Origin of the sequence: Micromonospora sp. C81, from assembly GCF_018070425.1 — a bacterium.
Lineage (GTDB): Bacteria > Actinomycetota > Actinomycetes > Mycobacteriales > Micromonosporaceae > Micromonospora > Micromonospora zamorensis.
On record NZ_JAGPXS010000002.1, the window covers coordinates 394,410 to 452,080 of the forward strand.

At 72.0% G+C, this 57,671-nt stretch carries 50 protein-coding genes (2 of these 50 cut by a window edge); 19 read left to right on the forward strand and 31 right to left on the reverse strand.

Annotated features, from left to right (window positions below):
• Positions 1–102 carry the 5' end (the start) of a glycine cleavage system protein R gene (locus tag KBX46_RS05395; protein ID WP_088950510.1) on the reverse strand. 411 nt of this gene lie to the left of the window's left edge, so only the first 102 of its 513 coding nucleotides appear in the window; the start codon lies at positions 100–102; the stop codon falls past the left edge of the window.
• A 96-nt stretch (positions 103–198) separates the two neighbouring features.
• Between KBX46_RS05395 and KBX46_RS05400 the strand changes: the two genes are divergently transcribed.
• Positions 199–1,110, forward strand: a complete 912-nt coding sequence (locus KBX46_RS05400) for an A/G-specific adenine glycosylase (RefSeq protein ID WP_210791296.1) — start codon at positions 199–201, stop codon at positions 1,108–1,110.
• Between the two features lie 309 nt (positions 1,111–1,419).
• Here the strand turns inward: KBX46_RS05400 and KBX46_RS05405 are convergent, their stop codons facing one another.
• From KBX46_RS05405 to lysS, 3 genes are all read right to left on the reverse strand, one after another.
• Positions 1,420–3,969 carry an ATP-dependent Clp protease ATP-binding subunit gene (locus tag KBX46_RS05405; RefSeq protein ID WP_088950512.1) on the reverse strand — a complete coding sequence of 850 codons (2,550 nt, stop codon included), beginning with the start codon at positions 3,967–3,969 and terminating at the stop codon, positions 1,420–1,422.
• 518 nt (positions 3,970–4,487) lie between these two features.
• Positions 4,488–4,832 (reverse strand): Lsr2 family protein, encoded by a 345-nt coding sequence (locus tag KBX46_RS05410; RefSeq protein WP_088952068.1) that lies wholly within the window; start codon positions 4,830–4,832, stop codon positions 4,488–4,490.
• Between the two features lie 112 nt (positions 4,833–4,944).
• Complete coding sequence (gene lysS / locus KBX46_RS05415; RefSeq protein ID WP_141911558.1) at positions 4,945–6,453, reverse strand: lysine--tRNA ligase; 1,509 nt, start codon at positions 6,451–6,453, stop codon at positions 4,945–4,947.
• 88 nt (positions 6,454–6,541) lie between these two features.
• On the opposite strand from lysS, the gene KBX46_RS05420 reads away from it, so the two are divergent.
• Positions 6,542–7,282 (forward strand): class I SAM-dependent methyltransferase, encoded by a 741-nt coding sequence (locus tag KBX46_RS05420; RefSeq protein ID WP_099849101.1) that lies wholly within the window; start codon positions 6,542–6,544, stop codon positions 7,280–7,282.
• Between the two features lie 33 nt (positions 7,283–7,315).
• Here the strand turns inward: KBX46_RS05420 and KBX46_RS05425 are convergent, their stop codons facing one another.
• Positions 7,316–8,074 carry a type III pantothenate kinase gene (locus KBX46_RS05425; RefSeq protein WP_088950515.1) on the reverse strand — a complete coding sequence of 253 codons (759 nt, stop codon included), beginning with the start codon at positions 8,072–8,074 and terminating at the stop codon, positions 7,316–7,318.
• A 118-nt stretch (positions 8,075–8,192) separates the two neighbouring features.
• Between KBX46_RS05425 and KBX46_RS05430 the strand changes: the two genes are divergently transcribed.
• Positions 8,193–9,284, forward strand: a complete 1,092-nt coding sequence (locus tag KBX46_RS05430) for a hypothetical protein (RefSeq protein ID WP_141911562.1) — start codon at positions 8,193–8,195, stop codon at positions 9,282–9,284.
• A 17-nt stretch (positions 9,285–9,301) separates the two neighbouring features.
• On the opposite strand, the gene nadC is transcribed toward KBX46_RS05430, so the two are convergent.
• The 6 genes from nadC to KBX46_RS05460 all read right to left on the reverse strand — a co-directional run bounded on the left by nadC (position 9,302) and on the right by KBX46_RS05460 (position 15,339).
• A complete protein-coding gene (gene nadC, locus KBX46_RS05435) occupies positions 9,302–10,198 on the reverse strand; it encodes a carboxylating nicotinate-nucleotide diphosphorylase (protein ID WP_088950517.1) in 897 nt (298 codons plus the stop codon).
• Positions 10,195–11,889, reverse strand: coding sequence for an L-aspartate oxidase (locus tag KBX46_RS05440; RefSeq protein WP_210791298.1), 1,695 nt, complete (start codon positions 11,887–11,889; stop codon positions 10,195–10,197). The genes nadC and KBX46_RS05440 overlap by 4 nt, the downstream gene beginning before the upstream one ends.
• Positions 11,890–11,998: 109 nt before the next feature.
• Positions 11,999–12,892 (reverse strand): septum formation family protein, encoded by an 894-nt coding sequence (locus KBX46_RS05445; protein ID WP_210791301.1) that lies wholly within the window; start codon positions 12,890–12,892, stop codon positions 11,999–12,001.
• Between the two features lie 98 nt (positions 12,893–12,990).
• Entirely contained in the window at positions 12,991–13,419 is a 429-nt protein-coding gene (gene panD, locus KBX46_RS05450; RefSeq protein ID WP_088950520.1) for an aspartate 1-decarboxylase, read from the reverse strand.
• A gap of 41 nt (positions 13,420–13,460) precedes the next feature.
• Positions 13,461–14,309, reverse strand: a complete 849-nt coding sequence (panC, locus tag KBX46_RS05455; RefSeq protein ID WP_210791303.1) for a pantoate--beta-alanine ligase — start codon at positions 14,307–14,309, stop codon at positions 13,461–13,463.
• Positions 14,310–14,364: 55 nt separating this feature from the next.
• Positions 14,365–15,339, reverse strand: a complete 975-nt coding sequence (locus KBX46_RS05460) for a Rossmann-like and DUF2520 domain-containing protein (RefSeq protein ID WP_210791305.1) — start codon at positions 15,337–15,339, stop codon at positions 14,365–14,367.
• 256 nt (positions 15,340–15,595) lie between these two features.
• On the opposite strand from KBX46_RS05460, the gene KBX46_RS05470 reads away from it, so the two are divergent.
• Positions 15,596–16,897: an SAM-dependent methyltransferase gene (locus KBX46_RS05470; protein WP_247666977.1), complete on the forward strand. Its 1,302-nt coding sequence runs from the start codon at positions 15,596–15,598 to the stop codon at positions 16,895–16,897.
• On the forward strand, positions 16,894–18,081 hold the full coding sequence (locus KBX46_RS05475; RefSeq protein ID WP_172862124.1) for an NADH-quinone oxidoreductase subunit D: 1,188 nt from the start codon (positions 16,894–16,896) through the stop codon (positions 18,079–18,081). Before KBX46_RS05470 ends, KBX46_RS05475 begins: the two co-directional genes overlap by 4 nt.
• Positions 18,082–18,099: 18 nt before the next feature.
• On the opposite strand, the gene KBX46_RS05480 is transcribed toward KBX46_RS05475, so the two are convergent.
• The 4 genes from KBX46_RS05480 to KBX46_RS05495 all read right to left on the reverse strand — a co-directional run bounded on the left by KBX46_RS05480 (position 18,100) and on the right by KBX46_RS05495 (position 22,415).
• Positions 18,100–19,677 carry a hypothetical protein gene (locus KBX46_RS05480; RefSeq protein ID WP_210791307.1) on the reverse strand — a complete coding sequence of 526 codons (1,578 nt, stop codon included), beginning with the start codon at positions 19,675–19,677 and terminating at the stop codon, positions 18,100–18,102.
• Positions 19,678–19,785: 108 nt separating this feature from the next.
• Positions 19,786–20,790 (reverse strand): glycine betaine ABC transporter substrate-binding protein, encoded by a 1,005-nt coding sequence (locus KBX46_RS05485; RefSeq protein WP_141911575.1) that lies wholly within the window; start codon positions 20,788–20,790, stop codon positions 19,786–19,788.
• A gap of 201 nt (positions 20,791–20,991) precedes the next feature.
• The gene (locus tag KBX46_RS05490; protein ID WP_088950526.1) at positions 20,992–21,732 is read right to left on the reverse strand and encodes an ABC transporter permease; all 741 of its coding nucleotides are present in this window, start codon (positions 21,730–21,732) and stop codon (positions 20,992–20,994) included.
• Positions 21,729–22,415 carry an ABC transporter permease gene (locus KBX46_RS05495; RefSeq protein ID WP_099849114.1) on the reverse strand — a complete coding sequence of 229 codons (687 nt, stop codon included), beginning with the start codon at positions 22,413–22,415 and terminating at the stop codon, positions 21,729–21,731. Before KBX46_RS05495 ends, KBX46_RS05490 begins: the two co-directional genes overlap by 4 nt.
• Positions 22,416–22,417: 2 nt before the next feature.
• On the opposite strand from KBX46_RS05495, the gene KBX46_RS05500 reads away from it, so the two are divergent.
• A complete protein-coding gene (locus tag KBX46_RS05500) occupies positions 22,418–23,422 on the forward strand; it encodes an ABC transporter ATP-binding protein (RefSeq protein ID WP_210791309.1) in 1,005 nt (334 codons plus the stop codon).
• A gap of 102 nt (positions 23,423–23,524) precedes the next feature.
• Here KBX46_RS05500 and KBX46_RS05505 read toward each other — a convergent pair whose 3' ends face one another.
• From KBX46_RS05505 to folP, 7 genes are all read right to left on the reverse strand, one after another.
• Positions 23,525–24,016, reverse strand: coding sequence for a hypothetical protein (locus KBX46_RS05505; protein ID WP_141911579.1), 492 nt, complete (start codon positions 24,014–24,016; stop codon positions 23,525–23,527).
• A 65-nt stretch (positions 24,017–24,081) separates the two neighbouring features.
• Complete coding sequence (locus KBX46_RS05510; RefSeq protein WP_088952069.1) at positions 24,082–24,390, reverse strand: hypothetical protein; 309 nt, start codon at positions 24,388–24,390, stop codon at positions 24,082–24,084.
• Between the two features lie 53 nt (positions 24,391–24,443).
• Positions 24,444–25,658: an ABC transporter permease gene (locus KBX46_RS05515; RefSeq protein WP_210791310.1), complete on the reverse strand. Its 1,215-nt coding sequence runs from the start codon at positions 25,656–25,658 to the stop codon at positions 24,444–24,446.
• A 117-nt stretch (positions 25,659–25,775) separates the two neighbouring features.
• The gene (locus tag KBX46_RS05520; protein ID WP_088950531.1) at positions 25,776–26,315 is read right to left on the reverse strand and encodes a DUF3180 domain-containing protein; all 540 of its coding nucleotides are present in this window, start codon (positions 26,313–26,315) and stop codon (positions 25,776–25,778) included.
• A gap of 19 nt (positions 26,316–26,334) precedes the next feature.
• Complete coding sequence (gene folK / locus KBX46_RS05525; protein WP_088950532.1) at positions 26,335–26,862, reverse strand: 2-amino-4-hydroxy-6-hydroxymethyldihydropteridine diphosphokinase; 528 nt, start codon at positions 26,860–26,862, stop codon at positions 26,335–26,337.
• The gene (gene folB / locus KBX46_RS05530; RefSeq protein WP_099849121.1) at positions 26,859–27,227 is read right to left on the reverse strand and encodes a dihydroneopterin aldolase; all 369 of its coding nucleotides are present in this window, start codon (positions 27,225–27,227) and stop codon (positions 26,859–26,861) included. The genes folK and folB overlap by 4 nt, the downstream gene beginning before the upstream one ends.
• The gene (folP, locus tag KBX46_RS05535) at positions 27,224–28,126 is read right to left on the reverse strand and encodes a dihydropteroate synthase (RefSeq protein ID WP_088950534.1); all 903 of its coding nucleotides are present in this window, start codon (positions 28,124–28,126) and stop codon (positions 27,224–27,226) included. The genes folB and folP overlap by 4 nt, the downstream gene beginning before the upstream one ends.
• A gap of 356 nt (positions 28,127–28,482) precedes the next feature.
• Here folP and KBX46_RS05540 point away from each other — a divergent pair, with 356 nt between their 5' ends.
• From KBX46_RS05540 to KBX46_RS05570, 7 genes are all read left to right on the forward strand, one after another.
• Positions 28,483–28,797, forward strand: a complete 315-nt coding sequence (locus tag KBX46_RS05540; protein WP_074315118.1) for a hypothetical protein — start codon at positions 28,483–28,485, stop codon at positions 28,795–28,797.
• Positions 28,798–28,810: 13 nt separating this feature from the next.
• On the forward strand, positions 28,811–29,173 hold the full coding sequence (locus KBX46_RS05545; RefSeq protein WP_007466101.1) for a hypothetical protein: 363 nt from the start codon (positions 28,811–28,813) through the stop codon (positions 29,171–29,173).
• A gap of 70 nt (positions 29,174–29,243) precedes the next feature.
• Positions 29,244–32,657, forward strand: a complete 3,414-nt coding sequence (locus tag KBX46_RS05550; RefSeq protein ID WP_210791312.1) for an ATP-binding protein — start codon at positions 29,244–29,246, stop codon at positions 32,655–32,657.
• Between the two features lies 1 nt (position 32,658).
• A complete protein-coding gene (locus KBX46_RS05555; RefSeq protein ID WP_210791314.1) occupies positions 32,659–34,614 on the forward strand; it encodes an MFS transporter in 1,956 nt (651 codons plus the stop codon).
• Positions 34,611–35,168, forward strand: coding sequence for a hypothetical protein (locus KBX46_RS05560; RefSeq protein ID WP_210791316.1), 558 nt, complete (start codon positions 34,611–34,613; stop codon positions 35,166–35,168). Before KBX46_RS05555 ends, KBX46_RS05560 begins: the two co-directional genes overlap by 4 nt.
• Entirely contained in the window at positions 35,165–36,325 is a 1,161-nt protein-coding gene (locus KBX46_RS05565) for a M23 family metallopeptidase (RefSeq protein WP_210791318.1), read from the forward strand. Before KBX46_RS05560 ends, KBX46_RS05565 begins: the two co-directional genes overlap by 4 nt.
• Positions 36,326–36,338: 13 nt before the next feature.
• Entirely contained in the window at positions 36,339–36,938 is a 600-nt protein-coding gene (locus tag KBX46_RS05570; RefSeq protein ID WP_088952070.1) for a hypothetical protein, read from the forward strand.
• A gap of 3 nt (positions 36,939–36,941) precedes the next feature.
• Here the strand turns inward: KBX46_RS05570 and KBX46_RS05575 are convergent, their stop codons facing one another.
• Positions 36,942–37,499, reverse strand: a complete 558-nt coding sequence (locus KBX46_RS05575) for a hypothetical protein (protein ID WP_210791481.1) — start codon at positions 37,497–37,499, stop codon at positions 36,942–36,944.
• A 195-nt stretch (positions 37,500–37,694) separates the two neighbouring features.
• Here KBX46_RS05575 and KBX46_RS05580 point away from each other — a divergent pair, with 195 nt between their 5' ends.
• Both KBX46_RS05580 and KBX46_RS05585 read left to right on the forward strand, forming a co-directional pair.
• Complete coding sequence (locus tag KBX46_RS05580) at positions 37,695–40,256, forward strand: FtsK/SpoIIIE domain-containing protein (RefSeq protein WP_210791321.1); 2,562 nt, start codon at positions 37,695–37,697, stop codon at positions 40,254–40,256.
• A gap of 27 nt (positions 40,257–40,283) precedes the next feature.
• Positions 40,284–41,003 (forward strand): hypothetical protein, encoded by a 720-nt coding sequence (locus tag KBX46_RS05585; protein WP_088950541.1) that lies wholly within the window; start codon positions 40,284–40,286, stop codon positions 41,001–41,003.
• 90 nt (positions 41,004–41,093) lie between these two features.
• Here KBX46_RS05585 and folE read toward each other — a convergent pair whose 3' ends face one another.
• From folE to KBX46_RS05605, 4 genes are all read right to left on the reverse strand, one after another.
• Positions 41,094–41,753 carry a GTP cyclohydrolase I FolE gene (gene folE, locus KBX46_RS05590; RefSeq protein WP_088950542.1) on the reverse strand — a complete coding sequence of 220 codons (660 nt, stop codon included), beginning with the start codon at positions 41,751–41,753 and terminating at the stop codon, positions 41,094–41,096.
• A gap of 35 nt (positions 41,754–41,788) precedes the next feature.
• Positions 41,789–43,807, reverse strand: coding sequence for an ATP-dependent zinc metalloprotease FtsH (gene ftsH / locus KBX46_RS05595; RefSeq protein ID WP_088950543.1), 2,019 nt, complete (start codon positions 43,805–43,807; stop codon positions 41,789–41,791).
• Between the two features lie 529 nt (positions 43,808–44,336).
• The gene (hpt, locus tag KBX46_RS05600) at positions 44,337–44,912 is read right to left on the reverse strand and encodes a hypoxanthine phosphoribosyltransferase (protein WP_179781302.1); all 576 of its coding nucleotides are present in this window, start codon (positions 44,910–44,912) and stop codon (positions 44,337–44,339) included.
• 100 nt (positions 44,913–45,012) lie between these two features.
• Positions 45,013–45,150 carry a hypothetical protein gene (locus tag KBX46_RS05605; RefSeq protein WP_185755438.1) on the reverse strand — a complete coding sequence of 46 codons (138 nt, stop codon included), beginning with the start codon at positions 45,148–45,150 and terminating at the stop codon, positions 45,013–45,015.
• Positions 45,151–45,300: 150 nt separating this feature from the next.
• Between KBX46_RS05605 and KBX46_RS05610 the strand changes: the two genes are divergently transcribed.
• Positions 45,301–46,263, forward strand: a complete 963-nt coding sequence (locus KBX46_RS05610) for a GlxA family transcriptional regulator (RefSeq protein ID WP_099849138.1) — start codon at positions 45,301–45,303, stop codon at positions 46,261–46,263.
• 7 nt (positions 46,264–46,270) lie between these two features.
• Here the strand turns inward: KBX46_RS05610 and tilS are convergent, their stop codons facing one another.
• The 3 genes from tilS to dacB form a co-directional block, all read right to left on the reverse strand.
• Positions 46,271–47,263 carry a tRNA lysidine(34) synthetase TilS gene (tilS, locus tag KBX46_RS05615; protein ID WP_210791323.1) on the reverse strand — a complete coding sequence of 331 codons (993 nt, stop codon included), beginning with the start codon at positions 47,261–47,263 and terminating at the stop codon, positions 46,271–46,273.
• A 10-nt stretch (positions 47,264–47,273) separates the two neighbouring features.
• Positions 47,274–48,344, reverse strand: coding sequence for a zinc-dependent metalloprotease (locus KBX46_RS05620; RefSeq protein WP_088950548.1), 1,071 nt, complete (start codon positions 48,342–48,344; stop codon positions 47,274–47,276).
• A gap of 103 nt (positions 48,345–48,447) precedes the next feature.
• A complete protein-coding gene (gene dacB / locus KBX46_RS05625; RefSeq protein WP_210791490.1) occupies positions 48,448–49,923 on the reverse strand; it encodes a D-alanyl-D-alanine carboxypeptidase/D-alanyl-D-alanine-endopeptidase in 1,476 nt (491 codons plus the stop codon).
• 611 nt (positions 49,924–50,534) lie between these two features.
• Here dacB and KBX46_RS05630 point away from each other — a divergent pair.
• Complete coding sequence (locus KBX46_RS05630) at positions 50,535–51,041, forward strand: inorganic diphosphatase (RefSeq protein ID WP_088950549.1); 507 nt, start codon at positions 50,535–50,537, stop codon at positions 51,039–51,041.
• Between the two features lie 32 nt (positions 51,042–51,073).
• Here the strand turns inward: KBX46_RS05630 and eccD are convergent, their stop codons facing one another.
• Positions 51,074–52,477, reverse strand: coding sequence for a type VII secretion integral membrane protein EccD (gene eccD, locus KBX46_RS05635; protein ID WP_210791325.1), 1,404 nt, complete (start codon positions 52,475–52,477; stop codon positions 51,074–51,076).
• 101 nt (positions 52,478–52,578) lie between these two features.
• Between eccD and eccCa the strand changes: the two genes are divergently transcribed.
• Positions 52,579–56,562, forward strand: coding sequence for a type VII secretion protein EccCa (eccCa, locus tag KBX46_RS05640; protein ID WP_210791327.1), 3,984 nt, complete (start codon positions 52,579–52,581; stop codon positions 56,560–56,562).
• Positions 56,563–56,636: 74 nt separating this feature from the next.
• Positions 56,637–57,671, forward strand: the 5' portion of a protein-coding gene (mycP, locus tag KBX46_RS05645) for a type VII secretion-associated serine protease mycosin (RefSeq protein ID WP_210791329.1). The gene runs 306 nt beyond the window's last position; the window shows 1,035 of its 1,341 coding nt (coding positions 1–1,035); the start codon lies at positions 56,637–56,639; the stop codon falls past the right edge of the window.

Here is a 57,671-nt window from a genome sequence, read left to right on the forward strand (position 1 = left end):
GCTGTCGGTGAGGTTCGCACCCAGTCGGGCGAGGACCTCGGCGACGTCGGCCACGATGCCCGGCCGGTCCCGACCGATGACGGTGATCGCGAGCTCGTTCATCCGGGCATTCTCTCCGATCCGTCGGACGCAGCCATGGCACCCCGCCCGAGCCGCCCATCCAGCGGGATCGCCAGGCGTGACATCATCGACGGCGCCATGACTCAACCCGATTTCGCCACCCTGGTCAGCCGCTGGTTCCAGCAACACGCCCGTGACCTGCCGTGGCGTGCACCCGGGGTCACCCCGTGGGCCATCCTGGTCAGCGAGGTCATGCTCCAGCAGACCCCCGTGGTCCGGGTGGTGCCGGCCTGGCAGGCATGGCTTTCCCGCTGGCCGGACCCGGCGGCGCTGGCCGCGGACACCCCGGCCGAGGCGATCCGGATGTGGGGACGTCTCGGCTACCCCCGTCGGGCAGTTCGGCTGCGAGAATGCGCGGTCGCGATCGTGGACCGGCACGGCGGCCAGGTGCCGGACCGGTTGGAGCAACTGCTGGCACTGCCCGGGGTCGGCACCTACACGGCGCGGGCAGTGGCCACCTTCGCGTACGGGCAGCGGCACCCGGTGGTCGACACCAACGTTCGCCGGGTGGTCTGCCGGGCGGTGGCCGGCGAGCCGGACGCCGGACCGGTCACCCGGCCAGCCGACCTGGTCGCCACCGAAGAGCTGCTCCCGGTGGAACCGGCCGCCGCGGCACTCGCCAGCGCCGCGTTCATGGAACTGGGCGCGGTGATCTGCACAGCCCGGTCACCGCGCTGTACCGCCTGCCCGGTCGAGTCGGTCTGCGCCTGGCGGGCCTCCGGCCAGGAGGCGCCAGCAGGGCCAACCCGGCGACCCCAGCGGTACGCGGGCACCGACCGACAGGTACGCGGTCTCCTGCTCGGGGTGCTCCGGGAGACCACCGGGCCGGTCCCACACCAGCGCCTGGACCAGGTCTGGACCGATGACGTCCAACGTGCCCGAGCCCTGGCCGGCCTGGTGCAGGACGGGCTGGTCGAAGCGGCCGGAGCCGACAGCTTCCGCCTCGTCGGCGACGGCCCGTCCCACCCGACAGCCGACCTGACCACCTGACCCACCCCGCCCTGACCCTGTCTTGTCCTGCCCCCGCCCGCCGCGCGGGCCGCGCCCCGCCGCGCGGACGGCCCCGCGCCACGCCACGCCGCCAGCCGCACTCCGCCCACAACATCAGGGAAGTTGCTGCCTCCGGACGTCATGAGGCAGCACTTTCCCTGATGTTGCGCGGATCTTGCGTAGCGCGGCGCAGAGAGACACGGCGGGCACGGGCAGGCGCGGGCGGGCGCGGGTGACCTGTGGGGGTAGCGCAAAAAAGGCGGGGCCCCGGTGGCTCACGCCACCGGGGCCCCGCCCTCTTACTGCTTGTTACGCCACCTCGTCCGTCGCCGCTGCCGCAGTGCCGGCGGCCGTGCCACCGAGGTCGGCCGGAACGGCGTCCGGAACCTCGACCGGCTTCTCGGCACCCCGGAAGACGAGCTTGGACTTGTCGATGTCGTTCGGGTCGCCCTCGCAGTCCACCACGACGATCTGACCCGGGGTCAGCTCGTTGAACAGGATCCGCTCGGAGAGGTTGTCCTCGATGTCGCGCTGGATCGTGCGACGAAGCGGACGTGCACCGAGCACCGGGTCGAAGCCCTTCGCCGCCAGGTACTTCTTGGCGTTGTCGGTCAGCTCCAGACCCATGTCCTTGTTGCGCAGCTGGCCCTCGATCCGCTGGATCATGATGTCCACGATCGAGAGGATCTCGGTCTGACGCAGCTGGTGGAAGACGATGGTGTCGTCGATCCGGTTGAGGAACTCAGGCCGGAAGTGCTGCTTGAGCTCGTCGTTGACCTTCTGCTTCATCCGGTCGTAGTTGGACTCGGAGTCCTCCGACTGCTGGAAGCCCAGCGACACCGCCTTGGCGACGTCACGGGTGCCCAGGTTGGTGGTCAGGATGATGACCGTGTTCTTGAAGTCCACGATTCGACCCTGACCGTCGGTGAGCCGACCGTCCTCCAGGATCTGGAGCAGCGTGTTGAACACGTCCGGGTGGGCCTTCTCGATCTCGTCGAAGAGGACCACCGAGAACGGCCGACGCCGCACCTTCTCGGTCAGCTGCCCGCCCTCGTCGTAACCGACGTAGCCGGGAGGGGCACCCACGAGCCGGGAGACCGTGTAGCGGTCGTGGAACTCGGACATGTCCAGCTGGATGAGGGAATCCTCGCTGCCGAAGAGGAACTCGGCGAGCGCCTTGGACAGCTCGGTCTTACCGACACCGGACGGACCGGCGAAGATGAACGAGCCCGACGGGCGCTTCGGGTCCTTCAGGCCGGCCCGGGTACGCCGGATCGCCTTCGAGACCGCCTTGACCGCGTCCTCCTGGCCGATGACGCGCTTGTGCAGCTCGTCCTCCATGCGCAGCAGGCGTGAGGTCTCCTCCTCGGTCAGCTTGTAGACCGGGATGCCGGTCCAGTTGCCGAGAACCTCGGCGATCTGCTCGTCGTCAACCTCGCTGACGACGTCCAGGTCACCGGCCTTCCACTCCTTCTCCCGCTGAGCCTTCTGACCAAGGAGCTGCTTCTCCTTGTCACGCAGCTGAGCGGCGCGCTCGAAGTCCTGAGCGTCGATCGCGGACTCCTTGTCGCGGCGCACCTGGGCGATGCGCTCGTCGAAGTCACGCAGGTCTGGCGGCGCGGTCATCCGACGGATCCGCATCCGGGCACCGGCCTCGTCGATCAGGTCGATCGCCTTGTCCGGCAGGAAGCGGTCGGAGATGTACCGGTCGGCCAGCGTCGCCGCAGCCACGAGAGCGGCGTCGGTGATGCTCACCCGGTGGTGCGCCTCGTAGCGGTCACGCAGGCCCTTGAGGATCTCGATGGTGTGCGCCAGCGACGGCTCACCCACCTGGATCGGCTGGAAGCGGCGCTCGAGAGCGGCGTCCTTCTCCAGGTGCTTGCGGTATTCGTCGAGGGTGGTGGCACCGATGGTCTGCAGCTCGCCACGGGCCAGCATCGGCTTGAGGATGCTCGCGGCGTCGATCGCGCCCTCGGCGGCACCCGCACCCACCAGGGTGTGGATCTCGTCGATGAACAGGATGATGTCGCCGCGGGTGCGGATCTCCTTGAGCACCTTCTTGAGGCGCTCCTCGAAGTCACCGCGGTAGCGGGAACCGGCGACGAGCGCACCCAGGTCGAGCGTGTAGAGCTGCTTGTCCTTCAGAGTCTCGGGCACCTCGCCCTTGATGATCTTCTGGGAAAGCCCCTCCACCACGGCGGTCTTACCGACGCCGGGCTCACCGATCAGGACCGGGTTGTTCTTGGTACGGCGGGAGAGCACCTGCATGACCCGCTCGATTTCCTTCTCGCGCCCGATGACCGGGTCGAGCTTGCCCTCGCGGGCGGCCTGAGTCAGGTTGCGGCCGAACTGGTCCAGCACGAGGCTGGTCGACGGCGCGGCCTCACCCGGCGTGGCGCCCGCCGCGGCAGGCTCCTTGCCCTGGTAGCCGGAAAGCAGCTGGATCACCTGCTGGCGGACCCGGTTGAGGTCGGCGCCGAGCTTGACCAGCACCTGGGCGGCAACGCCCTCGCCCTCACGGATCAGCCCGAGCAGGATGTGCTCCGTGCCGATGTAGTTGTGGCCGAGCTGCAGCGCCTCGCGCAGCGACAGCTCCAGCACCTTCTTGGCCCGCGGCGTGAACGGGATGTGCCCGCTCGGCGCCTGCTGGCCCTGGCCGATGATCTCCTCGACCTGCTGGCGGACGCCCTCCAGGGAGATGCCGAGGCTCTCCAGGGCCTTTGCCGCGACGCCTTCACCTTCGTGGATCAGGCCCAGCAGGATGTGTTCCGTACCGATGTAGTTGTGGTTGAGCATCCGGGCCTCTTCTTGGGCCAGGACGACAACCCGTCGCGCTCGGTCGGTGAACCGCTCGAACATGCCCTCGTGCTCCTCACGTGCCGTGCGCCTTGATGGTCAAGATCTTGGCGGGGCCGGTGCACGAACGTCCGGGACGGGCGTCCGTGCCTCCTTACTCTATCGTCGTTCACCGACTCAGCTGAGGTCGTGTGTCTCTGCTCTGGGTCGGTTCCACGTCGTTTTGGACAACCGTCCGCGCTCAGGAGGTGTTCCGGTAGCCCTGTCGCTACGCGCAGAGCGAAATCCGACTGGCGTGACAGAAGCCCGATCCGGGCTCCGGAAGCGCCGTGGAGGCGCTCCGAGGGGCTCGGAGGGGGTGGGCCGGAGGTCGCGACGAACGCCGCGCCGGGCCCTGGGGAAGGTTGTCCACAGGTTGTGGACAGCTGTTCCACTGGTTGTGGACAACGCCGCCGGGTGCCGAATGCTTCCCGGGCCCCGGACGGGCGTCGGCGGATACGGCGACGCCGGCCCGGAGAGGTGCTCCGGCCCGGCGTCGGTGTCGCCTGCGGTGGCGGAAGAGCCACCAGGTCGCTGACGGATCAGCGCTTCGCGTGGTACTCGTCAACGATCTCCTGTGGGATACGACCCCGGTCCGAGATGTCCTTGCCGGACTTCTTGGCCCACTCCCGGATCGCCTTGTTCTGCTCCCGATCGGCGGTCGCGCCACCCCGACCGCGGGCGGCACGCCCACCGATCACGACGCCGCCGCGACCGACCTTGGTGCCAGCGCCCACGTACGCGGCAAAAGCGTCGCGCAATTTAGCGGCGTTGGCCTTCGACAGGTCGATCTCGTACTGAACGCCGTCGAGGGCGAACTTGACGGTCTCGTCAGCGTCCCCGCCGTCCAGGTCATCGACCAGCTTGTGAATGATCTGCTTGGCCACGTCCCACATTCCTTTCGAGCAGGGCGCTCCTGCTTAACGAGAGCACAATAACCCGCGCGCCGCTCGCCGCGTCAATAGGATGCCGTTACGGCCCGGCGTGAGCCGGGCCCGACTACTCGGGGCGGACCAACGGGAAGAGGATCGTTTCCCGAATTCCGAGCCCCGTCAGGGCCATCAACATCCGGTCGATTCCCATTCCCATGCCGCCGGCCGGCGGCATTCCATACTCCATCGCCCGGAGAAAGTCCTCGTCGAGACGCATCGCCTCGTCGTCGCCCCGCGCGGCCAGCTGCGCCTGGGCCACCAGCCGCTCGCGCTGCACCACCGGGTCGACCAGCTCGGAGTACGCGGTGCCCAGCTCGAAGCCGAGCACGTAGAGGTCCCACTTCTCGGCCAGACCCGGCTCGCTGCGGTGGGCCCGGGTGAGCGGGCTGGTCTCCTCCGGGTAGTCGCGCACGAAGGTGGGCGCCACAAGGCCGGGGACGACCAGCTCCTCGAACAGTTCCTCGGCCAGCTTGCCCGGCCCCCACTTGGGGTCCACGGCCAATCCCACCTTGTCCGCGTACTCGACGAGGCGGGAACGATCGGTGCGGACCGTGACCTCCTCGCCCAGCGCTTCGGAAAGCACGCCGAACAGCGTCACGGATCGCCACTCGCCGCCCAGGTCGAACTCCCGACCGTCGGCGTGGGTCACCACCATCGAGCCGCTGACCGCGATCGCCGCCTGTTGCACGAGATTGCGGGTCAACTCGGCCATCGTGTTGTAGTCGCCGTAGGCCTGGTACGTCTCCAGCATCGCGAACTCCGGCGAGTGCGAAGAGTCGACACCCTCATTACGGAAGTTGCGGTTGATCTCGAAGACGCGGTCGACGCCACCGACCACAGCGCGCTTGAGAAACAGTTCCGGCGCGATTCGCAGATACAGATCGGTGTTCAACGCATTGCTGTGGGTCACGAACGGTCGGGCCGCCGCGCCACCATGCAGCAGTTGCAACATCGGTGTTTCCACCTCGATGAAGCCCTGCCCGTGCAGTGAATCGCGCAGACTACGTACGGCGGCGGCCCGGGTGCGAACCATCTCCCGCGCCTGCGGCCGGACGATCAGGTCGACGTAACGCTGCCGGACGCGCGCCTCCTCGGAGAGCGGCTTGTGCGCCACCGGCAGCGGACGCAGCGCCTTCGCGGTCATCTCCCATTCCTGCGCCAGCACCGACAGCTCACCCCGGCGGCTGGTGATCACCTCACCGGTGACGCCGACGTGGTCGCCGAGGTCGACCAGGCGCTTCCAGGCCTCCAGTCGCTCCGGGCCGACCCGGTCCAGCGAGAGCATCGCCTGCAACTCGGTGCCGTCGCCGTCCCGGAGGGTCGCGAAGCAGAGCTTGCCCGTGTTGCGTACGAAGATCACCCGGCCGGTGACCGCGACCTGGTCACCGGTCGCGGTGTCGGTCGGCAGGTCGGCGTAGCGCGCCCGGACCTGCGCCAGGGTGGTCGTGCGGGAGAAACCGACCGGGTAGGGCTCGACGCCCTCGGCGAGCATCCGGTCCCGCTTCTCCCGGCGGACCTTCATCTGCTCGGGAAGGTCGTCTGCGGGGTCCACTGGCACGGGGTTCTGCTCGCTCACGGCACGCTTCCTCGTCACGGGAGATACAGGGGTCAGGCCCGAGCGTACTCAAGCCCTCAGTGGGTCGTTACCGGATAACCTGCCCGGCATGGCGGATCACACCCAGGCTCTCTCATTCGGTGCGGCGGCAGCCGACTACGACCGGTTTCGTCCCCGTTATCCGGAACCGGCAGTGCGGTGGGCGCTGGACGGGTTGGGGAGTTCCGCCCGCATCGTCGACCTGGGCGCGGGCACCGGCATCCTCACGCGCGGCGTGCTCGCCCTGGGCCACGAGGTGACACCCGTGGAGCCGGACCCCGCCATGCGCGCCCAACTGGCGGCCGCCACCCCCGGACTCACGGCGCTGGCCGGTGGCGCGGAGTCGGTGCCCCTGCCCGACGAGGTCGCGGACGCCGTGGTGGTGGGGCAGGCGTACCACTGGTTCGACCGGGAGCTGGCGCACATCGAGATCGCCCGGGTGCTGCGGCCCGGCGGGACGTTCGCCCCGATCTGGAACATGCGCGACGATCGGGTGGACTGGGTCGCCGAGCTGGGCCGGATCGCACACCTGGGGGACAACGCCGGCAACGTGATCGAGAGGTACACCGACTTCGGTCCCGCGTTCGAGCCGATCGAGCTGGGCGAGTTCAACCACCACACCACGCTCACACCGGACGACATCGTCGCGATGTTGCACACCCGCTCGTACTGGCTCACCGCCCCGGCCGAGCGGCGGGCGACGATCGACCAGGAGCTGCGGGAGCTCCTGGCCACCCACCCCGAACTGGCCGGTCGGGAGACCGTCGAGCTGCCGTACCGCACGATGGTCCTGCGGGCCCGGCGGCGCTGACACCACCGCGACCACCGAGTCCGCGTGGGCCGGTCAGAGGTTGCGCTCGTAGACCATCCGCAGGCCGATCAGCGTGATCATCGGCTCGTGGTGGGTGATGGTGTGACACTCGTTGATCACCAGGGAGGCCAGGCCGCCGGTGGCGATCACCGCCCGCACCTCGCCCAACTCCTCGGTCATCCGCTCGACGATCCGGTCCACCTGACCGGCGAAGCCGAAGTACAGGCCGGCCTGAAGGCACTCCACGGTGTTCTTGCCGATCACCGAGCGAGGCTTGGTGGCCTCGACCTTGCGCAGCTGCGCGGCCCGGGCGGCCAGCGCGTCGAAGGAGATCTCGATGCCCGGGGCGAACGCGCCGCCGAGGAACTCGCCCCGACCGCTGATCACGTCGAAGTTGGTGGTGGTGCCGAAGTCCACCACGATCGACGGCCCGCCGTAGAGGGTGTACGCGGCCAGGGTGTTCACCACCCGGTCGGCGCCCACCTCCTTCGGGTTGTCGATCGCCAACTGCACCCCGGTCCGCACCCCGGGCTCGACGACGACACTCGGCAGGTCGGCGTAGTAACGGCCGAGCATGGTGCGCAGCGACCGCAGCGCGGCCGGCACCGTGGAGCAGGCGGCCACGCCGGTGATCTCGACGTTGTCCCCGGCGAGCAGGCCCCGGAACATCAGGCCCAACTCGTCCGCCGTCGAGCGGGCATCGGTCTTGATCCGCCAGGAGTGCACCAGCTTGTCGCCGTCGAAGGTCGCCAGCACGGTGTTGGTGTTTCCGATGTCGATGCAGAGCAGCACGCACGCAGCCTAGACAACGACCGCGCGGGCAGGTGCGGACCGGCCGGCGGACCGTATCCTTGGAGCATCGCGACATGAACATGGGTCAATCCACGGCGGGGCCGGACGGGGAGCGGACATGTCGGGGACGTGGTGGGTGCGGGGTCGTAACACCCTGCGCCGACGTCGACGACACGTGCTGGTGCTGGTCGCCTTGGCCGGCGGCGCGATCTGGATGATCGTGCAGGCGTGGCGGGCGTCCATTCGGGAGAGCGGCAGCTTCACCGGCGACCTCTACCTCAACATCGGCGCCGCTCTGATCATGACGCTGCTGACCTACGTGGTGCTCAACCCGCTCTTCCGCGAACTCCAGACGGTCAGCATCATCGAACACCCCCGACTGGACCGGGACGCCCTGATCGAACGGGTCGCCCAGTCCCGGGAGATCGTGGCCATCCTGGAAACCTGGACCAGCATGCTGGAGGGCCCGTACGCTGCCCGTTTCGTGGCTGCGCTGCGCTCCGCGCTCGTCAACGGCGCCGCCGTCAAGGTGCTCCTCCTCGACCCGGACTCACCGGCGGTCCGGCTGCGCGGCGAGGAGGTGCGCCGGCGGGACGCCTCGGTCGCCATCCTCAACAACCTGTGGCACTTTGCGCGGCTCAGCGAGGAACTGCCCGAGTCGGCCCGCGCCCGGCTCCAGGTCCGGGTCTACAGCGCCGCGCCCTCCGTGCAGATGTACCGCTGGGACGGCAAGGCGTTCATCTCGTTCTTCCCCGTGCAGGGCAGCACCTTCGACACCCAGCAGATCGAGGCGTTCGTGTCGACCCCGCTGGGCGAGTTCGTCGACGACCGGTTCGCCGAGCTGTGGGACACCGCCCCACTGGAGGACCTGGCGGCCTGCCTCACGCTGCGGCTCTGCCTGCGCCAAGCCGGTCGAGACCTGGAAACCTGCGACGCACTCTACGTCCGCTCCGACGGTGAGTGGTACATCGCCGGCACCGACCTGGTGCGCAACGTGGCCCGGCACGGCCTGGCCGGGCTGACCGTCGTGCTGCAGCGGCCCGAGGCGGCCGGCGAGATCTTCGCCATCGGAGAGGCCGACGAGCTGCCGCCCGAGATCTACAACCGGGTGCTGGAGCTGTTCCGGGCCAAGTACGGCCTGGACGGCCGACAGGACACCGAGAACCGGGTGATCTTCAACCTCACCACCAGTTCGTTGACCACCGTCTGAGACACCGACGCGCGCCGCTACTCGGTGCGCAGGTCCAGCGCGATGTCCAGGATCGGCGAGGAGTGGGTCAACGCGCCCACCGAGAGGAAGTCGACGCCGGTCGCCGCATAGCGGCCCGCGACCTCCAGGGTCAGCCCGCCGGTCGCCTCCAGCTCGGCCCGGTCACCCACCGCAGCCACCGCCTCGGCCAGCAGCTCGGGCGTCATGTTGTCGCAGAGCAGGAAGTCCGCCCCGGCCTCCACCGCTTCCACCGCCTCGTCGACGGTGGTCACCTCGACCTGCACCGGCACCTCCGGGAAAGCCTCCCGGACCCGCCGGTACGCCGCCGTGATGCCCCCGGCCGCCAGCTTGTGGTTGTCCTTGATCATGGCCACGTCGTAGAGGCCCATCCGCTTGTTGGTGCCCCCGCCGGCGCGCACCGCATACTTCTCCAGCGCCCGCAGGCCCGGCGTCGTCTTGCGGGTGTCCAGCACCATCGCCTTCGTGCCGGCCAGGGCGTCGGCCCAGGCGCGGGTGTGGGTGGCCACCCCGGACATCCGGCAGAGCAGGTTGAGCGCCGTCCGCTCGGCCGTGAGCAGCAGCCGGGTCGGGCCGGTCACCGTGGCCAGCACGTCGCCGCGGGCCACCCGCTCGCCGTCGCGGGCCAGCACCGACACCTCGACGGTACGACCGAAGCCCGTCACCTCGCCCACCAGCTCGAACACGGCGGCGGCCACGGCCATCCCGGCCAACACCCCGTCCGCACGGGCCACCAGGTCGGCGGTGTCGGTCTGCTCCGCCGGGATGGTGGCCACGCTGGTGACGTCCAGGAAATCCGGGCCCAGGTCCTCGACCAGCGCACCCTCGATCACCTGTCGTACGTGCGCCGGGTCCAACCCAGCCGCCCGCAACGCCGTCTCCGTCGACTCGATCACGAGTTCCCCTCCCACTGTTGCGTCACCCGGCCCTGCGCCCCGACCGACCCGACCAGGTGGCCCAGCCACCGCTCGTCGGCCGTCGGGAAGTCCTCCCGCCAGTGGCAGCCCCGGGTCTCACCACGGGCGTACGCGGCGGCGACCAACGTCGACGCCACTGTGAGCAGGTTCGTCGCCTCCCAGTCGGCGGTCCGCGGCCGGCCCCGGGCCACGCCCAGCTCGGTCAGCGTCGCGGCCGTCTCCGCCAGCGTCGCCGCGGACCGGAGCACCCCGGCCCCCCGGGTCATCGCCCGTTGCAGGGTGGGCGTCACCTCCGCGGGCAGCACCCAGCCCGTACCACCACGCCAGGCGCCGGTGTCGGCCGGCTGAACCTGCTCGGGCAGGCCGGCCGCGATGTCCTCGGCGATCCGCCGGGAGAAGACCAGACCCTCCAGCAGTGAGTTGCTGGCCAGCCGGTTCGCGCCGTGCACACCCGTGCAGGCCACCTCGCCGCACGCGTACAGGCCCGGGATGGAGGTGCGGCCACGCAGGTCGGTGCGGACACCGCCGGAGGCGTAGTGGGCGGCCGGTGCCACCGGGATCAGGTCGGTCGCCGGGTCCACGCCGATCGCCAGGCAGGACGCCACGATGGTGGGGAACCGCCCGGCCAGGAAGTCCCCGCCCAGGTGCCGCGCGTCGAGGAAGACGTGGTCCGCCCCGGAGGCCAGCAGCACCCGGTGGATGCCCTTGGCCACCACGTCCCTGGGGGCCAGCTCGGCCAGCTCGTGCTGACCCACCATGAACCGCTTGCCGTCCGCGTCCACCAGGTACGCGCCCTCGCCACGCAGCGCCTCGGAGACCAGCGGCTGCTGTGCGTGCCCAGCACCGGGCACCCCCGCGCCGGGCGGGGTGATCAGGGCGGTCGGGTGGAACTGGACGAACTCCACGTCGGTCACCGCCGCCCCGGCCCGCATGGCCAGCGCCACCCCGTCCCCAGTGGAGACCGCCGGGTTGGTGGTGGCCGAGAAGATCTGCCCCATGCCGCCGGTGGCGAGCACCACCGCGCGGGCCAGCAGCGCGCCGACGCCGTCCTCGCTGCCCTCGCCGAGCACGTGCAGGGTGATCCCGCAGGCCGGGCCGAGCCCGTCCGGGCCGTCGCCCGGGGCTCGCAGCAGGTCCAGCACCAGGGCGTGCTCGAACAGCCGGATCCACGGGTCGCGTTGCACGGCGGCGTGCAGGGCCCGCTGCACCTCGGCGCCGGTGGCGTCCCCGCCCGCGTGCACGATCCGGTCCGCCCGGTGGCCGCCCTCACGGGTCAGCATCAGCGAGCCATCGGGGTGGCGATCGAACTCGGCGCCGATCCGGATCAGTTCCCGCAGCCGGGTCGGGCCCTCGTCGACCAGCACCCCGACCGCCGCCGGGTCGCAGAGACCGACTCCCGCGATCTCGGTGTCCCGGGCATGGGCCGCCGGGGTGTCCGTCGGGTCGAGCACGGCGGCGATGCCGCCCTGCGCCCACCTGGTCGAGCCGTCATCGATGTTGACCTTGGTGACCACCGTGACGTGCAGACCCGCCTCACGCAGGTGCAACGCCGCGGTCAAGCCGGCCACCCCGGAGCCCACCACGATGACATCGGTGGTCTCGACCCAGCCGGGCGCGGGCGCGGCCAGTAACGCGGGCAGGGCCGGCAGGTCGACGGTCGGAACGTCCATCCTCCCAGTCAACCCGAACGGTCCTCGCTCGGGGCGGCGGGGGCGGGACGAGTGTTTTCGGCTACCCCGTCCGGCGCCGTCCGCGGCGCGTCAAGCCGGGGCCCTGCGGTCACTTCGTCCGGACCGGAAGGCCGGCCGGGCCCGCGCCCTTCAGCGAGGCGGTCACCGTACGGTCGCTGAGCCACAGGTAGCAGCGGACGCCCCGGTCACCGACCCGCCAACGCCCCGCACCCGGCGGACGGACCACCACGCCGCTGCGGAAGCTCAGGTCGGCGTCGTCCGGCACGCCCACGTACCGGCCGAGGACGCTGCGACAGCCGTCGTACAGCGGGGACCAGTCGCTGTCCCTGGTCGGGTACGCCGTGTCCGGCGCGCGCCACACCCCGACGAACTCGGCGTCGTGCTGCTTGCCGCACTCCACCGGCGCCAGGGTCTGCACCCGGCTGGCGGTGCGGCCGGTCTGCTGGCACCCCAGCCGCAGCCCCGAGGCCCCCTTCAACGTGTCCCGCAGGCTGCCCGACCGGACGACCACGCTGGGCGCCGCCTCCACGGTGGTCAGCTCCATCAAATCGCACCGGAACCAGCGCGAGCCAGCCGCCCAGCCCGGCCCGGAGGGCAACGCCACGGACAGCCGGAGCCGACCAACCCGCCATTCGTCGCCCACGTAGCCGGTCGCTCGGGTGTCGCACTCGGCGAACGCGCCCCGCAGCTCGGCCGAGCCACCTGCCGGGGCACTCGCCCGCTCGACGGGGAACGCACCCACGTGCACGGTCTCCACCCGGTGCGGGCCGGCGCAGTCCACCGGCTCATAGGCGGCGAGGGTGACCACCTCGGTGAAATCGGCGACCTGACACACACCGGCGGCCGGGGTGAACGCCGCCGGTGGCGGCAGGGCCGCCCAGTCGTCGGTCAGATCACCATCCAGGCCGCCGGAGCCGGCACAGCCGACCAGCAACGTTGCCGTCACGGCAGCGGCAAACAGAGTCGTCATGGCACTGCGCATATAGCGGCCTCCCCCAGCCACCCGCCGGCTTACGCCAGCGCGCCCAGGGTAACCGCAAATGACCTTCTGGTGACAGAGCGGAATCGGGCCGCTCGGAGTCAGACGGCGGACACCGCCAACGGGCTGGGCACCGGGTCACCGGCCATGCCGGGTGCCACGCCGGCCGGGTCCGCACCCAACTCGATCACCCGGTTGTCGGCGTCCACGTGCACCACCCGTGGCCGGTACGACCGGGCCTCGGCGTCGTCCATCTGCCCGTACGAGATCAGGATGACCAGGTCACCGGGGTGCACCAGGTGCGCGGCCGCACCGTTGATGCCGATCACGCCGCTACCCCGCTCACCCGGGATCACGTACGTCTCCAGTCGGGCACCGTTGGTGATGTCCACGATCGCCACCTGCTCGCCGGGGAGCAGGTCGGCGGCGTCGAGCAGATCCTCGTCCACCGTCACGGAACCGACGTAGTGCAGATCGGCCTGGGTCACGGTGGCTCGGTGGATCTTCGACTTGAGCATGGTCCGGAACATCGGGGTGGCCTTTCGCGGATTGGTGGAGGGTGGCGGCCGGGTCAGGGACGCGGAGCGAGGTGGATGGCCACGTTGTCGATCAACCGGGTGGCGCCCACCCAGGCGGCGATCACCAGCCGGGCCGGCCCGGAAACCGGCCCCGGCTCCAGCTCTGGGTCGGTGAGCACCAGGTAGTCGAGGCGGGCGCCGGGCGTACCGGCTCCGAACGCGGCGTGCGCGGCGGTCAGCACCGCCCCCGCGTCGCGGCCGTCGTCGGCGGCCCGCGCACCGGCCCGCAGCGCGGCGGACAGGCTCAGCGCTGCGGCCCGCTCCGACTCGCTCAGGTAGCGGTTGCGGCTCGACAACGCCAACCCGTCCGACTCCCGGACGGTCGGCACGCCGACCACCTCGACTGGCACGTCCAGGTCCCGGGTCATCCGCCGGACCAGGGTCAGTTGCTGGTAGTCCTTCTCGCCGAAGAACGCCAGGTCCGGCCGGGTGAGCTGGAGCAGCTTCAACACCACGGTGAGTACGCCGTGGAAGAAGCCGGGACGACTCGCGCCCTCCAGCTCCGCGCCGAGCGGGCCCGGGTCGAGGCGTACGCGGGGCTGGCCGTCCGGATACATGTCGGCGACCGACGGGGCGAAGACCAGGTCGGCGCCCGCCCGGCGGCACACCTCCAGGTCCGCGTCGAGGGTGCGCGGGTAGCGGTCGAAGTCCTCGTTCGGCCCGAACTGCAACGGGTTCACGAAGATCGTCACCAGCACGTGGTCGGCCTGTTCCCGGGCCGCGCGCAGCAACGTCTCGTGCCCGGAGTGCAGAGCGCCCATGGTCATCACCACCCCGACCGTGCCCTTCAGCGCGGCCCGAGCCTCGGCCAACTCGGCGCGCGTGTGCACGAGTTGCGTCATCGCCACACCTCGGTTCGCGACTGCGGGGCTCGCAAGATCGGCTCACTCCTCGCGCTCACGCGGCCACCTCCCTACCGTTGTCGGCCAGCACGCCGAGCAGCGACTGCGCGTCCACCGGCCGGAGCCGGCCGGCGGCGATCGCCCGGTCGGCGGTACGTCGGGCCAACGCCAGGTACGCGGGGACGGATTCCGGCGCGGTGGAGGCCAACCGGGCCAGGTGCCGCGCAACGGTGCCCGCGTCGCCCCGGGAGACCGGGCCGGTCAGGGCGTCGTCGCCGAGCCGCAGGGCGTTCTCCAGGGCGGCGCGCAGCAGCGGGGCCAGCACCTTCTCCGGCCGGTCCACCCCGGCGTCGCGCAGCCGGTCGGCCGCCTCGTTCACCAGGGTCACCAGGTGGTTCGCGCCGTGGGCCAGCGCGGCGTGGTACAGCGGGCGGTCCGACTCGGCCACCCACTCGGGCACGCCACCCAGGTCGGCGACCAGCCGGGCGGCCAGTGGACGCAGCTCGGCCGGGGCGGTCACCCCGTACGAAATGCCGGCCAGTCGGGTCAGGTCGTCCGGCGTACCGGTGAAGGTCATCGCGGGGTGCAGGGCCAGCGGCCGGGCACCGACCTCGGCGGCCGGCGCCAGCACGGCGAGGCCGTGCGCGCCGGAGGTGTGCGCGACCACCTGGCCGGGGCGCAGCGCACCCCGGTCGGCGAGGTCGGCCACCACACCGGCCAGGGCATCGTCGGGCACCGCGATCAGCAGCAGGTCGGCGGCGGCGTGGGCCACGGCGGCGGCCGGGCGGCGCGGCACCTCGGGCAGCAGCAGCGCCAACCGGGCGCGGCTGGCGCTGGAGTCGCCGGCGACGGCGACCACCCGATGCCCGGCGGCGGTGAGTGCGGCGCCCAGCACGGCTCCGACGCGGCCGGCACCGATGACACCGACGGTCAGCAGACGGGGGGCGACAGGGGCGCCGGGAACGGCGCGATCCCGCGATGCGGCGGGCCCGTGAGGGGCGGCCGGACGCGGGCGCAGCGGTGCGCTCATGACGATGATCCAGTCCTCGAGAAGGGGTACCGGTCGATCGCAAGTATGCGCCCGCCCCGCCGAACCAGGACAAGCATGTGTGAAAACCTTCACCACCGAAACAAGGGTCCCCTGCCGACCCATCCGATTGCACAGGAGACCCCTACTAACAGGCGGAATGTCACCGTTTGGGGCCTCCGGGGTGTTCCGTCCATGTCGTAACCACTGACCGTAGGGTCGGCACCGTGACCCACGCTCAACCAGAGGTGATGTTCTGATGTCGATCCGGTGGCGGGACGCGATGAGCCGAGCCCTCTACGGTCCGAGCGGCTTCTTCGTCGCCGGCACCGGACCGGCCGACCACTTCCGGACCAGCGTGCACGCCTCCCCCGCCTTCGCCACGGCGCTGCTGCGGCTGATCTACGACGTCGACGCTGCTCTCGGGCACCCGTCCCGGCTCGATGTGGTCGACGTGGGAGCTGGGCGCGGGGAGCTGCTCCGCACTCTGCTGCTGACTGTGGGAGACGCCGCCGGGCTCGCGGTCGGGGTTTCCGGGGAGCCCACCCGCTCCGGGCGGTCAGGCTTGATCCCTACGCGGGCGGGCTCCCCGGAAACCCTGACTCCCGCGGCCTCCGCCCGTTCCTTACGGGACGAGCCGTCGTCCGGCACGGCTCGACCGTCGCTTGCGGAACGCGTGTGCTTCACAGCAGTCGAGTACGCGAGCCGCCCCGAGAACCTGCCCGAAGAGATCACCTGGGTGTCTGAGGTCCCCGCCGAGATCAACGGGGTGTTGCTGGCGACCGAGTGGTTGGACAACGTCCCACTCGACGTGGCGGTGCACACCGCCGACGGCTGGCGATACGTGCTGGTTGACCCCGAAAGCGGCGCGGAAGAGATCGGCGAGCGGGTGAGCCCCGCCGATCTCGACTGGCTCACCACCTGGTGGCCCAGCCCCACAAGCCCGCAGAGTGCTGCCAGTGAGCCGGATCTGGGGTTGACCTGGCCGGACGCGGCCAGCGCAAGCGAGTCGGGTTTCCGGGCAGCCCGGCCGGCGCAGGGATCAAGCCTGACCGCCCGGAGCCGGCCGGGCTGCGCGGAAACCCCCCACAGTGACTACCTACGAGCCGAGATCGGCCGCAGCAGAGATGAAGCGTGGGCCAACGCGGTACGACAGATCAGCCGAGGGCTCGCGGTGGCCGTGGACTACGGGCACCTGAGAGGCGACCGGCCTGTCGACGGGACGTTGACCGGGTATCGGGGTGGGCGGCAGGTGCCTCCGGTGCCGGACGGGTCGAGTGATGTGACAGCGCACGTGGCCATGGACTCGGTCGCCTCCGCTGGTTCTCAGGTCGCCCGGTGCGCGTACTCCCTGGTTCTTCAGCGGGAGGCGCTGCGGGCGCTCGGGGCCGACGGCGGCCGACCGCCGCTCAGCCTGGCCGGCACCGACCCGGCCGGGTATGTGCGGGCGTTGGCCGCGGCGTCGGCGGTGGCCGAGCTGACCGACCCGGCCGGGCTCGGCGGGCACTGGTGGCTGCGCCAACCGGTCGGCATCCCGCACGAGCCGGCCGTGGCACGATGACGGGCATGACCACCGACGCCGGGGACCTTCGTGAACTGACCGTCGGCACCGGGGCCGGGCTGGTCGCCGGCACCGGCGACCAGCAGCTCGGCACCGACATGGTGTTGAACATCGGCCCGCAGCACCCGTCCACGCACGGTGTGCTGCGGCTGAAGCTGGTGCTCGACGGCGAGCGGGTGGTCGCCTGCGAACCGATCATCGGTTACATGCACCGGGGCGCTGAGAAGCTGTTCGAGGTGCGTGACTACCGGCAGATCATCGTGCTGGCCAACCGGCACGACTGGCTCTCGGCGTTCTCCAACGAGCTTGGTGTGGTGCTCGCTGTGGAACGCCTGATGGGCATGGAGGTGCCGGAGCGGGCCACCTGGCTGCGGATGGCCCTCGCGGAGCTGAACCGGGTGCTCAACCACCTGATGTTCCTCGGTTCGTACCCGTTGGAGATCGGGGCGATCACGCCGATCTTCTACGCCTTCCGGGAGCGGGAGACGATCCAGGCGGTGATGGAGGAGGTCTCCGGCGGCCGGATCCACTACATGTTCAACCGGGTGGGCGGCCTCAAGGAAGAGGTGCCGTACGGCTGGACCGGTCGGGCCCGCGCGGCGATCGGTGAGGTACGTCGGCGGCTGCCCGATCTGGACCACCTGATCCGGCGCAACGAGATCTTCCTGGCCCGGACGGTGGGCGTGGGCGTGCTGTCCGCCGCGGATGCCGCCGCGTTCGGGGCGTCCGGGCCGGTGGCCCGCGCCTCCGGGCTCGACCTGGACCTGCGCCGCGACGACCCCTACCTGGCGTACGACGAGTTGGACGTGCCGGTGGTCACCCGCACCGCCGGCGACTGCCACGCTCGCTTCGAGGTGCTGCTGGACCAGGTGTACGCATCGCTCGACCTCGCCGAGCAGTGCCTGAACCGGGTGGACCAGCTGACCGGGCCGATCAACACCCGGCTACCGAAGGTGCTCAAGGCGCCGGAGGGGCACACGTACGCCTGGACGGAGAACCCACTCGGCATCAACGGCTACTACCTGGTGTCCCGGGGTGAGAAGACGCCGTGGCGGTTGAAGTTGCGCACCGCCTCGTACGCGAACGTGCAGGCGCTGGCGACTCTGCTCCCCGGCTGCCTGGTGCCGGATCTGATCGCGATCCTCGGCTCGATGTTCTTCGTGGTCGGCGACATCGACAAGTGAGCCGGGCGGCCTGACCGGTCAGCGCCAGCGGTCGCCGGGCGGGGTGCCACCGGCACGCGGTACGTCGTCCTGCGGCGGGTAGCCGTAGCGCTCGTCGACCCGGCGCCGACCGGCCCGTTCCGGGGCGGGTTCGGCCTGGTGGCCGCGCTGGCGCGGTGGACGCCACTCGTCCGGCACCGGGACGCCACCCGTCGGCAGCGCCGGCCGGTCCGTCGGCTCGGCCCGGTGGTACGACTCGCGCTCCTCGTGCCGGCGCGGCTCGTCATAGCGGTGCGCATCCTCGTGCCGGCGCGGCTCGTCGTAGCGGCGCGGCTCCTCGTGTTGACGCGGCTCGTCGTAACGGCGCGGCTCGTCGTAACGGCGCGGGTCCTCGTGCCGGCGCGGCTCGTCATGGCGGCGCGGTTCCTCGTGGCGGACCTCGGCCCAGCGGTCGGCCACCCGGTATTCGGTGCCGGTGGCGTCGGCGTGCACCTCGGCCCGGCGCTCGCCGACCCGCAGCTCACGGCCGTTCTCGTCGTCGCGGACGGCGGCCCACCGGTCGCCGGCCCGCAACTGCGACCAGTACTCGCCGGTGTCGTCGGCTCGCAGAGGTGGCCCGGGCTGCGGTGCGGCGCCCGCCCGATCGCGCTGCTCGGACCAGCCACGATCGTCCGGGTCGTCCCAGGAGGGCGCGTCGGGACTCTCCGGCGTGCGGTGCGACCGCGCCGCCGGGGTGGGCTCGTCGGGCTGGGCGTACGCGTCGCGCCGATCGGTCCACTCCTGCGCTGGCGGGGTCCACTGGCCCGCGTATCCACCGCCGTAACGCCCAGCCGGCTCGGCCGGCCCGCCATCCACCACCGTGTGCCTTGTAGTGACGTGCACGGTTTCGGTGTGCCGGACCACGCCCGGCCGGTGCCCCGGTTCGGGGCGGTCGTGCTCCCGGGGGCGGGCTGAGCCGTACGCGGCGGCGGCCGGCCGTTCCGCGCCGTACATCCCGGAGGCGGCCGGCGGCGTCGCGGCCTCCCGTGGGTACGCCGGCTCGTCGTCCTCCCTGTGCTCGGAGCGAGCCCGCCGGGGTGCGTCGGCCGGGCCCGCGACCCGGGCGCGGCCCGCGGACGCCTCACCCGGTGCCTGGACCCGGCTGCGGGCCACCGGCACGTCGTCCACTGGTGGCTCGACGGCTGGCACTCGTGCCCGCCCGGCGCCGGCCGGCTCGGCGGCGGGGGCGGCGCCGGCGAGGGCGGCACCGCTGGCGTCGAGACGGCGGCGGACCGCGACGATCCCCTCCTGGGCACGTTGCGCCTGGTCGAGTGCCTGGTTGCCGCGTTGCGCGGCGGCCACGATCTCGGCGCGCAACTCCCGCCGGAGTTCCTCGATCTCATCCAGCAGCTCGTCGGCTCGTGCCGAGGCGCCCTCCGTGTCGGGACGCAACGCGATGGAGAGACCGATCAGCACCACCGCGAGGATCGCGAGCACCGCGGCGAAGCGCAGCGGGCCGTTGCCGTCGGCGACCAGCAGGATCAGGGCCGCCACCGGCGCCAGAGCGACGCCCGCCCAGAAGAGCATGGTCAACAGCGGGGGCTGACGTCGGGCGTCAGAGGTGGCCGGGGCTGGCATGGATGTGCAGCCTACCGAGGAGATTCGCCGGAGGGAACGGGGTCCCCGGACGCACGGACGCCCCCGCCCGGGTCGGGGCGGGGGCGTCCTCAGCGCCTGGGGGAGAGGTCAGCTCGTGGCGAAGGCGCCGTCCGAGGAGAAGATCAGGCCCACGCTGATCGAACCGTCGCGCAGGCCGCTCTTGGTCAGCGGTCCGCCCTGGTCCAGCGAGGAGAACTTGCCCACCGACAGCCCGTAGGTCTTCTCCAGACCCGGCTTGCAGAACGGACGCTGCTCGCACTCCGGCGGGCCACCCAGCACGGTCGCGCTGCCGGAGCACTTCGCGGCCAACTCGGACAGGGTCCGAACGCCGTACTTGTCGGCGAAGGCCTGGGTCACCGCGAAGGCGTTCTGGTCCTGAGCGGCGGCCGGGGTGCCGAAGGTGAGGCCGGCCTTGTCGCCCTCGGTCTTCAGCGCGGTCACCGTCGTGTTGATGTCGGGCGAGGAGATCGGCTGGGCGTTGGCGCCGTTGGCCTTGGTGTTGAGGAACTCGGCCATGGTCGCCGCGTACTCCGGGACGACCTGGATCTCGCCCTTCTCCAGCGCCGGCGCGTACAGCTCACGGTTGCCGATCTGCTGCACCTTGACCTGGTAGCCCGCGGCGGTGAGCGCGATCCGGTACAGCTCGCCCAGGATCTGACTTTCGGCGAAGTTGCCGGCACCCACCGTGATGTCGCCGCCCGGGCCCTTGGCGATGCCCGCGGTGAGGTTGTTGGCGCTGGCGAACTCCTCGGCCGCCACCTTGGGGGTCTTGCGGTCCTCGTTGACGGCCTTGTTGAGCTGGATCAACTTCGGGGTGTCGAGCGTGGTGGAGACCTTGTCCAGTGCGGCGATCAGCTGCGGGTTGGCCGCCTTGCTGTTGACCGCGGGAATGACGTTGTCGGAGTTCTGGAGCTTCTTGTCGTCCTGCAGAGCGATGAGCTGCTGACCGGCGACCGGGGCGCACCCGGCGCCGGAGGCGCTCGTCTGGGGTGCGTCGGTGCCGGACGAGCCGGCGCCACCGCATCCGGTGAGGAGTGCTGCCCCGGCGACGACGCCGACAGCACCGATCGCCAGACGTGAACCTGCGCGCATGTGCCCGCCTTCCGTGTCCCGGCGCGGCCCGTTCCAGGCCGGCCGCGTGTCCGACGGGCGATCCTGACTGTCGGTCGCCCGCGAATGTCCACCCAACATGCTCCGGAACCGACCGACAACCTGAGGTGGACTTCGTCACCGCATCGTCACCGATCGGATGGATGCGGGTCGTCGGCTCGACGCAGGGCTCACCCGGACGGGTCAGGCGTTCCCGGTGGCGTCGGCGGGCCGGGGCCGTCCGAGGCGCTGCCGGCCGCGCCGCAGTGGCCGAGGGGTGACCAGTCGTTCGACGCCGCCGAGGACCACCTCGGCCAGCAGCGCGAGCCCGGCCACCAGCACACCGCCGGCGACGATCTGACCCCCGCCGACCGCGACACCCAGGCCGAACCCGGTGCGGATGATCTGGCCGAGGCCACCGCCGTTGACGAACGAGGCCAGCGCCGCAGTCGCGATCACCTGGACCGCCGCGGTCCGGAAACCGGCCGCCAGGTAGGGCACCGCGAGCGGCAACTCGACCCGGCGCAGCAGCTGCCCGCCGGACAGGCCCATCCCCCGGGCCGCGTCGCGAGCCTCCGGGTCCACCTGCCGCACCCCGGTGTACGCGTTGGCCAGCAGCGGTGGCACGGCGAAGACGGCCAACGCCACCACGACCGGCGTACGCCCGAAGCCGCTGGCGAAGACCACCGGCAGGATGGTCAACAGTGCCAGGGTGGGGATGGCCAGGGTGGCGTTGGACACCAGCACCACAAGGCCACCGCCCCGGCCGAGGTGCCCCAGCCAGAGCCCGACCGGCCAGGCCACCAGGCAGCCGAGCGCCACCGCCATCGCCGAGATCGTCAGGTGCTCACCGAGGCGGTCCAGCATGCCGCCGGGGTTGGTCCAGTTGAGTGGGTCGTTGATCCAGACGATCGCCTGGCCGATCGGGTTGTCCGCGACGCTCACCGTGCCCTCCGGGCGGACCAGGGGGTCACCAGCCGGGCGACCAGGACGAGCAGCAGGTCGAGCACGACCGCGAGCGCCACGCAGAGCAGCGCGGCGGTCATGATCTCAGCCTTGTAGAGGTTGTTCTGGAAACCCGCAAAGATCAACTGCCCGAGACCGCCGTGCCCGACCAGCACCCCGACTGTGACCAACGCCACGGTCGAGACGGTCGCCAACCGTACGCCGGTGACGATCCCCGGCAGCGCCAACGGCAGATCGATCCGGAACAGCCGCCCCCACCGGCCGTAGCCCATGCCCTCGGCGGCCTCGCCGACTTCCGGAGGCACCTGGTTGAGCCCGGCCACCACGTTGCGCACGATCAGCAGCAACGCGTAGAGGACCAGCCCGACCAGCACCGTGGTCGTCCCGGTGCCCAGGTAGGGGGCGATGAACGCGAAGAGCGCCAGCGACGGGATGGTGTAGACGACCCCGCTGACGGCGAGGATCGGGCCGGCGAGCGGGCGGAACCAGTACGCCAGAACGGACAACGGCAGGGCGATCAACACCGCGAACAGCACCGCTCGCCCGGTGAGGGAGGCGTGTTCGCGCACCGCGGCGAGGATCGTGTCAGAGTTGTCCCGCACGTACTGCCAGGAGAACCAGGGGTTACCCGGGTCGGCCCGGTAGCTCAGGCGGAAGGACATACGTGGACGTTACCCCGGAGGCCGCCGACGTGGCCGAATCCCCTCGCGCGGCGCCGATCCGCCTACAGGGCATCCAGAAGCGCTACCCGAACGGCACCGAGGCCGTCCGGGACCTCAGCCTGGACGTCCGGGCCGGCGAGCTGGTGGTGCTGATCGGCCCCTCCGGCTGCGGCAAGTCGACAGTGCTGCGCATGATCAATCGCCTGATCGAGCCGACCGCCGGCCGGATCCTGCTGGGCGACGAGGACGTCACCGACGTCGACCCGGTCCGACTGCGCCGCCGAATCGGTTACGTGATCCAGAACGTCGGCCTCTTTCCACACCAGACGGTCCGGGCCAACGTGGCCACAGTGCCGGGCCTGCTGCGATGGCCCAAGGACCAGACCCGGGCACGGGTCGACGAGTTGCTCGACCTCGTCGGGCTGGACCCGGCCGAGTTCGGCGGTCGCTACCCGCACGAGCTGTCCGGCGGCCAGCGGCAGCGGGTCGGGGTGGCGCGGGCACTCGCCGCCGACCCGGTGGTGCTGCTGATGGACGAGCCGTTCTCGGCCGTCGACCCGATCGTGCGGGCGCGCCTCCAGGAGGAGTTCCTCCGCCTCCAGGCCGAGGTCCGCAAGACGATCGTGCTGGTCACCCACGACCTCGACGAGGCCGTCCGGCTCGGCGACCGGATCGCGGTGCTCTCCGAGGGCGGGCATCTGGAGCAGTACGACACGCCTGCCGCGTTGCTCGGCGCACCCGCCACCCCGTTCGTGCGTGAGTTCGTCGGCGCCGACCGGGGCATCCGCCGGCTGGCGGTCACTCCACTGGACCGGGAGTCGCTCGAACCCGTACCCGGGGACGCCGCGGCGGACCTGCCGACCGTCGCGCTGGACGGCTCCGCGTACGACGCGCTGGCCGTGCTGCTCACCTCGGGACGGGACCAACTCGTGGTGACCGACGGCGGCCGGCCGGTGGGCACGCTCAGCCGACAGCGGCTGCTCGACCTCGGCCGCCCGGCACACTGACCCGAGGACGACCGGGCTGCCGCAGTCGGCGGCCCGGTCCCGCTGCCGGAGGCGGTCACGTCCAGGTGGCCGCCGGCCGTACGGGCGACCGCGCCGACCGGCTCAGGCGCGCCCGCCGAGGCTGGCGGTGCCGATGATCCACCCGGTCAGGAAGCCGTAGCCGGCGCCCGTGCTGGCATCCTGCAGGGCACCCAGCATCGACGGGTTCGGCCCGAGCAGCGCCGCGAGCACGGCGGCGAGCCCGCCAGCCAACACGTACGCGGCCCAGCCCGAGAAGAACTGGCTGACCGAGCCGGGCACCCGGGCCACCTGGGCGGCGGGCAACAGGTAGAGCAGGCCCACCGCGAGAACCACCAGCAGCACAGCCCGTACGTCGGCGGCGAACAACCCGCCGGCCTGCCCGTCCGCGTCGAGCCGCCAGGCCGGCCACGCGAGCAGGCGCACGTAGAAGGCGGCGGCCGAGTCCGGGTCGGTCTGCGTACCGGCCCAGCTGGTGAAGGCCGGGCTGCCACAGATGCCGACCAGCAGCAACACGGCGAGAGCACCGGTGCCGGCCGCCGTGCCGTAGCGCCCGACCGGGCCGGATCGGTGCATGAGCGACGTGATCCGCCCAGGCCCCGAACCGGTCGTCCGGCCGGACCTGGGCTGCCCCGAGCGGCTCAGTGCTTCATCAGGTAGTCGATGAAGGCGGCCCGCAGCAGTGGCGCGGACTCCTCATAACCGTGACCGGTCAGCTCCCGCCACAGCGCGTTGGCCTCGTCGATCGTCGGGCCGATCGAGTTCGGTGCGCCGTCCAGCACGGTGGCCTCGTCCGCGTTCGGCAGGTGCCGCAGCACCGACCAGTAGAACTTGACGTCGCGACGCTCCCGGGCCAGGGCGAACGCCCGCTCCCGCAGCTCCTCGGTGGACAACGCGTCGAGTTCCTCGAACGAGGTTCCGCCGGGGGCGGCGGCAGGTGTGTCGGTCATGTCGCCGAGCCTAACGGTCGAGATCAGCCCCGGCCCGGCGGACGCGACGCGGCTCACCGCTCGTCGGTGTCCCACCGGCGTGGGCTGTCCTCCCAGCGCGGATCCCGCCACGGGTCGGCCGGTTGGGGCGCGGCGGGAGTCGGCAGCGTCGGGGGCCAGTTGTCGACCGGCCGGGACTGGGGCATGGTCCAACCCGTGCTGATCGTGCCGTCGCCGACCGGCTCGGGCCGGTCGGCGCTGCCCGGTCGGGGCCGCCCGAACGTCTCGACCAGCCTGGTGACCAGCAGGCCGACGCCGAGCGCCGCTCCGCCGACCGCCCAGTTGCTCAACGTCCAGCCACGCTCCGGCGCGTACGTCTGGAAGAGGGTGACCACTCCGACCGCCAGCACCGTGCCGAACACCCCACCCCGACGGCCGTACGCGCTGGTGCCCGCGAGCATGGCCACCCCCACCGCCAGCACCGTCCAGTCCAGGCCCGAGGTGGGCGCGACCGCTTCGAGGCCGTTGGCGGCGAACAGCACGCCGGCGAGGGCGGCCAGCACGCTGGAACCGACCAACGCGACAGCGGTGACCACTGCGGCCAACGTGCCCCGCCGACGGGCCGGATCGGCGATCGGGCGGTACCGGCCGGCCAGCCGACGAACAGCCCGGGTGGCGCCGAACAACCCGCCGAGGATGGCCACCGCGGCGAAGCCGGCGATGAGGTAACCGGCGTTGCGCCCCGGGTCGTAGTCGCCCTGCACCAGCACGGGCGCCGACCGACGTTCGATGTACACCACCACACCGGCCGCGCCGGCCAGGCTGGCAGCCCAACCGGGCACGTGCAGCACCACCACGACCAGCGCCAGCGCCAGCCCACCCAGCGCGGCGACGCCCACGGCCGGGCCGACCGACGCCGGCAGACCCCGATCGCCCTGCTCGGCGTAGTGCAGGGCGGCGGCGAGCGCGATCGGCCCGACGGCCAGGTTCGGTGCTGCCGTTCGCAGGCTCAGCCCGGCAGCCAGGGCGAGCAGCCCCAGCCCGACCGCGGCGACCAGCAGCGTCCGCAGGTTGTCGCCGCGCAGGGCAGCCGAGTCTTCCTGCCAGAGCAGCCAGCCCAGGGCCACCAGCCCGGCCAGCAGCAGGAACTCCCAGCCCAGGTGCACGCCGATCCGATCCCGGCCGGGCTCTCCGTGGGTGGGGTCGTCGAAGACGTTCTCCAGAACGGCGGCAGGCACCCCCGACGAGGGTTCCGCCGACCGGTCCCGGCCAGCTTCTTCGTACCCCATACGCCGCCTCCCCAGTGGCCGGCCGTCCCCGGTCCGGCGCGCGGACGAACAGGGGCGGCCCTTGCTCCCCGATCGCAGGCACCGTACCCGCGCCCGCAGCCGGGCGTAACCCCCTGCTCAGCGCTGGCCGGGGCGGCTCTCCCGTGGGTCCTGCTCACGCTCGTCGTCGGGGCGTTCCGGCACCCGGCAGGAGCGCTCCAGCCACAACGCGGCACCGACCAGAGCAAGCGAGGCGAGCAGGCCCCCGGCCGCCGCCGGACGGTCGTCGAGGGCGGCGCGGGTGGTCTCCACGAAGAGCCAGCCGGTGAGCCCCGCGTAGAACCCCGCGAAGATGGCCGCGGCCAGCGCCGATGCCTTGGCCAGCACCACGAAACGGGCGACCATCAGCGGGTTGACCGGCTCCCGGCCGGGCTTGCGCTCGATCCGGCCCCGGGTGTTGATCGCCGCGTACGCCTCGAGCACGGCGAGCCCGGCCAGCGTCACCACCGGCAGCCAGGGCAGCCGGGGGATGCCGCTGTAGTAGAGAGTGCTGATCAGCAGCCAGGCCACCGCCGCGGCGGCCAGGGCGGCCACGACCAGGGTCGAGATCCGGGTGGGACCCATCCTGGACCGGTCCGGGCCCGACCCGCCCGGTGGTGGGGACTTCGCCTGCGTCATGCCGGCCGGCTCCGCTCGGTCATGCCGTCGACTCTAACGCCAACTCCGGCCGAGGACGCAGTTCCAGCGCCTCGTCCGCAGCGGGGCCGGTGGTCAGCAGGTCGGTCAGCCAGCCGTGACCGGGCAGCCGACCGTACGGCTGGATGTCGATCCACGGTCGCAGCACGAAGGCGCGCAGGTGCGCCCGTGGGTGCGGCAGGGTCAGCTCCGGGTCGTCGCTGAGCACCGGCTCGTCGTCGTCGCCCCAGACGGCGATCACGTCCACGTCCAAGGTGCGCGGCCCGAACCGCCGCTGTGGGTCACGCACGCGACCGGCCGCGCGCTCCGCGTCGCGGGCCCGCTCCAGCCAGTCGCGCGGGGTCGCGCTCTCGTCCTGAACCAGCAGCACCGCATTGAGGTACGCGGGCTGGTCGGCGTCGCCCCACGGTGGAGTCTCATACACCCCGGAGAGCACGAGCACGGCGTCGCCGAGCGTGGCGACAGCCGTGCGCAGGTGCTCCAGACGGTCGCCCAGGTTGCTGCCGAGCGACAGCACGGCCCGGGTCACCGGGCACGCGCCCGGGTCATGGTGACGGCCACGTCGCTGAAGGTGTGCGGCACCGGGGCCTCCGGTTTGTGCACGGTGATCGTGGCGACGCCGACCCGTTCGTCGGCCAGGCAGACCGCGAGGAGCCGGTCCGCGAGGGTCTCGATCAGGTTGACCGGCTCGCCGGTCACCACGGCGACCAGGCGTTCGGCCAACTCGCCGTAGTGGACGGTGTCGGTGACGTCGTCGCTGGCAGCGGCCGGGGCGAGGTCCAGCTCGAGGACGGCGTCGACCACGAAGTCCTGCCCCTGCGCCCGCTCGAAGTCGTACACCCCGTGCCGGCCGTGGGCCCGCAGGCCGGTCAGCTGGATCCGGTCCGTCGTCATCGTTGCACCTCTTGCCGGTGGTGGTGGCTGCGCGCGCCCTGCTGGCGGTCGTGGTGCGCGCCGGCCAGGCGCGGGCTGCCGGTCGCGGCCCAGACGGCGAGCGCGTCGGCGGTGGCCCGCACGTCGTGCACGCGTACGCCCCAGGCGCCCGCGGCCACCGCCAGCACGCTGGTGGCCACTGTGGCCGCCTCCCGCTCGGCGGTCGGCCGTGGGGTGCCGTCGGGGGCTGCCAGCAGCCCACCGAGGTAGGACTTGCGGCTGGCCCCGAAGAGCAGCGGGTAGCCGAGGTCCAGCAGCTCCGGCAGTCGGGCGCTGAGCTCCCAGTTGTGCGCGGCCGTCTTGGCGAAGCCGAGGCCGGGGTCGACGACGAGACGGTCGGCGGCCACCCCGGCGGCGAGCGCCGCGTCGATGCGTTGGGCCAGCTCGGCTCGGACGTCGGCGACCACGTCGGTGTAGGTGGCCAGCTCGCGCATCGTGCGGGAGTGCCCCCGCCAGTGCATCAGCACCCAGGGGCAGTGCGCGTCGCGGACCACGCGGGCCATGTCGGGGTCGGCGAGCCCGCCGGAGACGTCGTTGACCACCGCCGCACCGGCGGCCAGGGCGGCTTCCGCCACCCGCGCCCGGCTGGTGTCGATGCTGACCGCGACGCCCGCCGCGGTCAGCTCGCGGATGACCGGCAGGACCCTGTCGACCTCGGTCGCGGCGTCGATCCGCTCGGCGCCCGGACGGGTCGACTCGCCGCCGATGTCGACCAGGTGCGCGCCAGCGTCGCGCAGACGGACGCCGTGTCCGACGGCCGCTTCGAGGTCGGCGTACCGTCCGCCGTCGGAGAAGGAGTCCGGTGTGACGTTGAGGACGCCCATCACCACCGGGCCCGGAGCCCGCACCAGATCGGTCACGACTAGACGGTACCGGTCGCGGCAGCGGCGTTCGCCGGCCCGGGTCGGGCTCCCATCACCACCCCTGACGTGCTCGTTAGAACAGGTGTACGATCGGTCATTCGGGCAGCATCGGGCAGGCCCTCCGCGGCTTGTCGCAATCCGGGGCGGCCCGTACGCTTTGGAATTGGCCAGCATCGAGATGGCGAAGCTTGGAGGGAGGGCCGAAGCGGGGGAAAACCGCCCAAACCTCGCCACCCTCCGTGGTGAGTAACGAACGCAGGGTCAAGAACGCTGCGCCCTGTGGAGCACATTTCCCGCCAGGTTCGTCCATTGCACCGCCGCGGCACCGCCGGCCGCGCTATGGGGAGGTTCCAGTGATCGCCTTCGAGCTCATGGAGACGGCGTCTTCGGGCGTCGCCCACGCGCTCTCCACTCTGGCGTCGACTCCACTCGCGGAGCCGGCACCGAAGGGGATCGACACCAACAGTGTCGTCACCTTCTTCGCCAGCAAGATCGCGCCGATCCTGCTCGCCGTCCTGGGCGTCATCTTCATCGGTCGCGCCAGCCGGGGCGAGATCTCCAAGGTGCTGACCAGCTCCGCGATCGCCATCGTCGGGCTCGCGTTCATCGCTGGCGCGGCAACACTCTTCTTCGTCGGCGATTACCTGATCGACCTGATCTTCGAATAGGCGCGTTCACCAGATGCGGCTGCGCACCGACGACGACATCTACCGGGCCCGCCTGGTCTACCTCGGGCCGCCCGGTTACACCCTTCCGGTCCACCTGCCCTACGCCCAGTACGGGCTCTTCATGCTGCTGGTCCCCCTCTACATGTTCATCCACTGGCTGTTCACGTTGACGGTCGAGCTCTTCCCGGCCTGGGAGATCGCGCTCGCCATCGTGACCACGTCGTTCATCTTCCGGCACGTCGACCCCGATCGGCCGGCGCGGGTGGTCATCCGCACCGCGCTGACCGACTGGCGACGCACCCGGGAGCCGGCGATCGAGCAGCGCGATCCGCGTCTGGTCGGCAGCCGGATCAGGATTCGGGAGGAGCTGGCATGACCGGGCGTACGCCGATCGGTCCGTCGCACGACGCGGGCGACACTGTGCCCACAGTCGCTGAGGCGGTCGCATGAGCCGCTCTTCCACGCCGGGTTCTCCGGCCGGCCGCCCAGCCGAACCGGCAGGTCACCGTGCGCACTCGTTCGACTACACCGAGGATGAGGACGAGGTGGCGCTCGACCCCGCGCTGGTGACGTCACCCGGCCACGGCGCGGTCGGCGTGTTCCAGGCGCCCCGGCCGATTCCGCGCCGGACGCCCCCGGCCGAGCCCAGCGCGGTCTCGGCCGGCGAGAACGCCGACATCGACTCCCCTTTCCTGGACCTCTTCGGCGGCGCTCGGCCCGGCGGGGCACGGGCCGTCACGGCCGGCCCGAGCACCCGGGAGCAGCCGGCGATCCCGCAGCAGCAGCTCCCGGCACCAGCTCGACCGGCTCCCGAGCTGGAGCCACCGTGGACGCCCGACGACCAGGCCGGCGGCCGCAGTGTCGAGCCCCGACACGGCGGCGCTCACCTGGGCGGCGAGTCACGGGTGCCGCATCAGGCCGGCGATCGGCTGCCGATGGTCCGTCCGCCGCGCGAGCCCGACGTCACCGCCGACGGCACATCCGGGTCGAGGCCCAACGGCCCGACGACCCGGCAACCTGACACCGCGCCCATCGCACGGCCGACGGCAACGCCGTCGAGTCGACCAACGGCACCGGTGGACCAGCCCGTGTCGCCGGTTGGCGGACCAACCGCCCCGGTGGATCGCCCGGCAGTCCGCGCGAGAGCGGCCCGGCCAGCTCTGGAGGGGACCCAGCGCCGCGCCGCCGACTCGGAGCGACCCAAGGGTGCCGGGAAAGAGGTCGCCCCACCCCGCGAACGTGGTGCGAGCCGCCAGGACCGGCCGACCAAGCCGACCCGGATCCGCGCCCCGAAGATCAAGTTCGGTGACCGGGACCCGTCGGTCGAGCTGGCAATCACCGAGATCGCCGGTCACCTGACCTTCACTCCCAACACGGTCACCGCCTGGTACTGGCTGCCCGAGGTTCGCTGGGCGTTCCGCCCGGACGCCGAACGCGAAGCGTTGTTGTCGGCGATCTCCGAGCAGTACGCCGGCCTGGCCGGCTTCCGGCTCCACCTGCGCCGTACCACCCGGCCGTTCCCCGCCGACGAGTGGGCGCGCACCATCGACGCCCACACCGCCGCACCGCTCGCCGACGTTCCCGGCACCACCGGCTGGGCGGACCACCTGGTCGCCGCCCAGCGGCACCTGATGGCGGTCAACCACGCCGAAGGCCAGACCTACCTCGGTGTCACCTTCGCCCGCCGATCCCTCGGTGACTCGCTCACCGAACGCCTGCTGCGCACCTTCGGTCGGGGCACCGCCGACGGCGAACGCCGCAAGCTGGGCCGCACCGTGGAGCAGTTCGACGAGGTGCTCGGCGCGTTCGGCATGCGCGGCCGACGGGTCACCGCACAGGAGCTCGAATGGCTGCTTTACCGCTCGGTGGCGCTGTGCATGGCACCCCCCGGGCGGCTCTCCCCGGTGACCAACGGCCAGTGGGAGCGCGGTGACCTGCTCGCCCTGACCGAGCAGGTCGAGCGCTACCGCACCCCGTACGGCTCCACAGTCAAGCTGGTCAACCGGATGACCGGCGAGGAACGGCACGTGGCCGTGCTCGCGGTCGGCCGGATGGAGCCGCTGGAGATCCCGGAACGGCACGAGCCCTGGCTGCACTTCCACGAGCGTCTGCCCTGGCCGATGGAGATCTCCACCCGCGTCGACATCCTCGGCTCCGGCGACTCCTTCCGTAACCTGGAACACCGGCTACGGATGATCCGCTCCCAGCAGCTCGACTACGCCGAGCACGGCATCGACGCACCGCCGGAGCTGGAGCGACTGGCCAAGCGGGCGCTGGTGATCGGCGACGAGATGACCACCGGCCTGCCGGTCGACTCGGCCCGTGCGCACGGCTGGCACCGGATCGCCGTCGGCGGCCGGACCAGGGAGGAGTGCATGGAGCGGGCCCGCCGGCTCATCCAGCTCTACTCCCGGGAGCTGCGCATCTCGCTGCAACACCCGAAGAACCAGGACTGGCTGGCCCGCGAGTTCATCCCCGGCGAGCCGATCGCCAACACCGGCTACGTTCGCCGCATGCCGGTGCCGCTGCTGGCCGCCGCACTCCCCCAGGCCGCATCGAACGTGGGCGACCGGCGGGGCGACCTCATCGGCCGGACCGCTGGCACCTGCCGCCGCCCCGTCTTCCTCGACCTGCACTTCCCCATGGAGGTCCGGGAACGCTCCGGGCTCGCTGTCTTCGTCGCCGAACCGGGCGGTGGAAAGTCCACCCTGCTCGGCGCGCTGGGCTACCTGGCCGCCCGCAGAGGTGTCCAGGTGACCCTGCTCGACCCGTCCGGGCCGCTGGCCCGACTCTGTGCCATGCCCGAACTACGGCCGTACTCCCGGGTGTTGAACCTGACCGGCTCGGAGCACGGCACCCTGGCGCCCTACTCGCTCATCCCGACGCCACTGCGCAGCGAGTTCGGCGCCGGGGCCGCCGGTGACCGGGAGTTCGAGATCGCGGTCTCCAACGCGCGGGCCGAACGGCGAATGCTGGTCCAGGACATCTGCATGATGCTCGTTCCGCCGCAGGTCGCCCGGGAGGCGTCGACCGCCACCCTGTTCCGGCACGCGGTCCGTCAGGTCCCCGCCGAGGAGACGTCCACCCTGGACGACGTCGTGAGCTGCCTCGGGCGCCTCGACGACGACGCCGGCAAGGAGCTGGCCAACCTCCTGCTGGACACCGCCGAGATGCCCCTGGCCATGCTCTTCTTCGGCCGGCCACCGGAAGGGCTGCTCGGCGCCGACGCCGCACTCACCGTGATCACCATGGCCGGGCTGCGGTTGCCCGACCTCAAGATCGAACGGGAGTACTGGTCAGCCGAGGAGGCACTGGCCCTGCCGATGCTGCACACCGCGCACCGGCTCGCCGTACGCCGCTGCTACGGCGGCTCGATGTCGTCGCGCAAGCTCGTCGGCCTGGACGAGGCGCACTTCATGGAGGGCTGGCGGTCCGGGCGTTCATTCCTGGTCCGGCTCGCCCGCGACTCCCGCAAGTGGAACCTCGCCGCGCTGGTCGCCTCGCAGAACCCCAAAGACATCCTCGGCCTCGACGTGCAGAACCTCGTCTCCACCGTCTTCGTCGGCCGGATCGCCGAGGACGCCGAGATCGCCTCCGAAGCACTACGACTGCTGCGGGTGCCCGTCAACGACGGGTACGAAGCCACCCTCGCCTCACTCTCCGCCGCCGACACCAGCTCGTCCAACCGGCTCGGCTTCCGAGAGTTCGTGATGCGCGACGTCGACGGGCGGGTGCAGAAGGTCCGCGTCGACGTCTCGTACGTCGAAGGGCTCCTGGACCACCTCGACACGACGCCCGCCGCGATCGCCGCGGCGGCCGGAGTGCTGCCGAGCATCCCCCTGCCGGATCTGGAGGCGTGACATGGCGAGGGCCCGAGCGAGGATCGTGTCGTTCCTGCTCGCCCTCGGCGTACTGGCCGGGGCCTCACTCAGCTGGCCGCTGATCGGAGCGGAAGCCGCAGCCGCCGCACCGCCCGTGGCCCAGGCCCGCGCCGACCTCTGCACCACGGCCGAGTGGCAGGCCGACTTCCGGGCCTGCGTGGGAAAGCTCCAAGCGGTCAGTGAGGACGAGGTCAAGTGTCGTAACGCGCCGACCCCCGGCACGCCGGACTCTGGACTCGCCGGCTGGTTCGCCGGCCGGCCAGACTCCGCCAAGGAACTCGGGCCGAAGGGGCTTTACAGCGACTACGGCTACGCCGGCTACAGCTACCCGACCTACGACATCCCGGGCGGTTGCGCGTCGTCGGTCCTGCATCCGGACTACAAGTTCACCACCACTGTGGCGAACGGGGAGTTTATGATCGCCACCGCGATCGTCGGCGCTTCGAACGCGTTGCGAGAGCGGGCCTGGGATCCGCGTTCGATGTGGGGTTGGGCCGATCCGCTGGTCGAGCAGGCAACCAAGGCCGTGTACCAAAAGGTCTTCAGCGTCTTCGGCATCGTCACCCTCTGCGTGGTGGGGCTTTATCTGCTCTGGCGCTCCCGCCAGTCGGACATGAGTAACGCGATGACCACCGCGGGCTGGGCGTTGCTCGTGATGGTCGCGGTCACGGCACTGGCCGCCTGGCCGGTCAAGTCGGCGAACATCGCGGACGGCACGCTGGTCACCACGTTGGGTGTGGTGCATGACGCCGTCGGTCCTGCGGCCCGAGACACCCCACCGGACCGTTGCGTCGTCCCTAACCCAGACGCTTGTGTGGACAAGCGGCCACCCGCTGTGCGAGCCAGTGACACCGCCACCGAGGCGATGCTCTACCGGAACTGGCTGCGTGGAGTACTCGGCTCCGCCGACAGCGAGACCGCTCGCAAGTACGGCCCAGCCTTGTACGACGCGAAGGCGCTTTCCTGGGACGAGGCAGAGAAGCTGCGCGCCAACCCGGCTACCCGGGAGGCGACGATCAAGGCGAAGCAGCAGCAGTGGGCGCGGGTGGCCCAGCAGATCCAGACCGAGGACCCGGAGGCGTACGAGTATCTCCAGGGTGTGCGGGACATGGATCGCGTGGGCGCGGGATTCATCGCGGTGCTGGCCGCGTTTCTGTTCGCGATGTTCGACCTGACTGCGTCGTTGCTGGTTCTGCTGGGCTTCCTCATCTTCCGGTGGGCGGTGATCGCGGCACCCATCCTCGGCACGGTCGGTCTGCTCCGGCCGGCCAGTGCTGGGCTGCGCCGGCTGGCGAACGCGGTCGTGGCCGCCGTCTTCAACATCGCCATCTTCGGCACCGGGGCTGCCATCTATCTGTTCGCTGTCGACCTGATCATGAGCACGCCCACCCTGCCGGGCTGGCTCCAGGTGGTGCTGGTCTGGCTCTGCGGCGTGGTCGGCTGGCTGCTGCTGCGGCCGTACCGGCGAATCACCCAACTCGGCGGCAAGGACAGCAGCGAAGCGGTCAGCTCCGCCGGGTCCTGGCACCGCCGGTTCTTCCGGGACATGCGGACAGCCGCGCGACTGGACGTGGCCGAGCCGGGTGGCACGGCCGAACCGGTGGGTGGGCGTCGACGGTCGCCGAACGCGGAGCAGACCCGGCTGCGCCCGGAGGCCCGCCGGGAGGACCCGGTCTCCACGCCGACGGTTGTTGCCGAGGGCCAGCGTGCTGGCGCCGGGCGACCCGACGGCCGGGAACGGCCCGACGAGGCACCGGCGGAGGAGACCAGAGGCCGAGGTCGTCCGGTCGCCCCCCAACCTCGTCGCCGGCTGCCGGCGACGTGGACCGAGCCGGACGTGCCGGCCGAGAACCCGTCGTTCGTGGTCTACCGTCCGGGCTCCTCTGAGCGCACGCCGGACCGGACCGGACCCCGGGTGCGCTCAGAGGCACGGTGACGGCGATGCGACGGGCCCTGGAGTTTCTCTTCACCCGAGCGCTGCGGTCCCGGCTGGGAGTGGCACTGGTCATCGCGGTGATCGTCCTCGGTGTGCTCGGGGCGGCACGGCTGATCTCCGACCCGGCCGCTCCGGCGGACGGGTTGAGTAACCGGCCGAACCGGCCGATCACCACCGTGGACCCGACGGCTGGCGACGATGGCGTGCTCACTAGCCCGGCGCCACCGTCACCCGTGACGTCGCCCGGCGCCGGCACGCCGGAGCAGACCTCCGACCGTTTTGCCGCAGCCTGGCTCGGCCGACCTGGAATGACCGCTGAGCAGTGGCAGGACGGCCTCAAGCCGTTGTCCACACCGGCGCTGACCGAGAAGCTCGCCGGTGTTGATCCCGAGGGCGTCCCGGCCGAGAAGGTCAGCGGCGCACCGTCGGTGCGGGCGCGCACCGAGACGTTCGTCGAGGTACTACTGCCGCTCGACAACGGCCGACTGCGGCTGGAACTGGTGGCTGCGGATGGCGGCTGGCTGGTCGACGTGGTGGATTGGGAACGGCCATGATCGGCGCCAGCCGGCAGTCGGTGCGGATCGGCGTGATCGCCAGCATCCTCACCGGTGTGCTGCTCCTCCTCTGCTGCACCGGGGGTACTGCGGCGTTCTTCCTCAGTGGGCTCGGCGGCGACGGTGAGGACGGGGACTCCTTGGCAGGCTTCGGCTGCGGCCCGATCCGCCCGGTGGACATCATGGGCGAGCTGCCGCGGTTCACCGAGTACGGCGACGCACAGGTCCGCAACGCCGCCATCATCATCAAGGTCGGCCAGGACCTGGGGGTGCCCTCCCGGGGCTGGGTGATCGCGCTGGCGACCGCGATGCAGGAGTCCGCGCTGCGCAACCTGGCGAACAGTGACGTGCCCGAGTCCCTGGCCCTGCCACACGAGGGCGTCGGAGCGGACCACGACTCGCTGGGCCTGTTCCAGCAGCGGCCGGGGTGGGGCTCGGTCGCCGAGCGGATGACCCCCTCGTACACAGCTGGCAAGTTCTACGAGAAGCTCGTCAAGGTCCGGAGCTGGCAACGCCGACCGCTGACGGTGGTGGCGCAGCAGGTTCAGATCAGCGCCTATCCGGACGCGTACGCCAAGCACGAGGAGCTGGCCAGCAAGATCGTGGATGCGCTGGCCGGTGGGGCGGCCCGCACCGTCGAGATCAACGGCAAGGCGGTGTGCGACGCGGCCGAGCGTGGCGAGATTGCTGCCTCCGGCTGGACCGCGCCGATCCCTGGCGACGTCGGTTCCGGCTTCCGCACCGCCAGCCGGCCCAGCCACAACGGGGTGGACATCGGCGCGGCCAAGGGCACCGAGATTCGCGCCGCCGCAGCCGGTCGTGTGCTGGTCGCCCGCTGCGACCCGGACAACAGGGGCCGGCGGGACTGCGACGTGGACGGGTACCCCGACAAGGGCGGCTGCGGTTGGTACGTCGACCTGCTGCACGCTGGCGGCTACATCACCCGGTACTGCCACATGGTGGTTCAGCCGCGCGTCAGACTGCATCAGATCGTCCCGGCCGGTGAGGTCATCGGGCAGGTTGGCAGCAGCGGCAACTCGTCCGGGCCGCACCTGCACTTCGAGGTACACCTGCGCAACGACCGGTCCAGCCGGGGCGCGGTCGATCCGGTCCCGTTCATGCGCGCACGGGGTGCCCCGCTGCGCGCCGCCGAGTGAGACCGCCACGGGGATGACCGGACCGCTGCCGGACCCGTTCGCCGACCAGCCCGACTGGGCACCACGGCCACCCCGTCCGCTGACCATCGTCCCCGCCACCGAGCGGGTGGAGCTCCGCGGGCGCCGGGTTCTCGTCGGGCTGCCAGGGCTGGGCTGGCGCGGCGACCTGCGCGCGGACGACCGGGTGGTGCAGAGCGCCAGGACCTACGTGCCGGTGATCCCCGAGCACGAGTGGTACCGCGCCGAGGCCGACCAGGTCGAGGTGTTCGCGCCGCTGGTGCCGGTGGAGCGGGTCTGGGTGGAGACGGTCGGCAGGCAGGTTGACTCGGAAGGTGGTCGGGACACCGGAATCCGGCTGGTCTCGCTGGACGGTCCGGCGCACCGGACCCCCACACCGGTCTTCGAGGCGGACGCCGTCACCGGGCGCCGGGTCGTGCACGTCGAGGGCGGTCTGGAGCACCGCGACCTGCGAGCGGTCACCGAGACCTACTCCGGTGCCGAAGGGGACATCTGCGTCCGGATCACGCCCGAGGTGGAGTGGTATCGCTGGGCTTGGCGCGGTCAGTCACCCACCACGCTGGAGGTCCCGGTCCATCTGTTGTGGATCGAGTGAGAGTCAGCTGGCCCGCGTGCCGCCGCAGACTCGCCACCCATCATCGTTCTTTGTTTCGAACCGCCAGGGCTGACGATCGCTTTGATTTATACCGTCTACACGAGCGGAAATGATCAATGTGACCTCGACAGCAGCGTTGTCGCCCTGCTTCTGGTCGTTGAGTCTCGCCCAGCTGACAGAAATCGTTACGGCAAAACGCTTCTCACGCTCGAGAAGGTCGGCCCGCAGGGCGTCCAGTGCCTCCAACTGCGCCCCGCGCTCGCAGGTGTAGAGAGCGGCCCTTGCGTCGTTGCGATCCACGAGGAATGCGCGCAGGTAGTTGTCCACCGCCACGTCGGGTGCGCTGCGATCCGGTGCCGCCGCTCGGTTGTACAGCACATATCCCGCAATGACCCCGCCCACGCAGAGCAGCGCCAGCACCCCAGCCACGACCGTGAGCACCGTCCGCATTCGGCGGCGCGGCGGCTGCGGCGCCGGCGTCGGTGGGGCCGGCGGCAGTTGCTCGGACGGTGTCCGTTGGGCCGGTACGCGGGAGACCTGGGAACCGGCGGGGGGCTGCACTGATTCCACCTCCTGAAGTTATCGGCTGGACGCCTCGGAGCCAATAGCCTCAGATCCAGCGGATCGTGACGGACCCCTCCCCACCGGTGAGATCCACGACATCCCTGGCGCATCGCCGGGGCACCTCCCGGAGGAGCGGACCCGGCTGGGATACCGTCTCTGCTCGGGAGGGGTTGCCAACCTCGGGCAGAGGGGGTGGACGCGGTGGCCGGTCCGAAGGCACGTACGAACCGCGCCGCAGCTCTGCACCGACGGGCGGCGGCCGTCGCCACCGCAGCCGCCGGGATCCTGGACGAGACCCGACCCGCTCCGGCTGATCAGCGCCGCCAGTACGAGGTGGCCGACCGCCTGCGGGAGGTTGCGGCACGACTCGCGCCGGGTTGGTCGGGCGCGGCTCTGGACTCGCTCACCGTGGACACTCCGGCGGGTGACTGTCCGCCGCCGTTCGTCCGGGTCGGCACGGCGGCGCCGTTGGACGACGCCCGTTTTCCCGCGTTGGTGCCACTGGTCGGCACCGGGCATCTGAGCGTGGACGCTGACGCCCGGGAGCCGCGGGTGGCGGGGTTGCTCCGGGCCGTACTCCTGCGGTTGTTGGGCGCGGCACCGGCGGGTGCGCTGTTGATTCGCGCGGTGGATGCCACGGGTGTCGTGCTGACGCCGTTCGGTGCGCTCGCTGATGCTGGCCTGCTGCCGCCGCCGGCGGTGGACGTGACGAGTCTGCGTGCGGTGCTGACCGAGGCGGAGCAGTGGGTCACGCCGGGTGCGAGCGGGCGACGCCGCCACGACCGGACGTTGTTGTTGGTGGTCGCGGCGCTGCCGGATTCGACCGGTCCGAGTGATCTGGCGCGGATCGAGGCGCTGGCCGAGCAGGGGCCTGCGGCGGGGCTGCACCTGGTGGTGGCGGGCTGGCCGCCGGCCGGCCCGTATTCGGCCCGGGCGCCGCTGCCGCACACCACCTCGTTGGTGCTGCGCAACGCGTACGCGTTGCTCGGTGATCCGCCGGGGGCGTCCTTCGCCGGGCCGGGCGCCGATCCGCCGGGTGGGTTGAACTCACCGGTCTTCGTCGAGTCGGACCCGCCGGCTGAGCTGGTCGATGCGGTCTGTCGGCGGCTCGCCGAGCAGGTGGAGGCGGGTTCCCGGTTGGGGTTGGCGGCCCTGTTGCCGCCGACGGGTGAGCGGCTGTGGGAGTCGAGTTCCGCGGACGGGTTGACGACCACGGTCGGTGATGCCGGGGGCCGGTCGGTGCCGTTGGGCTTCACCGAGCTGACTCCGCACTGGCTGGTGAGCGGCCGGTCCGCCGGGGGTCGCGCGGCGTTCCTGACCACCGCGTTGCTCGGTCTGGCTGCCCGGTACGGCCCGGACGATCTGGCGCTCTACCTGGTGGATCTCGGTGACGGTGAGTCCTTCGTGGAGTTCCTGCAGACCGAGCGCGACCGGTCGTGGATTCCGCAGGTGCGCGCTGCCGCGATGGCCGCCGACCGGGAGTACGTCCGGGATCTGCTCGACGAGCTGACGGCAGAGGTGCAGCGGCGGACGGAGGCCGGTGCGCGGGCTGGCGGGCAGCGCTTCGCGGAGTTGCGTCAGCATCGGCAGCTGCCGCGAATCGTCTGTGTGTTGGACAATGTGCCGCTGCTCTTCGCCGAACGGGACCGGTTGGCGGCCGAGGTGGCGGCGCAGTTGGACGGGCTGGCCCGGGCCGGTCGGGCGTACGGCGTGCATCTGGTGCTGGCCGGTGCGGGTGAGCTGGGGTTGAGTGCCCGCGCGGATGCCGGTCACCGGGATTCGGTGCTCGGGCAGTTCCCGGTGCGGGTGGCGTTGCCGGGTGGCAGCCCGGTGTTGGAGCCGACGAATGATTCGGCGGCTGGTCTGCCGGTGGGCAGCGCGGTGGTCAACACCGCTGGTGGGCTCGGTGGTCCCCGGGGTGCGATCCGAGGTCACGAACGGTTGATCCGTCACCCCGACCCGCAGGACCACCCGGATGTGGTGGAGGCGCTGCGGCACGAGCTGTGGGCGGCCCGGCCGGCCGGTTCGGTGCCACCTGTGGTCTTCGCCGGTTACGCCCGACCCCTGTTGAGCAACGATCCGCGACACCGGGCGGCCCTGGCGGGGCAAGCCCACGGTCCGGCCGCTCTGCTGGGTCGTGCGGTGGACGTGACCCGCTCGACGGTCGCCGTGCCGTTGGGGCCTGCGGCCGGGCGCAACCTGGCGGTGCTGGGGTCGGGTGTCGCAGCGGGCGGGCTGCTGGTCACGGCGGCCCGGAGCACCGCCGACCATCACCCGCCGGGCACCGCCCGTTTCCTGGTGGCGGCACCGGACCCGGGCTCCCGAGCGCTGGCGGAGGCGTTGACGGCCGAGTTGGCGGCCCGGCATTCGGCCGAGATGGTGGATCTGCCGACGCTGCTCGCGGACCCGGCCGACGAGTTGCCGACGTACCTGGTGGTCTTCGGCCTGGACCGGCCGGGTCCCCGGGAGCTGCCGGTGGACCGGCTGCGGGCGCTCCTGCGGGACGGGCCTCCGGCCGGCAGACACCTGCTGGGCTGGTGGCGGGCGGTGCCGCCGTTCGCCGCGCTGTTCGAGCCGGCGGGCGAGGTCGACAAGCTTGCCGCCGTGGTCGTGTTGGACGTGCCGGTCGCGCAGCTCACTCCGGTCTTCGGGCGGCCGGTGGAGTGGCGGGCCCGCCCCGACCGGGCGGTGCTCTGGGACGGCCCGGACGAGCGGGGCAGGGTCCTGGTGCCGTTCGCCGACGAGGCCGGCTGATCCGGTGACGCGAGCGGGGGTGTCGAGATGGGTCCGAACGCGACGGTGACCGGGCCGGGGCGGCAGCGGGCCGCTGCGGCGGGCGGAGACGCCACGCCGACGGCGGTCGAGCCCGGCGCGGCCTGGGGTGAGTATCTGGCCGCGGCACGTCAGCTGGACGGGGTACGCCGCAGCGCGGCTGCCGCAGCGGGTGAGCAGGCCCGGTCGGCGGAGGCTGCCCGGGAAGAGCTGACGGTGGTCCGTAGTGGGCTCGCGAGTCAGCAGGAACTTCTGCGGGAGCTGGGCGTACCGGCGATCTCCCTGGTGCCGTCGCCGCCGGAGCTGACCGAGGCGGCCCGGTCGATGGCGGGCGGCCCGGCTGCGGTGTTGGCGGCGCTGCGGGCCGCGCGGGGTCGGGCCGAGGCGGCGGACGCGGCCCTGGCTGCGCGCGGCCGGTTCCGGCCGGGGTCGTGGCCGGCGCGTGCCCGCAACCTCCTGGTGTACGGGCCGTTCGCGCTGGTGGTGCCGCTGATCCAGGTCGCGGTGTACGCGGCCACGGGGATCGGGCCGGCCAGTGTGGCGGCGTTGATCTGCGGGCTGCCGATGCCGGCGGTCGCGTTCGTCGCCGGGTGGGTGGGCATCGGTCGGTTGTTCCGTGTGGGCCCCGCCGAGCGGCTGGACCGTACGGTGCGCTTCGGTGCGCTGGTGTGCCTGGTGCCGGCGGTGCTGGTCACGGCAGGCCTGTTGCTGGCCCTGCTGGCCGGCTGACCCACCGAGGTCTCCCGGGAGGACGGGCAGCAACGGAAACGGCCGGCCGTCCCGGGAGGGGGTCGGCCGGCCGTGGTGTGTCCAGGGGTGTCAGCGGGGGATGATCAGCGCCATCGCCTCGGCCCGCGACTTGGAGTCCGTCTGCAGGATGCCGCGCACGGCTGAGGTGATGGTCTTGGCACCGGACTTCTGGATGCCGCGCATCGCCATGCACATGTGCTCACACTCCAGCACGACGACGACGCCGCGTGGGGCGAGCTTGCTCATCAGCAGGTCGGCGACCTGCGAGGTGAGCCGCTCCTGCACCTGGGGTCGACGGGCGAAGACCTCGACCAGTCGGGCCAGCTTGGACAGGCCGGTGATCCGCCCGTCCGGGCCGGGGATGTAGCCGATGTGCGCGCTGCCGCGGAACGGCAACAGGTGATGCTCACAGAGGCTCATCACGTCGATGTCCCGAACGATCACCAGCTCTTCGTGGTTGGCTTCGAAGGTGGTGCTGAGCACCTGAGCCGGGTCGACCCGCAGGCCGGCGAAGAGTTCGGCGTACGCGCGGGCGACCCGGGCCGGGGTCTGCTGGAGCCCGTCGCGGTCCGGGTCCTCACCGACGGCGATCAGGATCTCGCGGACGGCCTTCTCGATCCGGCCGAGGTCGACGGCGTCCTCGACCGGGCGGCCGGTCAGCTTGCCGCTGATCAGCCGCGCGGCCACGAAGTCGAGCTCGTCGTCGGGTTCGGTCGCGGAGACGGCCAGCTCCCGGTGGGGGGAGCTGGCCGTCGGGTCGTTGCTCAGTGCGTGCCGTCCGAGTTGTTGGACGGCGCCCCGCCACCGACGGACGCCTGCGCGCCGTCAGCCTCGGCCTGCGCCTTGAGCTTGTCCTTCTCCGCGGGGGTGAGCACGGGCGGCTCGGTGGACGGCTGGCGCTTGCCGAAGCCGTTGTACGGAGCCAGCGGCGGGCGCTTGACCACCCGGGAGCAGATCCGCGCCATGTCGGCCGTGGAGAGGGTTTCCTTCTCCATCAGCTCGAGCACGATGTTGTCCAGGACGTCCCGGTATTCCACCAGGATCTCCCAGGCCTCGTCGTGCGCCAGCTCGACCAGTGCCCGCATCTCGCCGTCGATCTCGGCGGCCACCGAGTCGGAGTAGTCCCGCTCGTGGCCCATGTTGCGACCGAGGAAGGGCTCGTCTCCGCTGGTGCCGTACTTGATGGCGCCGAGCTTGGAACTCATGCCGTACTGGGTGATCATCGCGCGGGCCAGTTGGGTGGCCTTCTCGATGTCGTTGCCGGCACCGGTGGTCGGCTCGTGGAAGACCAGCTCCTCGGCGGCCCGGCCGCCCAGCGCGTACGCCAGGGTGTCGATCATTTCGGCGCGGGTCTGGGTGTACTTGTCTTCGGTCGGGAGCACCAGGGTGTGGCCCAGCGAGCGGCCACGCGACAGGATCGTCACCTTGTGCACCGGCGCGGCGTGCGGCAGCGCCCAGGCGACCAGCGCGTGCCCACCCTCGTGGTACGCGGTGATCTTCTTTTCGTTGTCGCTCATCACCCGGGTCCGTCGCTGCGGACCGGCGACCACCCGGTCGATCGACTCTTCCAGCGAGTCGTTGGTGATCGCCCGCTGCTCCTTACGAGCGGTGAGCAGGGCCGACTCGTTGATCACGTTGGCCAGGTCGGCGCCGCTGAAGCCCGGCGTGCGACGGGCCACCGCGTCGAGGTCGACGTCGGGCGTGAACGGCTTGCCCTTGGCGTGCACCCGCAGGATTGCCTTGCGGCCCTCCATGTCGGGGGCGTCCACCGGGATCTGCCGGTCGAACCGGCCCGGGCGCAGCAGCGCCGGGTCGAGGATGTCCGGCCGGTTGGTGGCCGCGATCAGGATGACTCCACCCTTGGTGTCGAAGCCGTCCATCTCGACGAGCAGCTGGTTGAGCGTCTGCTCCCGCTCGTCGTGGCCGCCGCCCATGCCGGCGCCACGGTGCCGGCCGACGGCGTCGATCTCGTCGACGAAGACGATCGCCGGGGCGTTCGTCTTGGCCTGCTCGAACAGGTCACGGACCCGGCTGGCGCCGACGCCGACGAACATCTCCACGAAGTCGGAGCCGGAGATGGAGTAGAAGGGCACCCCGGCCTCGCCGGCGACCGCGCGGGCCAGCAGCGTCTTGCCGGTGCCGGGCGGGCCGAACAGCAGCACGCCCTTCGGGATCTTGGCGCCCAAGGCCTGGTACTTCGCCGGGTTCTGCAGGAAGTCCTTGATCTCGTACAGCTCTTCGACGGCCTCCTCGGCACCCGCGACGTCCGCGAAGGTCGTCTTCGGAGTGTCCTTGGTGATCATCTTGGCCTTGGACTTGCCGAAGTTGAGCACCCGGGAGCCGCCGCCCTGCATCTGCGACATGAAGAACAGCAGCAGGAGCACGAGCAGCGCGATCGGCAGCAGGTTGACCAGCAGGCTCACCCAGATGCTGTCCGACGAGACCTTGGCGTCGGCCGGGCCGGTGACCCGGTTGTTCGCCTTGGCGTCCAGCACCTCGTTCCAGATCTGGTCGCCAGCCTGGTACGGGAACTGAGCCTCGATCTTGTTGGTCTCGGTCTTACCGAACTTGGTCTTCTGGGCCAGGTCGAGCTGGAGCGTCTGCTCCTTGTCCTGGAAGACAACTTTGTTGATCTTGGCGGTGTGCAGCTGATCGAGCGCAACGGAAGTGTCCACGCGGTGGTAGCTGGGACCAGCGGTGAACAGCTGACTGAGCACAACGGCGCCGAGGATGACCAGGATGATCCAGACCACCGGTCGGCGGAAGAAACGCGTACGTTCCATACTGTTGTCGAGCGCCGGGGCGCCCGCATCCTCCTGATCGACGTCCTGACCGTCTGATGGTGTCGCCGCGGTGAGCGGCAGCCGGAGCCGCCGTGCGGGCCGGCCTCGACCCCGAGGCGCGAAACTGCCGCGCCGCGGTCATTCGACGGTACACCGTGTACGCGAGGAGTGAGCTTGCGAGCCCCGCAGTCGTGCACCATCAAAAGCCGCGCGTACGCGAGGAGCGAGCTTGCGAGCCTCCGCACCAGGCGCACCTTCGGGATCGACGGCACGCACCGTGGGCAGGCCCACCAGCCCGGCACCGAACGTACGGCGGGTCCGGGTAGGAACCGGCGTGGCGGGGAGTCCTGCCCGGCCACCTGAACGCCCGGTCACGCGGTCGAGGGGGTCGAGCGCGGAGTTACCTCCGGGCCACCGTGGTCCACGGTAACCGCAAGAGCTGAGAGCGCGCTGAACGTCGGCTTGATGGATGCCGATGCGAGTTTGCCTCACGACGCCGCCGGGTCGCCCCGACAGCTCGCGTCCCGCGTCAGGAGCGGGCGTAGACCTCGGGCTTGAGCACGCCGACGTACGGCAGCTCCCGGTAGCGCTCACCGAAGTCCAGGCCGTACCCGACCACGAACTCGGTGGGGATGTCGAAGCCGACGTACTTCACCGGGACCGGCACCTTGACCGCGTCCGGCTTGCGGAACAGCGCGACCACCTCGACGCTGGCCGCCGAACGCGACTCCAGGTAGCGCAGCAGCCAGGAGAGGGTGAGCCCGGAGTCGACGATGTCCTCGACGACCACCACGTGCCGGCCGGCGATGTCCCGGTCCAGGTCCTTGAGGATGCGGACCACCCCGGAGGAGGTGGTGCCCTGGCCGTAGGAGGAGATGGCCATGAAGTCCAGCTCGGCCGGCGGACCGTTGCGGCCCAACGCCCGGGCGAAGTCCGCCATGAACATCACCGCGCCCTTGAGTACGCACACCAGCAGCAGGCCGTCAGTCACGTGGGAGTAGTCGGCGGAGACCTGCTTGGCCAGCTCCGCCGTCTTCTCGCGGATCTGCGCCTCCGAGATGATCACGTGGTCGATGTCGGCGTCGTACCAGGAGCCGTCAGCCATGACTCCTAGCCTGCCGTACGTCGGATGGCCTCCGTCGGCGGGGCCGCACCTTTTGGCGCGGTCCCGCCAGGGATTTTCTCGGCAAATTACGCTAATCACATCAGTTGGTGCGTGACCGCCAGCGGCGGCCGTCGTCAGTGGGCTTCCAGTCGGCCGAGTCGTGGCTGTCGGCGGTGAGGCCGGCGGCCGAGGCGGCGACGAGCAGGACGAGGAACAGGAGGAAGAACAGGAACTCCATGGCGGCGCTCGCTTTCGCATGATTGCTGTCGGTTTCGCCGCCGGTGCGCACCGGACTGAGACCAGTCTGCGACCACTCACGCCGACCGGACAGTGGCAGCAATGCCATTGGTCATCGATTTACTGCCACCCATCGGGTTACCCTCGTCACATGCTGCGGTCCATCGCCGTTCTCGCTCTCGACCAGGTCGCCCCCTTCGAGCTCGGCGTGCTCGCCGAGGTGTTCGGCACCGACCGCACCGCCGACGGTTTCCCCGGCTACCGCTTCCAGGTGTGCAGCCCCGACGGTGCTCCGGTGCGTACGTCGTCCGGCTTCCACCTCACCCCGCACGCCGACCTCGGCCCGGTCGACGAGGCCGACCTGGTGGCCATCCCCGCGCACAGCCAGGGCACCACCGTTCCCGGCCCGGTGCTGGACGCGCTGCGCCGAGCCGACGCGCGCGGGGCGCACCTGTTCAGCGTCTGCTCGGGCGCCTTCCTGCTCGGCGAGGCCGGCCTGCTCGACGGCCGGGAGTGCACGACCCACTGGCGGTACGTGGACGAGCTGCAACGCCGCCACCCGCTCGCCCGGGTGCGCTGCAACTCGCTCTACGTCCAGGACGGTCGCCTGCTCACCAGTGCAGGCACCGCGGCCGGCATCGACGCCTGCCTGCACCTGATCCGTCAGGAGCACGGCTCGGCCACCGCGACCCGACTGGCCCGGCGGATGGTGGTCCCGCCGCACCGCGACGGCGGTCAGTCCCAGTACGTCGAGGCCCCCATCCCGAAGGCACCCGAGGCGCCCACCCTGGAGCCGGTGCTGGAGTGGCTGATGGGTCACCTGGACCGGGCGATCACCGTGGAAGAGCTGGCCGCCCGCGCCGGAATGGCGCCTCGCACGTTCGCCCGCCGTTTCCGCGCCGAGACCGGCACCACCCCGCACGACTGGCTCACCAACCAGCGGGTGCTCCTCGCCCGACGGCTGCTCGAAGAGACCCCGTTGAGCGTGGAGGCGGTCGCCGACCAGGCCGGCTTCGGCGACGCGGCGGCGCTGCGGCACCACTTCAGCCGCCGGGTCGGAGCGACCCCGCACAGCTACCGGACCACCTTCCGGGACCGGGCGCACAGCGCCTGACCAGGACTCAGCCCGGGGTGACGGGTGACAGTCGGTCGGCGCGGCGGAGCACCCGGACACCGCCCGGCAGATCGGTCGGGCCCTGGCCGTGCCAGTCGGTGACCAGCGCGTCCAGCGCGGCGACGTGCCGGTGCGACAGCGCCCCCGGCAGGGCGCCCAGCTCACGAGCCCAGGAGTGCAGCACCCGGCCGCGCACGGCGGGAACCAGGCCGACCAGCTCCGGCACCGACAGGCCGCCGGCAGGGTGCCGGACCGCCGCCAGTGCCGTTTGCGCCAACTCGTCCAGCGCGGCGTTGTCGGCCGCCACCAGCCGGGCGGTACGCGCGAGGTTGTCCACCACGCCGGGACCGAGCGCGCGTACCAGCGCCGGCAGCAGGTCGGCCCGCACCCGGGACCGGGCGTACGACGGGTCGGCGTTGTGCGGATCCTGCCATGGGTTCAGCCCCAGCACGGCGCACGCGGCCCGCGTCTGGTCCCGGCTGATCTCCAGCAGAGGGCGCAGCAGCGGCACACCGTCCAACTCCCGCCGGGCGGGCATCCCGGCCAACCCGCGGGGGCCGGCGCCCCGGGCAAGGGCGAGCAGCACCGTCTCCGCCTGGTCGTCGCGGGTGTGCCCGGTCAGCACCGCTACCGCGTTCTGCTGTTGGGCCGCCTCGGCCAATGCCTCGTAGCGGGCCTCCCGGGCGGCCGCCTCCGGCCCACCTGGGCGCCTGGCCACCTCCACCGGCACCACTGTCGTCGACGAGAACCCGACCTCGCGGCCCCAGGCGGCCACCGCCTCGGCGCGCTCGGTGGAGCCGTCCTGCAAGCCGTGGTCGACGGTGACGAGCACCGCGCTGCGGCCCATCCGAGGCGCCACGAACACGGTGGCCGCCGCGAGGGCGAGCGAGTCGGCGCCGCCGGAGCAGGCGACCAGCACCGGCCCGTCGGACGACAGACCGGTCAGAGCGCGGCGAACCGCCACCCGGATCGCGGCCACCGGCGGGGCGAGCGCGGCCACCGGCGGGTGATCAGCCAGCGGCCGGGATGGTGCCGGCCGGGCCGTGCACCCTGGCGACCCAGGCGTCCGGGTCACCCAACTCCGACAGCCGGGGCAGGGTGAGCGGCGAGTTGAAGATCGAGTTGAACCCCTCCATGCCGACCCGTTCCACCACACCGTGGACGAACTTGCGTCCCTCGGCGTACTGGCGCATCTTGACGTCCACCCCGAGCAGCCGGCGGATCGCCTTCTCCACCGGGTTGCCCGCCTCCCGGCGTCGGTTGAACGACGCCCGGATCCGCTCCACGCTGGGGATCACCTGGGGGCCGACGCCGTCCATGACGAACTCGGCGTGCCCCTCCAGCAGGGTCATCAGCGCGGTGAGACGGTCCAGTACGGCCCTCTGCGCGGGGGTCTGCACGATGTCCAGCACGCTCGTGCGGCTGTCCGGGTCGCGGACCACGTCGGACAGCGTGGAAACGCCCCGCCGCAGACGCTCGACCATGTGCTCGCCGCCGCTGGACGAGGCGTCCACGAAGGCCTGCACCTCGCTCAGGAAGTACGCGCGCATCCACGGGACCGCCGTGAACTGGGTGCGGTGGGTCACCTCGTGCAGGCAGACCCAGAGCCGGAAGTCCCGGGGGTCGGCGCCGAGCTTGCGCTCCACCTCGACGATGTTCGGTGCGACCAGCAGCAGTTGGCCCGGGTCGGCCGAGAAGACCTCGTACTGGCCGAGCACCCGGCCGGAGAGGTACGCCAGCACGGTGCCGGCCTGGACGCCGGTCAACCGGGACCCGATCGCCTCGGTCAACGCGCCCGGCTGCTTGTCACCGGAGAGCCGGCTCACCAGCGGAGTGATCACCTCGCGGAGACCGGCGATGTTGGTCGCGGCCCAGTCACGCCGGTCGACCACCCGCACCGGCGGGTGCGCCACCTGCGCCTTCAACCCCGTGTAGTCGGCCACGTGCCCGGCCGCCTCGTCGGTCAGCCGACGCAGGTCGCCGACCACGTCGGTGGCCTCGGTGTACGACACCCGGGGGCCCGACTTGCTCAGCGCCCCCGCGGTGGCGGCGGCCAGATCCCAGTCCACGAACTGCGCCATGGACCCACCGTACCCGCGCCGCGACACCCCGGCCCGGCCTCGCGTCGCCGCTCGACACCGATGGCGGTCGCCGGCAGGCGCGGAGACCCGCGACAGGCGACGGTCAGCGGCAGCCGCAGCCGGCCAGGGCGGCGGCGATCCGGTCCAGCGCCGGTTGGGCGGTCTCCTTGCCGCCCGGCACCTGGTCGGTGAGCACCGCGAAGGTGAGCAGCCGACCGTCTGCGGTGGTGACCAGGCCCGCGATGGAGTGCACGGCGGTCAGCGTGCCGGTCTTGGCCCGGACGCTGCCCGCACCGGGAGCGGTGCCGGGTGCGGTGCGGTAGCGCTCGTCCAAGGTCCCGGACCAGCCGCCAACCGGCAGACCACCGAACACGCCGGCCAACTCCGGATGGTCCGGGCTGGCCGCCAGCCGGACCAGGTCGGTCAGCAGCGACGGGCTGATCCGGTTGCGTCGGGACAGCCCGCTGCCGTCGGAGAGGGTGATCTCGTCCGCCGGCAGGCCCAGCTCGGCCACCTCCGCGTCCATCGCGGCGGCGCCCCCGTCGAACGAGGCCGGCTGGTTGCGGGCCAGCGCGACCTGACGGGCCAGCGCCTCGGCCACCAGGTTGTCGCTCTCACTGATCATGATGTCGACCATCCGGATCAGCGGTGGGGACTGCACCACGCCCAGCTCGGTGCCCGGTGCCGGGGTGCCACCGGCGGCGGCCTGGGCCGGGGCCGCGCCACGCTTCACGGCGTCGGTGGGCACGCCGAGCAGTCGGGCGAACGACTTGCCGGCGGCCAGGTCCGGCTCGGCGAACCGCTCGGCGGCCCCGTGTTCGGCGCCCGGGTCCCTGCGCCCGCCGTCGGTCATCAACGCGGTCACCGCGCCCCCGGACCCGCCGGTGGGGATGTCGGCGTCCCAGCCTGGGCCGTAGACCGGGCCGGAATAGACCGAGCCGTCCACTGTCACGCTGGTCGGGGTGGTGCCGCCGAGCGCGGTGCGCACCTGGGCGGCCAGGTCGTCGAGGCGCGCAGCTCCCGGGTAGTAGCCCTTCTTGTCGATCGCCAGGGTCGGGTCGCCGCCTCCGATGATCACCACTTCGCCGGCCTTCGCGCCGGCCACCGCACGAGTGGGTATCCGGTAACCGGGTTCTCGGGCTGCCAGGACGGTCACCGCGGTCGCCAGCTTGGTCACCGAGGCGGGCACGGTGCCGTCGTCCGCCCCCTTGGCGAACAGCGTCTGGCCGGAGATCACGTCGGCCACCGAGACGTTCACCCGGCTGCCCAGGACGGCGGCACCGACCAGCGGGTCGAGCGCGGCACGTACCCCGTCGGGGGTGGGCACCGGGGCGTTCGGGTCCGGGCCGGCCAGCACGTCCGACGGGTTGGGCTCCGGGGTCGCCCCGGCGGCGTTCGACGCAGACTCGGGCTCGTCGCCCAGCCACCCGGCGACCGGGCCGGGCCGGGCGACGACGACTCCGACGCCGGCGAGCACCAGCAGCAGCACGACCGCCAACACCACAGGTAGCCGCCGGCGGCCCGACGCGACGGGCGCGGGCGCCGGCCCGGCGTCACCGGGCGCGGGCAGTGCGGAGATCGGCGGACCCAGCGGTGGAACTCGACCGGGGTCACTCGGACCGGGGCCCTGCGGGCCGGTCGGTGCCGGACTGACCGGAACCGCAGCGCTGCCGCGCGGCGGGCCGCCCGAGGCGGGGCTGACCGGAACCGAAGCGCTCCCACGCGACGGGCCGCCCGAGGCGGGGCTGACCGGAACCGAGGCGCTGCCGCGCGACGGACCGCTCACCGGCCGGTCGCCACCGACCACCGGAAAGCGACCCGGGTTCGGGCTGGGCGGGGGTGACCCGGTCGGCGAGCGCCAGGGCAGCGGCGCGGGCCGCTCGGGCATCCGCTCCGAGCCCGGATTCGCTGGCTCGGGGGCCCGTGGGAGGTGGGCGTCAGGCACCGGGACCCGCCCCGTCGCACTGCCGGATCCGGATCGTCCGGTACCGTGCGCGGAGCCCCCGTCCGGGCGGTAGTGTGAATCTTCCCTCCCCACGACCCCCTCCTCCCCCAGCGAAAATCGGCTTGGGTGACACTACTTCGGTCCGAAGACTATGCGGCGGCCGGAGTCGGCGGGTGGGCATTCACCTGTCCGGAGGGGCGCCAGTGGTTCCGTTAGCCAGCGTGGGCAGACGAGGGAGCGTGCAGATGGATTTCGACGTGACGGTTGAGATCCCCAAAGGTCACCGGAACAAGTACGAGGTGGACCACAAGACCGGCCGAATCCGGCTGGATCGCACCCTCTTCACCTCGACTCAGTACCCGGCCGACTACGGGTTCATCGAGGGCACTCTGGGCGAGGACGGCGACCCGCTGGACGCGCTGGTGCTCGTCCCCGAGCCGACCTTCCCGGGCTGCCTGATCCGCTGCCGCACCATCGGCATGTTCCGGATGACCGACGAGAAGGGCGGGGACGACAAGGTCCTCTGCGTGCCCTACGAGGATCCTCGCCAGGAGCACCTGCGCGACATCCACCACCTCGGCGAGTTCGACCGGCTGGAGATCCAGCACTTCTTCGAGGTGTACAAGGACCTGGAGCCCGGCAAGTCGGTGGAGGGCGCGACCTGGGTCGGCCGCACCGAGGCCGAGGCCGAGGTCCACGCCTCCTACAAGCGGGCCAGGGACGCTGAGGCGCGCGGCGAATCCATGCACTGACCGACCGCTGACGCACCGGGCCCGGGGGCCGCTCAACCGAGCAGCCCTCGGGCCCGGTCGTACAGGTCGAGCACCGCGCAGGCGATCGGCACCACGGCGACCACCAGGGCCGTGTCGGTGAGGTCCGCGACCCTTCCGACGTACGGCGAGACCGGCCGACGGGCGTACGAGGTGCCGGCCGCGGCGGCCACCAGGGCCAGCGCCGCACCGCCCAGGACCAGCGCCAGCCGCCCTGTGTCGTCGGCCCGGCCGACAAGTGCCGCGCCCAGCACCGCGTAGCCGGCCAGCCCGGCGAGCACCGTCGGGACCCGGTGTCGCAGTGCCACGAACAGCCGCGACCGCAGCAGCAGCACGGCCGAGGTGACCGCCACGAGCACCCGGCCGGCCGTTCCGCCGACCGCCCCGAGGACGACCGCCGCGGCCACCGCCAGCAGGGCGTGCCCGATCAACATCCCGGTGAGCATCTCCTCGGTGCGGGTCACCGCGGCGTGTACCCGACTCCGGTCCGGCAGGTCCCGGGCCCGCTCCGGCTCTTCGGCGGGGGCCGAGGTCGGCAGGGTGATGGGCGGCAGGGGCAACTTGCCCAGCCGGATGGCCAGCAGCGGGATCACGCCGACGGCGAAGACCAGTGCGCTGAGCAGCACCGCCGCCGTGCCGGCCGGGGTCAGCAGCAGCCCGCCGAGCGCTGCGCAGGCGCCGGTCAGCCCAACCGTGACACCGGCCACGAAGACCCTCAGCCGGCTGGCCACCCCGAGCAGGCCGATCAACGCCACCAGCAGCAGCGCCACCGAGCCGGCCAGCAGCTCGGGAGCGCCCACCCAGCGGGCCGGCCCGAACGGCACGACCGGGTCGCCGGAGCCGACCGCGAGGGCGCCGGCCGTGAACGCGTACGGCAGCGCGTAGCCGCCGAGCGTCGCCCCGGCGGTGCCGTCGCCGTTGGCGCGGGAGGCCACCGCGCCGGCGACGGTGAGCAGCAGCGCCACGGCAGCGGCCGCCAGCCAGCCAGGCCGGTACGTCGGCCCACCGGCGAGCAGGGCGAGCAGCCCGACGGCGAGCGGCACGCCGGCACCGGCCAGACCGGCGGCCCGGGTGGCGGTGGGTGACCATGCGCCGCCCCGGCGACGGGCACCGTCGGCGATCGCCTCGACCACGTCGTCGTACTCCAGCTCGGGCCAGTGCGCGCGGGCCGGCACCAGGTGCAGCACCTCGCCGTCGCGGACGCCCTGGGGAAGCAGCGCCTGGGCGGTCGCGAGCAACGCGCCGTCGGTGCGGCGCAGGACCCAGCCGCCGTGCTGTTCGCCGTCGTCGGCCAGCCCGATACCGGCGTGCCGGAGCACGTCGGGCAGCAGCTCGGCCAGGGGCACCTGCTCCGGCAGGGCGACGTCCACCCGTCGTTGCGGCGCGCTGATGGTGACGCGTGCCAGCCCGGTAGTCATCGACTGGTCTCCATATCGAGGGGGATCGGAGGCTGCGCGGACGACAGGACTTTACCTACCATGAGTCCGGCTCGGGTTACCCAGCGCTGTCAGGAGGCCGAGTGTCCACCGTCGTCATCAAGCGTCCGCCACGTCGACCAGCGCCGGAGATCCCCAGCGGCGAGCTGCCGGTCGAGGCGCCACCGGAGATTCCCGTGGTGGCCGGCGGGCGGTGGCAGCAGATGCTCATGCTGCTGCCCATGCTCGGCGGCACGGTGGCGATGGCCATGATGTTCGGCCGGGGCGGTGGCGCCTACTCGTACGTGGTGGGTGGGATGTTCGGGCTCTCCTCGCTGGCGATGTTGGTGACGTCCTGGGGCAGCGCCTCCGGCACCCCGAAGAAGTCCGAGATGATGGCCGCCCGCAGGGAGTACCTGCGGCACCTGGCCACGCTGCGCCGGCGGGTGCGGCGGACCGCCGGGCAGCAGCGGGCCGGGCTCTTCTACCGGCACCCGGACCCGGGCGGGCTCTGGTCGACGGTGGACAGCCACCGGGTCTGGGAGCGGCGCCCCGCCGACCCGGACTTCGCGGTGGTGCGGGTCGCCGTCGGGCCACAGACACTGGCCACCCCGCTCGTCCCACCGGTCACCCGGCCACTGGAGGAGCTGGAGCCGATGACCGCCGGCGCGCTGCGTCGCTTCCTGGACGCGTACTCCGTGGTGCCGGACCTGCCGGTGGCGCTGTCGCTGCGCAGCTTCGCCCGGGTGCACGTCCGGCCCGCCGGCCGCACCGGGGGTGGCGGACCGGCCACCAGCGGGCCGCCCACCGGTGACCCGGGGGCGCAGGCGCTGGTCCGGGCCGTGCTGACCCAACTCGCGGTCTTCCACGCCCCCGACGAGCTGCTCGTCGCGGTGTGCGCGGGACCGGAACGCCGCGCCTGCTGGGAGTGGGTGAAATGGCTCCCGCACGCCCACCACCCCAGCCGCACCGACGCGCTCGGCCCGGTACGACTGGTGACCAGCTCCGCCGCCGAGCTGGAAGCGCTGCTGGCCGACGTGCTGGCCAGCCGCTCCCGGTTCAGCCCGGCCGGCCCAGCCACCGACGGCCCGCACGTGGTGGTGGTCCTCGACGGCGGCGAACTGACCGGGGCCAGTGACCTGACCGGTGACGGCGGCATCGACGCGGTCACCGTGCTGGACCTGGACACTCCGCCGCCCCGGCTGCTCGACCGGTACGCGCTGCTGCTGGAGCTACACGGCCGGCGACTGCATTCGCGGTCGTCCGACGGGCATGCCGAGGTGGGCATCGCCGACCAGCTCGACCTCGCCGACGCCGAGGCGGTCGCCCGACGGTTGGCGCCGCTCAGGCTCGCCGGTACGGCACGCGGGCCGGACGCCCCGCTCCAGGCCGACCTGGGCCTTCCCGAGCTGCTCGGTCTCGGCGATCCGGAGAGCTTCACGGCCGAGCAGGGCTGGCTGCCACGCTCGGCGCGGGAGCGGCTGCGGGTGCCGATCGGGGTGGGCACCGACGGCGGTGCCATCGAACTGGACCTCAAGGAGTCCGCCCAGGACGGGATGGGCCCGCACGGCCTGCTCATCGGGGCGACCGGTTCCGGCAAGTCCGAGCTGCTCCGCACGCTGGTGCTGGGGTTGGCGGCCACGCACAGCTCCGAGCAGCTCAACTTCGTGCTGGTCGACTTCAAGGGTGGTGCCACCTTCGCCTCGTTCGACCGGCTGCCGCACACCGCGGCCGTGATCACCAACCTGGCCGACGCGTTGCCCCTGGTCGACCGGATGGTCGACGCCATCAACGGGGAGCTGGTCCGCCGCCAGGAGCTGCTGCGGCGCGCCGGCAACTTCGCCAGCGTGCGCGACTACGAGCGGGCCCGGGCGGCCGGCAGCCCACTGGCCCCGCTGCCGTCGCTGCTGCTGATCTGCGACGAGTTCTCCGAGCTGCTCTCCGCCAAGCCCGACTTCATCGACCTGTTCGTGCAGATCGGCCGGCTGGGCCGGTCCCTCGGTGTGCACCTGCTGCTCGCCAGTCAGCGACTTGAGGAGGGACGGCTTCGCGGGCTGGACACCCATCTGTCGTACCGGATCGGACTGCGCACCTTCTCCGCACTGGAGTCCCGCACGGTGCTCGGGGTGCCGGACGCGCACGAGCTGCCCCGCTCGCCCGGCCACGGCTACCTGCGCGCCGGCACCGACCCGCTGGCCCGGTTCAAGGCCGCGTACGTCTCCGGTGCCGTCCGCCGTCGGAGCGCGACGGCCGGCGTCGCCGTCGAGGGCGGCGCGCGGCTGCTCACCTTCACCACCCACGTCGTGCCGGTGCCCGAGCCGACCGCCCCGGTCGTGCCCGTCGTCGCCGAGGAGGAGGGCAGGGGCACACTGCTCGACCTGCTGGTGGACCGGCTCGTCGGGCAGGGCCCACCGGCGCACCAGGTCTGGCTCCCGCCGCTCGGTCAGCCGCCGACCCTGGACGAGCTGCTCGGCCCGGTCGAGGTGGACCCGCAACGCGGCCTGACCGTGGGCAACCCGGAGCTGCACGGCGCACTCGGCGTGCCGCTGGCCGTCGTGGACAAGCCGTTGGAGCAACGCCGGGACCTGCTCTGGCTGGCCCTGGACGGCGCCGCCGGGCACGTCGCGCTGGTCGGCGCGCCGCAGAGCGGCAAGTCCACCGCGCTGCGCACGCTGATCTGCGCGCTGGCGCTCACCCACACACCGGGCGAGGTGCAGGTCTACTGCCTGGACTTCGGTGGTGGCGGGTTGGCCGCGCTGCGCGACCTTCCGCACGTGGGCGGGGTCACCGGCCGGGCCGACCCGACCGCCGTCCGGCGCACCGTCGGCGAGATGACCACCCTGCTGGCCGATCGGGAACGCCGCTTCGCGGAGCTGGGCGTGGAGTCGATGGCCACGTACCGGCAGCGCCGCGCCGCCGCGGGAACGACCAACCAGCCGGGCGCCGACCCGTTCGGTGACGTGTTCCTGGTGATCGACGGTTGGAGCACCGTCCGAGGCGAGTACGACGACCTGGAACCCCTGGTCACCGACCTGGCCACCCGGGGCCTGTCGTACGGGCTGCACGTGGTCGCCACCGCTCTGCGCTGGCTGGACTTCCGCCCGGCGATCCGGGACCTGTTCGGCTCCCGCCTGGAGTTGCGCCTCGGCGACCCGTCCGACTCGCTCGTGGCCAGGCGTGCGGCGGCGAACGTGCCGGAGCGTCCGGGTCGAGGGGTGACCGCGGAGGGGCTGCACTTCCTCACCGCGCTACCTCAGCTCGCCGCCACCAACGGGGACACCGCCGACCTGGTCAAACGGGCTGCCGACGGGTGGGCGGGTCCTCCGGCGCCCCGGGTCCGGCTGCTCCCGCCCGTGCTGCCGTACGCCGATCTGGACCTCGCCGCGACGACCGGGCTGCGCTTGCCGATCGGGATCGCGGAGGCGGACCTGCGCCCGGTGCTGCTCGACTTCGCCACCGAGCCACATTTCGTGATCTTCGGGGACTCGGAGTGCGGCAAGTCCTCGTTCCTCCGCGCGCTGGCCACGTCGATCACCACCCGGTTCACTCCCGAGCAGGCCCGGGTGATCCTGGTCGACTACCGGCGCAGCCTGCTGGGCGCCATCGAGACGCCACACCTGATCGGGTACGGCACCGCTGCGGCGCACACCGCCGAGCTGGTCGAGTCGGCCGCCGGCTATCTGGAACGGCGGGCCCCCGGGCCGGAGGTCACCCCGCAACAACTGCGGGACCGCTCCTGGTGGTCTGGCCCGGAGCTGTTCGTGCTGGTGGACGACTACGACCTGGTGGCGTCCGGTCCTGCGAACCCGCTGCGGGCGCTGGAGGAGCACCTGCCGCACGCCCGTGACGTCGGGCTGCACCTGGTGCTGGCCCGTCGCTCCGGTGGCGCGGGCCGTGCCCAGTACGAGCCGATCGTGCAGCGACTGCGGGAGCTGTCCACCGCTGGTCTGGTGATGGCGGGCAGCCCCGAGGAGGGCGCACTCGTCGGATCGGTGCGACCCGGCCCGCTGCCGCCGGGCCGTGGCCGACTGGTCACCCGGCGAGAGGGCGTACGCCTCGTTCAGCTCGCGCAACTTCCGCCACCGTGACCTGACTCGCCGGTTCTTCCCGTGACAGGTGGGGAAACCGGTAATCTCCGATCGTCATGGTTCCGTCGGGATGAATGGCTGAGGATGTGACTGGGGTTCGGCACAGCGGTCCGTCAGTGGCCCGCCGGACGGCAGGCCGGGCGCTGCTCGGTGTGGCCGCGGCGCTCGCTGTGGTGGCCCCGACCGCGGCGGCCGCCCCCGTCGCCGCGCCCACCAACGGCGGACAGCTCGCCGGCGCGCCGATGGCGTTCGCCCCCGGTGACACCGTCACCCGCACCGACCAGGTCCGCGACGAGCAGTGGCAGCTCGACGAGTTGCGGGCCGACACGGCCTGGCGCAGCTCGACCGGCCGGGGCGTGATCGTCGCGGTGGTCGACTCCGGAGTGGACGGCAATCATCCCGACCTGGTCGGCCAGGTGCTGCCCGGTAAGGATCTGGTCGGCCCCGAGGGTGGGGCTGGTCCGGATCCGGTGGGGCACGGCACGACGGTCGCCGGCCTGATCGCCGGGCGCAGCGACGACAAACGAGGCGTGGTGGGCCTGGCACCGGACGCCCGGATCCTGCCGGTCCGGGTGCTCGACGAGCAGAACCGCTACGACGACGCCTTGATCGTCGCCCAGGGGGTCCGCTGGGCCGTCGACAACGGAGCCCGCGTGATCAACCTGTCGCTGGGCGGCAGCGGCGACAGCCCGGCCCTGGCCGCGGCCCTGGACTACGCGTTCGTGCGGGACGTGGTCGTGATCGCCTGCACCGGCAACCTGGCGACCTCCACGAGCACCAAGGTCTGGTACCCGGCCCGCGAGCCGGGCGTGATCGCGGTCGCCGGCCTCGAACGCAGCAGCGACAACCTGTGGTCCGGGTCGATCACCGGCCAGGCGACGGTGCTCACCGCTCCCGCCAGCGGGCTCGTCGGCGCCAAGTCTCCCGACGGGTACTGGCGGGTGCAGGGCACCAGCTTCGCAGCGCCACTGGTGACGGCCACCGCCGCGCTGGTCCGGTCCCGCTACCCGCAGATGCCCGCCGGCGAGGTCGTCAACCGGTTGCTGGCCACCGCCCGGGACCTCGGCCCGACCGGGCGGGACGACCGCTTCGGGTACGGGGTGGTCGAC

Coding starts and splice junctions, on each gene's coding strand:
- KBX46_RS05440 (WP_210791298.1), bottom strand. CDS start 11,889: ATGGACGTTCCGACCGTCGACCTGCCGGCCCTGCCCGCGTTACTGGCC.
- KBX46_RS05420 (WP_099849101.1), top strand. CDS start 6,542: ATGGCGGATCACACCCAGGCTCTCTCATTCGGTGCGGCGGCAGCCGAC.
- KBX46_RS05400 (WP_210791296.1), top strand. CDS start 199: ATGACTCAACCCGATTTCGCCACCCTGGTCAGCCGCTGGTTCCAGCAA.
- KBX46_RS05630 (WP_088950549.1), top strand. CDS start 50,535: ATGGATTTCGACGTGACGGTTGAGATCCCCAAAGGTCACCGGAACAAG.
- panC (WP_210791303.1), bottom strand. CDS start 14,309: ATGACGCAACTCGTGCACACGCGCGCCGAGTTGGCCGAGGCTCGGGCC.
- KBX46_RS05485 (WP_141911575.1), bottom strand. CDS start 20,790: ATGCGCGCAGGTTCACGTCTGGCGATCGGTGCTGTCGGCGTCGTCGCC.
- KBX46_RS05620 (WP_088950548.1), bottom strand. CDS start 48,344: ATGGCGCAGTTCGTGGACTGGGATCTGGCCGCCGCCACCGCGGGGGCG.
- panD (WP_088950520.1), bottom strand. CDS start 13,419: ATGTTCCGGACCATGCTCAAGTCGAAGATCCACCGAGCCACCGTGACC.
- KBX46_RS05610 (WP_099849138.1), top strand. CDS start 45,301: ATGCTGCGGTCCATCGCCGTTCTCGCTCTCGACCAGGTCGCCCCCTTC.
- KBX46_RS05495 (WP_099849114.1), bottom strand. CDS start 22,415: ATGTCCTTCCGCCTGAGCTACCGGGCCGACCCGGGTAACCCCTGGTTC.
- folB (WP_099849121.1), bottom strand. CDS start 27,227: ATGACGACGGACCGGATCCAGCTGACCGGCCTGCGGGCCCACGGCCGG.
- KBX46_RS05430 (WP_141911562.1), top strand. CDS start 8,193: ATGTCGGGGACGTGGTGGGTGCGGGGTCGTAACACCCTGCGCCGACGT.
- eccD (WP_210791325.1), bottom strand. CDS start 52,477: ATGACTACCGGGCTGGCACGCGTCACCATCAGCGCGCCGCAACGACGG.
- KBX46_RS05555 (WP_210791314.1), top strand. CDS start 32,659: ATGGCGAGGGCCCGAGCGAGGATCGTGTCGTTCCTGCTCGCCCTCGGC.
- KBX46_RS05505 (WP_141911579.1), bottom strand. CDS start 24,016: ATGCACCGATCCGGCCCGGTCGGGCGCTACGGCACGGCGGCCGGCACC.
- KBX46_RS05550 (WP_210791312.1), top strand. CDS start 29,244: ATGAGCCGCTCTTCCACGCCGGGTTCTCCGGCCGGCCGCCCAGCCGAA.
- KBX46_RS05515 (WP_210791310.1), bottom strand. CDS start 25,658: ATGGGGTACGAAGAAGCTGGCCGGGACCGGTCGGCGGAACCCTCGTCG.
- KBX46_RS05545 (WP_007466101.1), top strand. CDS start 28,811: ATGCGGCTGCGCACCGACGACGACATCTACCGGGCCCGCCTGGTCTAC.
- hpt (WP_179781302.1), bottom strand. CDS start 44,912: ATGGCTGACGGCTCCTGGTACGACGCCGACATCGACCACGTGATCATC.
- KBX46_RS05510 (WP_088952069.1), bottom strand. CDS start 24,390: ATGACCGACACACCTGCCGCCGCCCCCGGCGGAACCTCGTTCGAGGAA.
- KBX46_RS05605 (WP_185755438.1), bottom strand. CDS start 45,150: ATGGAGTTCCTGTTCTTCCTCCTGTTCCTCGTCCTGCTCGTCGCCGCC.
- KBX46_RS05585 (WP_088950541.1), top strand. CDS start 40,284: ATGGGTCCGAACGCGACGGTGACCGGGCCGGGGCGGCAGCGGGCCGCT.
- KBX46_RS05445 (WP_210791301.1), bottom strand. CDS start 12,892: ATGCGCAGTGCCATGACGACTCTGTTTGCCGCTGCCGTGACGGCAACG.
- KBX46_RS05520 (WP_088950531.1), bottom strand. CDS start 26,315: ATGACGCAGGCGAAGTCCCCACCACCGGGCGGGTCGGGCCCGGACCGG.
- KBX46_RS05460 (WP_210791305.1), bottom strand. CDS start 15,339: ATGAGCGCACCGCTGCGCCCGCGTCCGGCCGCCCCTCACGGGCCCGCC.
- KBX46_RS05405 (WP_088950512.1), bottom strand. CDS start 3,969: ATGTTCGAGCGGTTCACCGACCGAGCGCGACGGGTTGTCGTCCTGGCC.
- KBX46_RS05475 (WP_172862124.1), top strand. CDS start 16,894: ATGACGGGCATGACCACCGACGCCGGGGACCTTCGTGAACTGACCGTC.
- KBX46_RS05470 (WP_247666977.1), top strand. CDS start 15,596: ATGTCGATCCGGTGGCGGGACGCGATGAGCCGAGCCCTCTACGGTCCG.
- ftsH (WP_088950543.1), bottom strand. CDS start 43,807: ATGGAACGTACGCGTTTCTTCCGCCGACCGGTGGTCTGGATCATCCTG.
- KBX46_RS05565 (WP_210791318.1), top strand. CDS start 35,165: ATGATCGGCGCCAGCCGGCAGTCGGTGCGGATCGGCGTGATCGCCAGC.
- KBX46_RS05480 (WP_210791307.1), bottom strand. CDS start 19,677: ATGCCAGCCCCGGCCACCTCTGACGCCCGACGTCAGCCCCCGCTGTTG.
- KBX46_RS05570 (WP_088952070.1), top strand. CDS start 36,339: ATGACCGGACCGCTGCCGGACCCGTTCGCCGACCAGCCCGACTGGGCA.